Source organism: Luteimonas saliphila, from assembly GCF_016774335.1.
GTDB lineage: Bacteria > Pseudomonadota > Gammaproteobacteria > Xanthomonadales > Xanthomonadaceae > Luteimonas > Luteimonas saliphila.
Window position 1 is genome coordinate 242,023 of sequence record NZ_JAETWA010000042.1, and the last position, 57,671, is coordinate 299,693.

Here is a 57,671-nt window from a genome sequence, read left to right on the forward strand (position 1 = left end):
CCCGCAGGTTGTCCTCCAGCACGTAGTACAGCCCGTCGCCTGCGCGCACCAGGTCGATGCCCGAGACGTGCGAGTAGACCCCGCCCGGCACCTGCACGCCGATCATCTGCGACAGGTACTCGCTGTTGTCGAGGACCAGCTCGGCCGGGATCAGTTTCTCGCGCAGGATGCGACGTTCGCCGTAGACATCGGCCAGGAACAGGTTGAGCGCGAGCACGCGCTGGCGCAGTCCGGCCTCTAGCATCCGCCACTCGCCTGCGGGCAGGATGCGCGGGGCGAGGTCGAAGGGAATCAGGCGTTCGGTGCCGGCCTCCTCGCCGTACACCGAGAAGGTGATGCCGACGCGGTGGAACGAGACTTCGGCCTCGCGCCGCTTGCGCTCGATCTCGCTGTCGGGGGTGTCGCGCAGCCAGTCGTCGAATGCGGCGTAATGCGCCCGGACATTGCCCTGCGCATCGTGCATCTCGTCGTAGCCTGGCGACATCGGCGATCCGGGTCCGTGCGGTGTGGGGTGCGGACTAGACATAGCACGTGCCGCCGGGACGGCGCCAGCGCCTGCACGCGATCGATGCCGCAGCCCGGGGGCAGGGCACGGGCCGTGCGAAGCGAAAGGGGGCTTCTCCGGATACCGAAGCGGGCCGCTCATGCCGCCGCGCCGGATGTCCCGCGTCGCCGGGAAAGGAGGAATGCGCCGCTGCGCGACGCGCGCGAAGGTCTCGTTTTTTTCCGGAAGCAGGAACGGACGCCTGAGCTTCCAGCCCGCACGCAAGCGGGAGCGGAACGGCGCCTGCGTCGGTGTCGCCGCGTTGCGCAGTTCGCAGCGTGCCCGGTCGTTTCCCTTGCGCACGGGCAGCCGGGACGACACGGATGCTGCACCGCGGAAGATATTCACAGTCGTGTGAGTGAGTATTGACAACCGCCCCGGCCGCGCTCAGTATCCGGCCCGTCGCGTCTTGCTGAACCAGCATCCTGTGGGAGGGATCTGCAATGGGAAGTCGTCTGTTCGCGTGCGCCTCGATGGCCGCGCTGTTTGCCGCACCTGTTTCCGCGCTGGCCCAGGCTACGGCCGAGGCGCTGGCATCCGGGCAACGCGAGGCCGAAGCGCGAGCGTCCATCGACGCCCAGGAGCTGGACCGGGTCATCGTCACCGCGACCCGTCGCAGCCAGCCCTTGAAGGACGTGCCGCTCAGCGTGACCGTCCTGTCGCAGGAAGAACTCGACGCCAAGGGCATCGTCGGCTACGAGGGCCTGGCCTACGAGACGCCCGGGGTCGTGCTGAACCGGCCCACCGCCAACTTCAACAACTTCACCGCGCGCGGCATCGCCACCAACGGCTACAACGCCAACCTGCAGAGCACGGTGGCGATCTACATCGACGAGCTGCCGATCTCCTCGAACGGCAACTCCACCATCCTCGATCCGAGCCTGTACGACGTGGAGCGGGTGGAGTTCCTGCGTGGCCCGCAGGGCACGCTGTTCGGTTCCGGATCGCTCGCCGGCGCGCTGCGCATCCTGACCCGCGCCCCGGACCCGAACATGTTCGAAGCCTCGTTCCTCGGCGACCTCGGCGTACGGGGCTCGGGTTCGCTGCGGCAGCGCTACAACGCCATGGTCAACGTCCCGCTGGCGGAGGACACGCTGGCGCTGCGCGTGGTCGCCTTCAAGCGGCACGAGGAGGGCTACGTCGACAACATCGGCACCGGGGTCGACGACGCCAACGTCATGGAGACCTGGGGCGGGCGCGCGACCTTGCTGTGGGAGCCCAGCGATCGCCTGTCGGTCCAACTGCGCGCGTCGCAGGAGGACAGCAGCCCGGAGGATTCGAGCCTGACCAACCCGGATCTGGGCGAGGACGTGCGCTATTCCGACCTGCCCGACCGGTTCGCGGGCAGGATGACCAACTACAACGCGACCATCGGCTACCAGTTCGACGGCGCCAGGCTGACCAGTTCCTCGACCTGGTCCGACTACGAGGCCCACTTCGACGTGGATCTCGCAGCGACCTTCGGCCACCTCATCCCCTTCGGCCTGGAAGTGCCGTACCGGGACGACCGCTTCGTGCAGGAGGTGCGCCTGGTGTCGGACACCGGCGGGCGCGTGGACTGGGTGGTCGGCGGCTTCTACTTCGAGCAGCAGCGCAACGCGGATTACTTCTACCGTTCCTCGCAGGCGTTTCTCGACGCCATGGGAATGGACAATCTGCCCGTCAGTCCCTACTACCTGCGCTTCCGCAACACCATCGACCAGCGCGAGCGCGCCCTGTTCGGGGAACTCACCTTCCGCTTCAACGACGACCTGTGGGCGACCGGCGGCCTGCGCTACGGCAGCACCCAGGCGCAGGCCACCCAGCAGGCCGGCGGCTACAACAGCAACTACCTCACCGCCGCGCTGACCGGCACCACCGGTCCGCTGACCATCATCCCGGTGGGGGAGATCGTCGGCCTGGAGGCGAAGGAAACCGGCCCGTCGTACCGCCTGAGCCTGTCCTGGCGTCCCACGCCGGCGATCACGACGTACGCTGCCGTGGCCACCGGCTTCCGCGCGCCGGTCGTCAACGCGCGGGCCGGCGCACCGAGCCTGGTCAATGCGGAGGACATCATCATTCCCTTCGGTGCCGACTCCGACGAATTGATCAACTACGAGCTGGGGCTGAAGGGCCGGTGGCTGGAGGGTCGCCTGGCCGCCAACCTGGCGCTGTACCACATCGACTGGAACGACATCCAGGTGCAGGCCAACCGGGTCTCGGACTCGGTGCAGTTCGCGACCAACATCGGTGGCGCCATCAGCCAGGGGCTGGAATTCGAGCTGGTGGCGAGGCCCGGCGCCAACTGGACGTTCGCGCTCAACGGATCGTTCAACCGGACCGAGGTGGACAGCCTGACGCCCGAGGAAGCCGCGATTTCCGGCGCGGTGCTGGGCGCGCGCCTCTCGGCGCCGCGCTTCCAGGGCTCGATGGTGATCGACTACGGCTTCGATGCCTTCGGCGACGCGGCGGGCAACGCCTCGCTCTCCCTGGTCCACGTCGGCAGCTTCCCGGGCATGTTCCCGAACGTCCCCGGACGGCCGGGCGTGGTCAGCCCCATGTTCGACTACACCGAGTCCTACACGATCGCGAATGCGAACCTCGCCTTCGCCTTCGACCGCCTCACGCTGGGAGCCTACGTCGAGAACCTGTTCGACGACCGTTCGATCACCTACGTCCATCCCGAGGCCTTCCTCGACGGACGCTACGCCAGGGTGCCCCCGCGCACCATCGGCGTGCGCGTGGGCTACCGGTTCTGATGGCCGGCTCGCCCGCCAGCGCGGCGATCCCGGGCGCGCAGGTCGCGCGCCCGGGCACCCGCGCCTGGGTCGTGCTCGCGGTCCTGTGCTTCGTCTACGTCCTCAACTTCCTCGACCGGCAGCTGCTGTCGATCCTGGCCAAGCCGATCCAGGACGAACTGGGCGTGAGCGACGGCCAGCTCGGGCTGCTCGGCGGGCTGTACTTCGCGATGTTCTACTGCATCCTCGCGATCCCGGTGGGCTGGCTGGCCGACCGCACCAACCGGGTGAAGGTGCTCGCGTTCGCGTGCGGGCTGTGGAGCGCAGCCACCGCGGCCTGCGGCGTGGCCTCGAACTATCCGCAGCTGGCGCTGGCGCGCATGGCCGTAGGCGTCGGCGAGGCGGGCGGGGTGCCGCCTTCGTACGCGATCATCGCCGACTATTTCCCGCCCGGCACGCGCGGCACCGCGCTGGGGCTGTTCAACCTCGGCCCGCCGATCGGCGCGGCGCTGGGCGTGGCCTTCGGCGCCTCGGTGGCGGCCGCGTACTCGTGGCGCATGGCCTTCCTCTGGGTCGGCGCGGTCGGCGTGGTGACCGCGGTGGGCGTGTGGTGCTTCGTGCGCGAGCCGCGCAAGGGCGGGCTGGATACCGCGCGGGCGCGGCCTGCGTCCGCAGCCGGCACCGCGGACGTAGCGCCCGGCTTCGGGGAGACCTTCCGCGGTTTCTTCGCCAACCCTGTGCTGCGCAACATGGCCTTGGCCTGCGGCGCCACCCAGTTCGTCACCTACGCCTTGCTCAACTTCAGCGTGTTGCTGCTCATGCGCGAGAAGGGCATGTCCCTGGAGGAGGTGGCGGTCTGGTACGCGCTGGTGCTGGGCATCGGCACCGCCGGCGGCATGTTCCTGTCCGGGCGTCTGATCGACCGTCTGGCGCGCCGTTCCAAGACCGCCTATGCCTACCTGCCGGCGGTGGGCCTGGTGCTGGCGTTGCCGCTGTTCGTCGGCTTCGTCTGGGCCGGCAGCTGGCAACTGGCCCTGGCGTTCCTGTTCCTGCCCACGGGCCTGAACTACTTCTACCTCTCGCCGGCGGTGACCCTGGTGCAGGAGGAAGTACGCCCGGACCAGCGCGTGCTCTCGGGCGCGCTGCTGCTGCTGGTGATGAACCTGATCGGGCTCGGTTTCGGCCCGACCTACCTCGGCCTGGCCAGCGACTTCTTCCGCGCCACCCATCCGGACAACTCGCTGCAGATGGCGTTCTACACCCTGGTCCCGTTCTACCTGCTGGCGGTGGGCATGTTTCTGCTGCTCGCGCGCAGCATCCGCCGCCAGCTCGCGCAGGAGGCAAGCCCATGACCTGTTCCTTCTTCCGCCTGCTCGTCGCGGTCGCGGCGCTGTACGCCGCGCAGGCCTTCGCCGGCGATGCGCCGGTGGTGGAAGCGCCGGCCGGCACGCTGCGCGGCGAGGCGCTGGAGGGCGTCAACGCGTTCCGCGGCATTCCCTATGCACGGCCTCCGGTTGGACAGTTGCGCTGGCGTCCCCCGGTGCCCGCCGGGCGTTGGGAGGACGTGCGCGACGCGACCCGCTTCGGTCCGGCCTGCCACCAGCCGCCGGCGCGCCCGGGCAGCATCTACGCGCCGGCCCAGGCGTTGGCGACGAGCGAGGACTGCCTGTCGCTCAACGTGTGGGCGCCGGCGGGTGCGGACCGCGCGCCGGTGTTCGTCTGGATCCATGGCGGCTCGCTGGTGGCCGGCAGCGGCAGCGAGGCGATGTACCGCGGCGAGGCGCTCGCCAGGCAGGGCGTGGTGATGGTCACCGTCAACTACCGGCTCGGCGTGCTCGGCTGGCTGGCGCATCCGCGGCTGAGCGCGGAATCCGAGGACGCAATCTCCGGCAACTACGGCCTGCTCGACCAGATCGAGGCGCTGCGCTGGATCCAGCGCAACATCGCCGCGTTCGGCGGCGATCCGGACAACGTCACCATCGTCGGCGAGTCCGCGGGCGCGCTGAGCGTGATGTACCTGCTGGCGGCGCCATCGGCGCGCGGGCTGTTCCATCGCGCGATCGCCCAGAGCGCGTACATGATCTCCTCCCCGGCCCTGCGCGAGACCGCGCACGGCGCGCCGCCGGCCGAGACCGCCGGCGTGGAGCTGGCGCGCAAGCTCGAGGTTCGTGGCCTGGCGCGCCTGCGCGCGATGGACGCCCAGGCCCTCACCGTGCAGGCGGCGCTGGCCGGTTTCTTCCCGCTGGGCGTGGTCGACGGCCAGGTGCTGCCGGCGCAGCTGGTCGAGGTGTTCGACCGCGGGCAGCAGGCCCCGGTGCCCATCCTGGCCGGTTTCAACGAGGGCGAGATCCGTTCGCTGCGCTTCCTGCTGCCGCCGGCGCCGGCCGACGCGGCCGCCTACGAGGCAACCATTCGCGCCGCCTACGGCGAACTGGCCGACGACATGCTGCGCCGCTATCCGCCCCCCAACCTCGACGAGGCCATGCTCGCGACCACGCGCGACGCCCTGTACGGCTGGACCGCCGAGCGCCTGGTGCGCAGCCAGACCGCGCTCGGCCAGCCCTCGTACCTGTACTACTTCGACCACGGCTATCCGGCCGCCGACGCGGCCGGGCTGCACGCCTTCCATGCCGCCGAGATCCCCTATGCGCTGGGGACGGTGGACGGCACGCCGCCGAACTGGCCCGGGATCCCGGACACCGACGCCGAGCGCCGGCTGGCGGCGGCGATGCAGGCCTACTGGACCTCGTTCGCGCGCAGTGGCACACCGGTCGCCACCACGGCTCCGGCGTGGCCGGTCTATGGCGAAACGCGCGCCTACATGGCCTTCGACGGCGTGCCGCAACCGGGCGAGCAGCTGATGCCGGGCATGTTCGAACTGGTCGAGACGGTGGTCTGCCGCCGCCGCGCGCATGGCGGCCAGCCCTGGCACTGGAACGTCGGGATCATCTCGCCGCCGCTGCCCGAAGGGGTGGCTGGATGTCCGTGATCCACGGCGAAATGCAGCCGTATGCGCTGACCCTGGACAGGTTCATGGAGCACGGCGCGAAGTGGCACCCGGATGCCGAAGTGGTCACCGCGCGCGAAGGCGGCCGGATCGACCGGATCGGCTACGCCGGACTGCAGGCGCGCTGCCGGAGGCTGTCGGCGGCGCTGGCGGGCCTGGGCATCGGCGAAGGCGACATCGTCGCCACCCTGGCCTGGAACACGCAGGCCCACCTGGAGACCTGGTTCGCGGTCATGGGCATGGGCGCGGTGTGCCACACGCTCAATCCGCGCCTGGGCGAGACGCACCTGGTGGCGATGCTCGCGCAGTCGCGCGCACGCGTCCTGGTGGTCGCCGCCGACCTGGCGCCGCTGGCGCGGCGCATCGCCGCGAATGCCGATGCGCTGGAGCGGGTGCTGTCGATCGACGGCGAGGCGAACCTGGACGACGGCACGATCCGGATCGATCCGCTCGAGCCGATGCTCGAGGCGGCCCAGGGTCAGGTGCCCTGGGGCGGCTTCGACGAACACGCGCCCTGCGGCCTGTGCTTCACCTCCGGCACCACCGGCGCGCCCAAGGGCGTGACCTATACCCACCGCGGCATCTTCCTGCACACCCTGCGCACCTTGCAGGCCGACGGCATGGCCCTGTCGATGCGCGAGCGCGTGCTGCTGGCGGTGCCGATGTTCCATGCCAACGGCTGGGGCGTCCCGTTCGCCGCGCCGGCGGTGGGCGCGCGCCTGGTCCTGCCGGGCCGCCAGCTGGACGGCGCCAGCCTGGCGGCGCTGATCAACGCCGAATCGGTCACCGTGGCGATCGGCGTGGCCACCGTCTGGCTGGCGCTGGCCGAGCACCTGGAGGCGACCGGCGGGCAGACGCCGTCGCTGGAACGGGTGATCGTCGGCGGCGCGCCGATCGCCCCGGCGCTGATGCAGCGCATCGAACAGCGCCTGGGCGTGAGCGTGCAGACCAGCTGGGGCATGACCGAGCTGTCGCCGACCGGCACCGTCGCGCCGCCGCACGATCCGCGCCGGACCGCATACCAGTCGGGGCGTCCGTCGATCGGCGTGGACCTGCTGCTGACCGACGCCGAGGGCGTCGCGCTGCCGTCGCAGCGTGGCGCGGAAGGCCACCTGCGCGTGCGTGGCGCCAGCACGGTCCTGCGCTACTTCGGCGAAACGCAGCCGGCGGTCGATGCGCAGGGCTGGTTCGACACCGGCGATCTGGCGCGCATCGACGCGGACGGCAGCCTGGTCATCACCGGGCGCGCCAAGGACCTGATCAAGTCCGGCGGCGAATGGATCAACCCGGCCGAGATCGAGGAGATCGTGGGCGGACTGCCCGAGGTGTCGCTGGTCGCGGTGATCGGCCGCGAGGACCCCAGGTGGGGGGAACGGCCGGTGCTGCTGGTGGAGATGCGCGAAGGCGGCGAGATGGGAAACCAGGCGCTGATCGACGCGCTGCGCGGCCGCATCGCGTCCTGGTGGCTGCCCGACGAGGTGATCCGCGTCGAGCGCATGCCTTTGGCAGCGACCGGCAAAATTGACAGAATGCGGCTCAGGGCCGAGTTTGGCGGCGCGCCGGCGGAGACGGGAACATGAGGTCCCGCGGCGGCGTGCCGGTGGCAGCGCAGTGGAGGCAGGGTGACAACAGGGGCGACATCCCGTTCGGGGCGCGCGCAGGGAACCAAGCGGGCCGGCGCGAAGGCCAAGCGCCCGACCAAGGCCGAGCAGCGCGCCGAGATGACCGAGCAGATCCTCGATGCAGCCGAACTGCTGTTCTCGCGCCATGGCCTGTACGGCGTCACGCTCAAGGACGTGGCCGGCCACGTCGGCGTGCACCACACCCTGCTCAACTACTACTTCAACGACAAGCAGACGCTGTTCGACGCGGTGATGGCGCGCCGCGCCCCGGTGACCAGCGGGCTGCGGATGCAGGCGCTGGACGACTACGAGGCCGGATGCGGCGGCAAGCCCACGCTCGAGGGCGCGCTGCATGCCTTCCTCGATACCGACCTGGACCTGTACATCCAGGGCGGCGAGAACTGGAAGAACTACGGCGCGCTCAGCGCGCTGGCCTCGACCACGCCCTACGGCGCGGAGTTGATGGACCGGCATTTCGACCCCGTGGTGCTGCGCCTGATCGACCTGCTGAAGAAGGCCATGCCCGATTGCGCCGAGGAAGACATCTTCTGGGGCTACCACTTCGTGACCGGCGCGCTGATGCTGACCCTGGCGCGCACCGGGCGCATCGACCGGCTTTCCGGCGGGTTGTGCCGTTCGGACGACTACGACGCGGTGAAGGCGCGCATGGCCCGTTTCATGGCCGCGGGTTTCCGCGCGCTGTGCGCGCGACGGGGGCAGGGCAAGACGCGTTGACCGCGGTCCCGGTCCCGTCCTCAAGGTCTTTTCGGGAACGGGAGTCGGACCATGCGGCTTGAGGGACGTACGGCGATCATCACCGGCGCGGGCGGCGGGCTGGGCCGCCAGCATGCGCTGTACCTGGCGGGCAAGGGCGCGCGGGTGGTGGTCAACGACGCGGTGGCGGCGCAGGCCGAGGCGGTCGCCGACGAGGTCCGCGCGAGCGATGGCGAAGCGATCGCGGTGGCCGCATCGGTCGCCGACGAGGCCGCGGTGGCGGCAATGGTGGCGCGCACGCTCGAGGCCTGGGGCCGGATCGACATCCTGGTGAACAACGCCGGCATCCTGCGCGACCGCAGCTTCGCGAACATGCGCCTGGACGAGTTCCGCGAGGTGCTCGACGTGCACGTGATGGGCGCGGCGACCTGCTGCAAGGCGGTCTGGGCGCAGATGCGCGCGCAGGGGCGCGGCCGCATCGTGCTGACCACCTCGTCGTCGGGGCTATACGGCAACTTCGGCCAGGCCAACTACGGCGCGGCCAAGATGGCGCTGGTCGGGCTGATGCAGACGCTGGCGATCGAGGGCGGCAAATACGATATCCGGGTGAACTGCCTTGCGCCGACCGCCGCCACCGGCATGACCGCCGGGGTGCTGCCCGAGGAGAGCCTGCGCGTGCTGGATCCGGCCCTGGTCAGTCCGGCGCTGCTGCCGCTGGTGGCCGACGACGCGCCGAACCGGGCCATCGTCTGCGCCGGCGGCGGCCATTTCGCGCGCGCCTGGGTGACCCTGACCGCCGGCCGCTACCTGGGCGGTGGCGAGGACGTGGGCGAGCGCCTGATCCGGGCCTGGGACGCGGTCTCCGATCCGGACGGGCAGGTGATGCCCGACTACGGCTTCACCCAGGCCGAACGCGAGGTGGCCAGCGCACAGGCGCATGCGCTGGCACCGCGGGCCGAAACCGCCTGACCGATCCACCTGCCCAAGCGCACAGTCGCCCTGTCGCGCGCGACGCGGACCGCACGCGTCTGCTGTCATTGCGATCGGCCCCCTCCCATTTCAACCATGCCCTCTCGTTTCGACCCGCCGTTGTCATTTCGACCGCAGGGAGAAATCCCGACCCGGGCAAAACGGATCTCTCCCTCCGGTCGAGATGACAGTGGTGGGGAGGCGGAGCACACGATGATGGTCACATCCGGTACCGGTTCTTTCGCGGGCAAGGTCGTGCTGGTGACGGGCGCGAGTTCGGGCCTCGGCGAGGCCGCCGCGCTGGAGTTCGCGCGACTTGGCGCTGCCGTCGTGCTGGCCGCGCGTCGCGCCGACCGGTGCGAGGCGCTGGCACTGCGGATCATGGCCGCAGGCGGCGAAGCGCTTGCCGTGCCCGCCGACGTCGCGCGCGCGACCGACGTCGAGGCCATGGTCGCGGCCACCCTGGAACGTTTCGGCCGGCTGGACTGCGCCGTCAACAACGCCGGGATCGCCGGCCCCATGCGCACGCCGGTGGCGGAGGTGACCGAGGACCAGTGGGACGCGGTGATGGACGTGAACCTCAAGGGCGTGTGGCGGTGCATGAAGCACGAGATCCCGGCGATGCTGGCGGCCGGTGGCGGCGCGATCGTCAACGTCGCCTCGATCTACGGCCTCGAACCCAGCGATGTCGGCCACGCGCCGTATGCGGCCAGCAAACACGGCGTGATCGGCCTGACCCGTTCCGCGGCGACCGATTACGGGCGAATGCGACTGCGCATCAACGCCGTGGCGCCCGGCTTCACGCGATCGGAGATGGTCGACCCGGAACGCCCCGGCGGCGCCGAGCACTACGGCCGGATGGTGGCGCGCCATTGCGCCATGGAGCGGCTGGGGGAAGCGCAGGAAGCGGCGCGCGCCATCGTCTGGCTGTGCTCTTCCGACGCCAGCTACGTCAACGGCGCGGTGCTCCGAGTGGACGGCGGCAGCGCCACGCGCATGTACTGACCGTGCGCGCCGGGCCGCGGGCCCGTCCCGCGCCGGGTCGCCGGTGACGATGATGCGGCGCCCGGAAGCCGGCCCCGGCGGCGCGTCCGGTTGTGGTTGCGGCGCCCACCGCTCGCGGGCAAGGCGCGTTCCCGCTTCGACTGGCCCGGAGCCGATCGCGGCGAAAACGCCGAAGGGCCGCTTGCGCAGCCCTTCGGCTTCACCGCTGGCGCGTGCTCAGCGCTTCGCGGCCTTCTTCAGCTCATCGGCCTTGTCGGTCTTCTCCCAGGAGAAGGCGGTGGCCTTGTGCTTCTTGCCGGCGCCGTCGACGTACTCGACCTCCCTGGGCTTGCGGCCGAAGTGGCCGTAGGCGGCGGTGGCCTGGTAGATCGGGTGCTCCAGGTCCAGCATCCGGGTGATGCCGTATGGGCGCAGGTCGAAGTGCTTGCGGATCAGCTTCTCGATCACGTCGTCGCCGACCTTGCCGGTGCCGAAGGTGGTGACCGAGATCGAGGTCGGCTCGGCCACGCCGATCGCGTAGCTCACCTGCACCTCGCACCTGTCGGCCAGGCCCGCGGCGACGATGTTCTTGGCCACGTAGCGCGCGGCGTAGGCGGCGCTGCGGTCGACCTTCGACGGATCCTTGCCCGAGAACGCGCCGCCGCCGTGGCGGGCCATGCCGCCGTAGGTGTCGACGATGATCTTGCGCCCGGTCAGGCCGCAGTCGCCCACCGGCCCGCCGATCACGAACTTGCCGGTCGGGTTGATGTGCACCTTGTTCTTCGCCAGCGACTCGAGCCACTTCTTCGGCAGCACCGGCTTGAGGATGTGCTCGCGTACGGCCTCCACCAGGTCCTTCTGCTTGATGTCGGGGTCGTGCTGGGTGGACAGCACCACCGCGTCCAGGCCGAGGATCGCGTTGCCGTCGTAGCGCAGGGTGACCTGGCTCTTCGCATCGGGACGCAGCCACTTGAGCTTGCCGTTCTTGCGTACCTTCGCCTGCTGCTCGACCAGGCGGTGGCTGTAGTACAGCGGCGCCGGCATGTATTCGGGCGCCTCGTTGCAGGCGTAGCCGAACATCAGGCCCTGGTCGCCGGCGCCCTGTTCCTCGGGCTTCTTGCGGTCGACGCCCTGGTTGATGTCGGGCGACTGCTTGCCGAGCATGTTGATGATCGCGCAGGTGTGGCCGTCGAAACCCACGCTGGAGTTGTCGTAGCCGATGTCGTTGATCACCTTGCGCGCCAGCGCCTCGATGTCCACCCAGGCCGTGGTGGTGACCTCGCCGGCGACGATCGCCGCACCGGTCTTGACCATCGTCTCGCAGGCCACGCGCGCGCGCTTGTCCTGGGCCAGGATCGCGTCCAGCACCGCGTCGGAAAGCTGGTCGGCGATCTTGTCCGGATGGCCTTCCGAGACCGATTCGGAAGTGAACAGGTAGCTGGACATCGACTTATATCCTTCAATTCGGATGAAAAGATGGGTGCGGATGATACACGGGCCGGGGCCGGGGCGCATCATGCCGGCCCGGGTGTTGCAAGGGGTTAACAGCTCAGTGCCGCACCGCGCCGTCCGCGCCTGACCCTTCTGGGTCGGTCGCCGGTCACGCAACTGCGGGCGGCGATCGGCGCCTGAACAATGTCCACGAAAGTTATACCACTGGATGTTTATTGGGTGGTATAACCTCGGCATTGCCCGGGAGCCTGCCATGCCCCTGTACCGCGAATTGCCCGCCGCCGCCCAGGCCGCCTACGCCGAACTGTACGAACAGGTGCAGGTGGCGGAAGCTTCGCGCTCGCCGGCCTTCCTGACCGGCAAGGTCGGCTGGAAGACGATCAAGGGCCGGCGCTACGGCTACTGGCAGTTCAAGGAGATCGACGGCCGCAAGCGCGAGTACTACCTCGGGCCGGAAGGGCCGGCCGTGGCCGCCATCGAACGCGCACGCGCGCAGGGTGCGCCGGCGCTGGAGGCCGTGTCTCGCCAGGCCGCCGCGGCCGTGGCGCAGGGCAACCAGGTCACGCCCGCGAAACAGTTCCGCATCGTCAAGCGCTTTGCCGACTACCAGTTCTTCCGTGCGGGCGGACTGCTGGTGGGCACGCACGCGTTCCTGGCGCTGGGCAACCAGCTGGGCGTGGCCTGGGGCAGCGGCACGCGCACGCTGGACCTCGATTTCGCGCACTCGGGGCCGGGCGGCAACGTCGCCATGGCGCTGCCGGCAGATCTGAAGATCAGCCTGCACGACGCGCTGGAATCGCTGGAAATGGGATTCCTGCCGGCGCTGGGTGGGACCAAGGGATTCGCCAGCAACTACATGAGCGAGAAGGAACCGGACCTGCGCATCGATTTCCTGACCGTGCGCCGCCGCAACAACGACGAGGTGCAGATGCCGGATCTCGGCGTCGCCCTGGTGCCGCTCAAATTCATGGAATACCTGCTGGAGCGGCCGGGGCAGGGCGTGCTGCTGGATCGTGCCGATGCGTGCATGGTCAACCTGCCGGATCCGGCGCGCTACGGCCTGCACAAGCTGCTGGTCGCGGCCGAGCGCGGGTCGCGCCACGCCAAGTACCGCAAGGACATCCTGCAGGCGCTGGCGCTGATCGAATGGCATCTGGAACGCGCGCCTACGTTGCTGGCCGATGCCTGGCAGGACCTGCGCGCGCGCGGTACGGGCTGGGAGAAACGTGCCCGCGCTTCGCTGGCGCAGGCTCCGGCGGCGCAGCGGCCGCTGCTGACGCGGTTCGGGCAACTCGTGGACTGAGCCAACGTTGTCACGCCGCCGCAGGAAAACCGCAACGCGGCTGTCGTGCCCCGCGCGCAGGCTGCCGGCCAACCGGGCCGACCCCTGAGCGCCATGCCTCCGATCGAGGAAAGACTGCAGTCGCGGTTCCCGCACTGGTTCCGGGGCCGGCGTGCCGGCATCGCGCGGCCCCTGCTGCGTGGTGCGTCGCGCTGGACGCGGCTGGACGCGATCGACGCGTTCCTCGACGGGCACGGGCACCTGCGCGGGCTCGAATTCGTGTCGGCCGCGCTGCGCTTCCTGGAGGCCGACTGCCGGATCGATGCGGCGGACCTGGCACGGATCCCGGCGCAGGGGCGGGTGGTGATCGTCGCCAACCATCCCTCCGGCGCGCTCGATGCGCTGGCGCTGCTGGATGCGGTGGGTCGTGTGCGCCAGGACGTGCGCATCGTGGCCAACGACCTGCTGGCCGCGATCGAGCCGCTGGCGGGCCTGTTGCTGCCGGTGCGGGTGTTCGGCGGGCGTGCGCGGACCGACAGCCTGCATGCGATCGAGGATGCGCTGCGGGCCGAGCGCTGCGTGATCGTGTTTCCCGCCGGCGAGGTGTCGCGGCTGTCGCTGCGCGGCGTGCGCGACGGCCACTGGCGTCGTGGCTGCCTGCATTTCGCCCGGCGTACGGCCTCGCCGGTGCTGCCGGTGCGGATCGTCGCGCGCAACTCGGCGTTGTTCTATGGCGCTTCGGCATTGTTCCGCCCCGCGGGCACGGTACTGCTTGCGCGCGAGATGTTCGCGCGCCGTCGCCATCCGTTGCGGCTGCACGTGGGCGAGCCGGTCTGCCTGGCACCCGATGCCGACGCGCGTGGGCAGCTGCGCGAAGTACGCCGCGCGCTATACCGCCTCGGTGCGGCGGCCGCTCCGGCAATCCGCCGGGAGACGCTCGCCGCGCCGCTGCCCGCGCGGCGCCTGCGCGTGGCGATCGCGGCCACCGAACTGCTGGGCGCCACCGCCGATGGCAAGCAGCTCCGCCTGGCCCGTTGCGGCGAGGGTGCGCCATTGCTGCTGGAGATCGGGCGCCTGCGCGAACGCGCGTTCCGTTCGGTGGGCGAGGGGACCGGCCGCGCGCGCGACATCGACGGCTTCGACCTCGACTACGACCACCTGCTGGTGTGGGATGAGGCTGCAGGACGCATCGCCGGCGCCTACCGGATCGCGCGATGCGCGGCGATCCTGCGCAGCCGCGGCCTCGGCGGGCTCTACACCGCATCCCTGTTCCGCTACACCGAGGCGGCGTTGCCGCGCCTGGACGCGGGCATGGAGCTGGGTCGCAGCTTCGTCGATCCGGATTACCGCGGCGGACGCAGTCTCGACTATCTGTGGCAGGGCATCGGCGCCTACCTGCGGCGCCATCCGCAGGTGCGCTACCTGTACGGCGCGGTGTCGATGAGCGCAGCGCTGCCGGCCGCGGCGAGCGCGAAGATCGTCGTCCACTACCGGCGCCACCACGGCGCGGGGGACGTGCCGCTGGCGGTCGCGCGCAGGCCGTATCCCGACACGGCGCTTCCCGACTGCGCCGGCGAGGATGCGGACGCGGCGTTCGAGCGGTTGAAGGACGAGCTGGCCGCGTACGGCGTCGCGGTCCCGGTGCTTTATCGCCAGTACACCGCGCTGTGCGAGCCGGGCGGCGCGCGCCTGCTCGCGTTCGGCGTGGATCCGGCGTTCAGCGATTCGATCGACGGACTGGTCGAGGTCGACCTGCACCGCGTCCGTAAGCTCAAGCGGGCCAGGTACCTGGGCCCGCGGGCGGTTGCCGGAGCGGCGGCATGAGCCCGCTGTCGCCATGCCGCAGCCTCTTCCTCTCCGACGTGCACCTGGGCTCGCGCCACTGCCACGCGGCGGAGCTGTCGGATTTCCTCGAACGCGTGCAGTGCGAGCGCCTGTACCTGGTCGGCGACATCGTCGACCTGTGGTGGATGTCGAAGCGTCGCGCGGCCTGGGGGCCGGCGCACAACCGCGTGGTCGAGGCGCTGCATGCGCTGTCCCGCGAGGGGACGGAACTGATCTACGTGCCGGGCAACCACGACCGTGCGGTGCGCCGCCTGTGCGGCCTGGTGCTGCCGACGATGCAGGTACGCCGGCGCGCGATCCACGTCACCGCCGACGGCCGCCGGCTGCTGGTGGTGCATGGCGACGACTACGACAGCATCACCCACTTCGGTGGGCTGCAGGAGCGTTTCGGAGACTGGCTCTACTACCGCATCCTGACAGGCAACCGCCTGCTCAACGCCTCGCGCCGCCGGTTCGGCCTGCGCTACTGGTCGCTCTCGGAGTTCCTCAAGCGCCGTAGCGCTGCCGCCGAGCGCTACATCGCGCGCTTCGTGCAGGCCGGGCTGGACGACGTGCGCCAGCGTGGGCTCGACGGAATCGTCTGCGGGCATATCCACCGCGCCGCGCTGCTGCGGCGCGATGGACTGGTCTACGCCAACGACGGCGACTGGGTGGAAAGCCTCACCGCGTTGGCCGAAGACCACGACGGCACCCTGCGGCTGCTGTCGCACCGGGGCGAGACGCTCGCGGAGATCGCGCCTCGGCTGCGGCTGGTGCAGCCCGGACCGCTCGCGCGCGCGGCCTGAAACCCGGGCCCGCCGCCCTGTCACGCCCACGGCGGCGTTGCGGCGCGAAAGCGGCGACAATGCGCGCATGTCCGCCGTGCCCATGTCCGAAGACGCGATCCGCGAGTTCGAGCACCTGCTCGGCGAAAAGGCCGTGCCGAACGGTGGCATGACGCTGGAGTGGGTGGACGGATATTTCAGTGCGCTCATCGTCGGTCCCGCGACCGTTTCGCCCGCGCGGCAGCTCTCGCGGATCTGGGGCGTTGCGATGGCGGAGGCGGACGAAGCCGGCGCTACCGCGATGCTCGAGGCCACGGTCGCGTTCTGGAATCACATCGTCTGGCGGGTGGCGCAACCGTTGCCGGACGAGGATGCCGAACCGGATCCCGCGGACATGCAGGTGATGCCCCTGCTGCAGACGCCCGCCTTCGACGAGGACGCGGACCAGTTCCCCGACAGCGTCCGCGATTTCCGGTGGGCGCGCTGTGGGCCGACGGCTTCCTGGCCGGGGTCGGGCAGGCGGGCGAGGGGTGGGACCGCTGGTGCGCGATCGACGAATCGCTGCGGGAAAGCCTGGACGAAGTGGCACGGCTGACCTTGTTCGATGGCGCGTACGGCGCCGAACCCGCCCCCGTCGATGCCCCGGCCTCGCCGGACTTCGAGGAACGCTGGGAAATCCTGGCCGGCGTGCCGGGCCTGCTCCAGTACTGCAACGAGATGCGCCAGGACGGCGTGTTCCCGCAGGCGCCGCGACGGCGCGAGGCGGTCCCGGGGCGCAACGATCCGTGTCCGTGCGGCAGCGGCAGGAAATACAAGAAGTGCTGTGGGGCTGGTGTGACCCTGCACTGAGCGGGTCGCGGAAGGCACACGTTGTGTCGCTACGGCGAGTCGGCACCGCCAACTAGAATGATGGCATGGATTCCCTCAGCCAACTCCTGCTCGGCGCCGCGGTCGCCGGTGCGGTCGTGCCGGCCGCGCACCGCCGCGCGGCGATGCTCGCCGGTGCCGCGCTCGGCACCCTGCCCGACCTCGATTCGTTTCCCATCGCGCTGTTCACCGACGACCCCGTCGCGCTGATGACGCTGCATCGCGCTTTCAGCCATTCGCTGTTCGTGCTGCCACTGCTGGCGTGGGCGATCTGGGCACTGTTCCGTCGGCGCGGGGGGCGGGTGGCCGCGGCCCCACGGCCCTGGTTCGCGGCGATCCAGCTGGCCCTGATCACGCACCCGCTGCTGGACGCGTTCACGGTCTACGGCACCCAGTTGCTGTGGCCGCTGGCGACGCCGCCGGTGATGTGGTCGAGCGTGTTCATCATCGATCCGGGCTATACGTTGTGGCTGCTGCTGGGCGTGGTGGTGGCGATATTCGGGGGGGCGAGGCCACTCGCACGGCACGCGCTGGTGGCGGGCCTGGCGTTGAGCTGCGCCTACCTCGGCTGGTCGCTGCTGGCCAAGGCGATGGTCGAGCGCGAGGCGGAGCGCTCGCTGGCGGCGCTGGGCCTAGCGGATGCGCCGCGCTTCTCGGTGCCGATGCCGTTCAACACGCTGCTGTGGCGGGTGGTGGCGATGACGCCGGACGGGTTCGTCGAGGGCGAGCATTCGCTGGTCGCGGATGCGCGGCCGATCGCGTTCCGTCGTCACGGCTCCGACGTGGCAGCGCTCGCCCAGGTCGCGGATGTCCCGGCGGTGGCCCGGCTGGCGTGGTTCAACCATGGGTTCATGAAGGCGCAGCAGCGCGACGGCCAACTGGTCCTGAGCGACCTGCGCATGGGCGCAGAGCCCGACTATAGCTTCAACTTCGCCGTGGCCGAGCGTGACGGTGGCGGCTGGCGCGAGATCCCGTCCGAGCAGTTGTCGTGGCCCTGGGAAGCCCGGCGCCGCCTGCCGCAGATGTGGGACCGCATCTGGGAGGAGCCTGCGGCCACGGCGGTACGACCCGGTACGTATTGATTCTGCGTTCCCCGGATGCGCTGCGCTTATCCGGGCTACGTCGGCGTAGCCCGGCCAAGGCCGCAGGCCGCCGCCGGGGATGGTGGCGCGGTGTCCCGGATGCGCTGCGCTTATCCGGGCTACGCGGGGAACCAGTAGCGGGTGAAGTGGAAGAACACGGGCGCGGCGAACACCACCGAGTCCATCCGGTCCATCATCCCGCCGTGGCCTTCGATCATCCGGCCCCAGTCCTTGGCGCCGAGGCTGCGCTTGACCGCCGACAGCGCCAGCCCGCCGCACACGCCCGCGACCACGATCACGCCCGACATGCCCGCCGCCTGCAGCGGCGTGAACGGCGTCATCCACCACAGCGCGGTGCCGATGCCCACCGCCGCCAGGCCACCGCCGATCAGGCCCTCCACCGTCTTCGACGGGCTCACCAGCGGCGCCAGCTTGCGCCGGCCGAACAGCTTGCCGAACACGTACTGCATCACGTCGCTGATCTGCACCACCAGCATCAGGTAGAGCAGCAGCAGCTGGCCGGTGCCGGGCGGCGCGTCCGGGTGCAGGATCATCAGCGCCGGCGCATGGCTGATGCAGTAGATCGCGATCATCACGCCCCACTGGATCTTGGTGCTGCGCTCGAGGAAGTCGGTGGTGTCGCCGCCGAACACCGCCAGCACCGGCAGCGCCAGGAACGCGTAGACCGGGATGAAGATCGCGAACAGCCCGTACCACTGGTCGAAGATCAGCCAGTACTGGATCGGGATCAGCAGGTAGAACGCCGCCACCAGCGGCAGGTGGTCGCCGGCGCGGGTGGGGGTGAGGGTGATGAACTCGCGCAGCGCGAAGAACGAGATGAAGGCGAACACGACCAGGGTCGCCACCGGCCCGATCGCGAAGCAGGCCGCGAGCACGGCGACCATGCCCCACCAGGCGCGCACGCGGGCGTTGAGGTTGCGCACCGTCGCGCCGCCGCCGTCGGGGCCGCGGCGCGACAACCACCACCCCACCAGCGAGGCGACCAGCAGCAGGCCGACGATGCCGGAGAACACCAGGATGGTCTTGGTCTGCGGGCTCATGCCATCGCCTCCACCGCCTCGCGGGCGCGTTCGAGAAACACTTCGCGCGGTTCGTCCTGCGCGCGTGGCAGTGGCGCGCCGAAGTTCACGTTGCAGTAGAGGGGCAAGGGCAGCGGCAGCAGCGCGCCCTTGGGCAGGCTGCGATGCAGGGTGTCGAGATACACAGGCACCAGTTCCACGTGCGGATACTCGCTGGCCAGGCGGAACAGGCCGCCTTTGAACTTCTGCGGCAGGCGCTCGTTGCTGCGGGTGCCTTCGGGGAACAGGATCAGCGAATCGCCCTGGTCCAGCGCTTCGCGCACCGGCGCCAGCGGGTCGGCGTCGGGCGTCTCGCGGTTGCGGTCGATCAGGATCGCACGCAGCACGCGGCCCGACAGCCAGCCGCGCAGGCCAGGCTTGTCCCAGTAGTCGCGGGCGGCGACCGGACGCACCTGCGCGCGCTGCTGCGGCGTGAGCGCCGACCAGATCGCCACGGTGTCGAGGTGGCTGGTGTGGTTGGCGAAGTAGATACACTGCCCGCCCGGCGGCGCGACGCGCCACTGCGCGCGTGCGCCGACCAGGGTGCGGGTGAATCCGACCAGGGCCGCGCCGCCGAGCCGGGCGATCATCGCGCGGCCTCCAGCTGCCGCGCGATCGCGCGCAGGCGCGTCGCGCAGGTGAGCAGCGAACCCGCGGCGATGACCAGCACCACCACGACCAGCACGTGACGCGATCCGGCGAACATCGCTTCGAATGGCGTCACCAGGCAGGCCAGCGTCATCAGCGCCATGCGATGCTGCTTGGCCATCGGCCCGCGGAAGTCCTGCGCCAGCCCAAGGGCGCCGCCGAGCGTGCGGACGTAGGCGGTGAGCGCAGCGAACAACGCCGCCGCCCATCCGGCCCAGGGCAGGCCCGCGGCGTAGCCGAGTGCGACGAGCAGCAGGCTGTCGGCAATCCGGTCGGGCACTTCGTTGTACAGCGCGCCGGTGGGCGTCGACTTGCCGCCTTCCACCGCCACCATGCCGTCGAACAGGTTGCACAGCAGCCGCAGCTGGATGCCGAGCGCGCACAGCCACGCGCCCCAGGGCGGCAGCCACAGCAGCGCCGCGGCGCCGGCGAAGACGATGCTGAGCACCGAGATCGCGTTGGGCGTGAGCGGCGAGCTCGCGAGCGCGGAGGCGATGCGCCGGACGAGGGCGTTGCCGCGCGCCTTGATCGGCCGGCGCGAAGCGTCCGTGCCCGGATCCTGCTGTTCCATCGCGATGTCTTCCCGTCGAGCGCCGCCGGCGGCGGGCGTTCCCCATGCGCCCGCATGATCGTCAGCCCCGCCCGCGCTGGCAAGCCCATGCGTGGCTCACGCGGCGACCGGAATCTCCGGCGCCGCGCCGGCCGCCAGCGCATCGAAGTAGTCGCGGGTCAGCCGCAGCTGCGCCTGCGCACCGTCGGCGCGGTTGACCACGGCGAGGAAGGCGCGATTCTCGGGGCGATCCTTCGCGTACCAGCCCAGGTGCTTGCGCGCGATCCGCACACCGGCCTGCTCGCCGTAGAACTCGTGCAGGGCATGCAGGTGGCCGAGCAGGATGTCGCGCACCTGCGCCAGCGAGGGCGGCGGCAGTTCTTCGCCGGTGGCGAGGAAGTGCGCGATCTCGCCGAAGATCCAGGGCCGCCCCTGCGCCGCGCGGCCGATCATCACCGCATCCGCGCCGGTGCGGCGCAGCACCTCGCGCGCCTTGCGCGGCGAATCGATGTCGCCGTTGGCGATCACGGGAATCGACAGATCCGCCTTGATCGCGGCGATGGTGTCGTATTCGGCGTGGCCGGTGTAGTGCTGGTCGCGGGTGCGCCCGTGCACGGCGAGCGCGGCGATGCCGCTTTGCTGCGCGATGCGGGCGATCGCCAGCGCGTTGCGGTTGGCCGCGTTCCAGCCGGTGCGGATCTTCAGCGTGACCGGCACGTCCACGGCCGTGACGACCGCCTCGAGGATGCGCGCCACCAGGGTTTCGTCCTGCATCAGCGCCGAACCCGCCCAGGCGTTGCACACCTTCTTCGCCGGGCAGCCCATGTTGATGTCGATCAGCTGCGCTCCGTGGCCCGCGTTGTGGCGCGCGGCCTCGGCCATCACCGCCGGGTCGGTGCCGGCGATCTGCACGCTGACCGGGTCGGGCTCGCCGGCGTGGTCCATGCGGTGCAGCGACTTGCGCGTGTTCCAGAAGCGCGGATCGCTGGTGGTCATCTCCGAGACCGCCAGGCCTGCGCCGAGCCGCTTGCACAACTGCCGGAACGGCTTGTCGGTGACCCCCGCCATCGGCGCGAGGACCAGTTTCGGCTCGATGGGATGGGGACCGACGAACATAGCGCGCATTGTCGCAGCCATGCCGCCAACGCGCGAGCGGCGGGCTGCGGCGATCCCCGGAGCCGGCCTAGGGAACCTCTGAACAGGTCTGGTTTGTCATTTCGAGCGCAGCGAGAAATCTCAGACAATCAGCAGCATGGATTTCTCGCTGCGCTCGAAATGACACTTGTTCATGGGGTCCCTAGAGGCTAGCCGTCGCGACGGGCGCCAGGCAATTCCGGCGGCGCATCCTGCAGCGTCGGGGCCGTGTGGGCGACCGGCGACGCATCCGCGGCCGCAGGCAAGGCCAGCCGCGGCATCGACTCCGCCGCGCCCTCGTGCCCGGTCGACAGCGCGGCGTAGTGCGAGGCGAAGCGCACGTGGTCGGCGAACACATGCTGGCCGCCGAGCGCCAGCGAGGTCGCGAGCGCGCCGTTGAAGGCGTCGCCGGCGCCGGTGGTATCGACCACCGTCACTTCGTAGGCGGGTACCCGGTAATGGGGCCGTTCGTCGCCGCGGCACTTGTCCTCGCGGTGCGAGACGAACGCGCCGGCCGCGCCGAGCGTCACCACCACGGTGCCGCGCGGCAGCAGGGTGCGGCACAGGCGGTGCAGGCGGGCGTCGTCGGCGTCCGCCACCTCGGCCGCGTCGATGCGTTCGCTGCTGTGGCGCGCCAGCAACGCGGCGAACTCGGTCTCGTTCGGGGTCAGGATGTCGGCCACCGCGAGCAGCTCGCGCGAACTCTCGGCGTTCGCCGGCGCCGGATTGAGGATCGTGCGGATGCCGGCCGCGCGCGCCAGGCGCATCGCCTCGAGCACGCTGTCGACCGGCGACTCGAGCTGCGCCAGCACGATCCGCGCCGCGGCGATGGCATCGGCCTGTTGCGCGATGAAGTCGGTGGTGAGCGTGGCGTTGGCGCCGGGGCCGATCGCGATGGCGTTGCGGCCTTCGCCATCGACATGGATGCCGGCGGTCCCCGTGGCGTCTTCGCTCGGTTCGGCGCGCAGGTCGAGGCCGTCGGCGACGGCGAGCGCGCGCGCCAGCCGCCCGCCCTCGTCCTGTCCGAGTGCGCACACGAACACAGTCCGCGCGCCGCTGCGCGCGCAGGCGGTGGCCTGGTTGAAGCCCTTGCCGCCGGGACCGGTGCGGTAGTGGCCGATCCTGGTCTCGCCCGGACGCGGCAGCGCATCGCACTGCCAGACATGGTCGACGTTGAACGAGCCGACGACGACGACGCGGGGGCCGGTGGAGGCGGTCGACACTGCGGGTCCGTCCTCAGGCGCCGAGGTTGGTCAGGACGCCCGCGATCGTGGCGGTCATCATGGTCGCGATCGAGCCGCCCAGCACCGCGCGCAGGCCGAAGCGGGCGAGGTCCTGGCGGCGCTCGGGCGCGATCCCGCCGATGCCGCCGATCTGGATCGCGATCGAGCTGAAGTTGGCGAAACCGCACAACGCGTAGGTCGCGATCAGCGTGCCCTGCGGCGTGAGCGTGACGCCGGCGACGTTGCCGCGCAGGATCTCGCCTAGCTGCACGTAGGCCACGAATTCGTTGAGCACCACCTTGGTGCCGATCAGGCCGCCGACCGTGCCCGCGTCCTCCCAGGGCACGCCGATCAGCCAGGCCAGCGGCGCGAGCAGGTAGCCGAGCAGGGTGGACAGCGTGGTCGGCTTGCCCAGCAGCGCCTGCAGGCCGGTGATTTCGCCCAGCCAGGCCAGCGGCGCGTTGATCAGCGCGATCAGGGCGATGAACGCGAGCAGCATCGCGCCGACGTTGAGCGCCAGCCTGAGTCCGTCGGCGGCGCCCGCGGCGGCGGCGTCGATCACGTTGGTGGTGGTCTTTTCGACGTTCACGCGCACGCTGCCCAGGGTCTGCGGCTCGCCGGTCTCGGGTACCAGGATCTTGGCGATCACGATCGTCGCCGGCGCAGCCATGATGCTGGCGGTGATCAGGTGCTTGGCGTAGACCGCCTGCTGCACGGGATCGTCCCCGCCCAGCAGCAGCACGTAGGCGCCGAGCACGCCGCCGGCGATCGTGGCCATGCCGCCGACCATCAGGGTCAGCAGCTCGGAGGGCGTCATGCCGGCGATATAGGGCTTCACCACCAGCGGCGCCTCGGTCTGTCCGATGAAGGCGTTGGCGCAGACCGACAGCGTCTCCGCGCCGGAAACCCGCATCAGCTTGGTAATCACCCAGGCCATGCCCTGCACGATCTTCTGCATCGCGCCCAGGTGGTAGAGCACGCTCATGAAGCTGGCGAAGAAGATGATCGTCGGCAGCACCTGGAAGGCGAACACGAAGCCGAACTTGGAGGGGTCGCTGAAGTCGCCGAAGATGAAGCGCGCGCCCTCGGTGGTGAAGCCGAGCAGCTTGACGAAGCCGCTGGAGAGCGCATCGAACACTCCGGCGCCCCACGGCGTGAGCAGCACCAGCGCGGCGATCGTAAGCTGCAGCAGCAGCCCGATGCCGACCAGCCGCCAGTCCACGCGCGCCTTGTTGTTGGAGAACAGCCAGGTCAGGCCGATCAGCACCGCGAGCCCGAACACACCGAAACCGACCCGCAGCACTGCTTCCATCTGGTTTGGAGTTCCGGCGGACGACTGACGCGGCAGCCTAGAGCAGCGCGCAGCCCGCGGCAACCGCCGGCGGCCGGCGCGTGCGCGTCCGCACGGGCGCGGGCGGGCGTGCGTCTCAGGTATCGCGGGCGATCACCCGGTTGCGACCGCTGCGCTTGGCCTCCTGCAGGCGCCGGTCGGCGCTGCCGAGCAGCGCCGATGCGGTACCGCCGTCCTGTGGGAATGCCGCCAGGCCGGCGCTGAAGGCCAGCACGACCGCGTCGCCGCCGCGCTCGGACGGGAACGGCCGCTCCGCCAGGGTGCGGCGATAGCGGTCGATCCGTTCCCAGGCGCTGCCGATCGGGCACAACAGCACCAGCACGAATTCCTGGCCGCCGATGCGCGCCAGGTGCTCGTCCTCGCCGAGCATCCCGCGCAGGTGCTCGGCGACGTGGCGGATCGCGCGGTCGCCGCCGAGCTGCCCGATCTCGGCGTAGACGCGCTTGAAATGGTCGATGTCGACCAAGCCGATCGACACCGTGCGGCCGTCGCGGCGCGCGGCCTCGAACATGCGCGGCAGGCGCTGCAGCAGCCAGGCGCGGTTGGGCACGCCGGTGAGGCCGTCGCGCCCGGACATCTCGATCAGGCGCTGCATCCGGTAGACGATCGTGCTGGTGAGCAGGGTCATCATCAGCAGCAGCAACAGGCGCGAGCCCTGCGCGCGCAGGGTCACCGCGCCGTGGTCGATCGACAGCACCGGATGCGGCGCCAGCGCCAGCACGCTGGCGACCAGCACCGCGTACTGGACGATCGCCAGGCTGCCGACGAACAGCGTCAACCGGCCGTCGTTGCGCAGCGCGGTGAGCGCGATCGCGAACAGGTAGAAGCACCAGACGACCATGCTGTTGAGGCCGGCGGCGGGCTGCTCCAGCGCCAGCAGCGCCAGCATCCCGGTGGTGACGGTGACGTCGTACGCGCCGGTGGCGTAGGGCAGCCAGTGGTGGCGGCGGTGGTTGCGGGCCAGGGCCAGCCAGACCTGCGCCATGAGGTTGACGAAGACCGCCGCGCCGAGCCCGACCAGGGTGCGCGTGGTGTCCTGCGCGCCGAGCCCGGCCGCCAGCGGCAGCCCCAGCACCAGCAGCGACAGCAGCGCGCGCAGCTTCGCCACCAGCAGTTCGCCGCCGGCGCCGAGCTCGAGCATGACCTCGTCCGGACGTCCGAACAGGGTGGCGAGCACGCGCTTGAGGGAGGCGGGTTCCTGCATTCGGGCCGTGGACGAAGGGTGGCCGCGCGAGGATACCGCGGCTCCCGCCGGCGCGACCGGCGCGGAGGCTCGCATAGACTGTCCACGGATTCGACGCGGAGACGATCATGCGCTATCGCCGGCTGGGACATTCGGGCCTGAAGCTGTCGGCGCTGTCCTACGGCTCGTGGCTGACGGCCGGGTCGCGCCTGGGCCGCGGCGAGACGCGCGAACTGGTCGCGCTGGCCTGGGACCACGGCGTGAACTTCTTCGACAACGCCGAGAACTACGCCCATGGCGAGGCGGAATGCGTCATCGGCGACGTGCTCGCCGACCTGCGCCTGCCGCGCGACGGCTACTGCGTGTCGAGCAAGGTGCGCTTCGGGTCGGCGGCCGATCCTCGCCCGACCCAGGTCGGGCTCTCGCGCAAGCACGTGCGCGACGCCTGCCACGACGCGCTGCGGCGCCTGCGCGTGGACTACCTGGACCTGTTCTTCTGCCATCGCCCAGACCCGGACACGCCGGTGGAGGAAACCGTCCGCGCGATGGACGACCTCGTCCGGCAGGGCAAGGTGCTGTACTGGGGCACGTCCGAGTGGCCCGTGGCGCTGATCCGCGAGGCGATCCACGTCGCGCGCGCGCAGCACCTGCAGCCGCCGACGATGGAGCAGCCGCAGTACAACCTGCTGCACCGCGACCGGGTCGAACTCGAATACGCGCCGCTGTACGCCGAACACGGGCTGGGCACCACGATCTGGTCGCCGCTGGCCTCGGGCCTGCTCAGCGGCAAGTACGACGATGGCGTGCCGGACGACAGCCGCTTCGGTCGCGCCGGGACGGACAGTCCGCTGCGCGAGGGCGGCGAGGGCCGTGCGCGGCTGGAGCGGGCGCGCAGGTTCAGCGCGATCGCGGCCGAACTCGGCGTGGCGCCGGCGCCGCTGGCGATCGCCTGGTGCCTGAGCAATCCGCATGTCTCCACGGTTCTCACAGGCGCCAGCCGGCCCTCGCAACTGATTGAAAACCTTGACGCCCTGGCCCTGGTCGAGCGGTTCGACGAGCAGCTCTGGCGACGCCTGGAGGCAGCGACCCGATAGCGGCAGGCAATCGGCTCGATTGACCGGTTGACAGACAAATGAGAATCATTAGCATCATGATTCCCGACTGGCGAGGAATCTTCCGATGTTCGTGAGCCAAGACAGCCTTCCGATGACTGCCGCCCCGGCCGATACCGCCCCTGAGCGCGTCCGCCCGCAGGCACAGGCCCCCGAGGTCGACAGCCTGCGCCTGCTCCAGGGCCAGCGCGAACTGCGCATCCGTCATGGCAACGAGTACTACCGCCTGCGGCACACCCGCAACGACAAGCTGATCCTCACCAAGTAGCCGGACCAGTCCGGCCGGGGTGGCGCCGATGTGCCAGCGCCCCGGTGTAAATGCCCCGAACCCCCCCCAGGCCCGCAAGCCGCCGCCGCGCACGACGCGACGCAACGCCAGCCAGCCTCGAACCCTCCTTTTTCGAGACTGTCCATGCGTCCCACCCTGCTTGCCGTCGCGCTGGTCGCGGCGTTTCCCCAGGCCGTCCTGGCCGAAACCGCCGGCGCCGCCGATCCGGCCGCCGATGTCGCCGACTTCGACCGCGTGGTGGTGACCGCCACCCGCACCGAACGCGAGATCGCCGACGTGCCGAACACGGTCGACGCGATCACCCGCGAGCGCATGGACGAGCTGCTGGTGCGCGACCTGCGCGACCTGTTCCGCTACGAACCCGGCATCACCGTCAGCGAGAGTTTCGGCCGCTTCGGCATCGGCGACATCCGCATCCGCGGCCTCGGCGGCAACCGCGTGCGCATCCAGACCGACGGCATCGTGGTGTCGGACGCGTTCTCGATCGGCAGCTTCTCCAACGCGAACCGCAACTTCGTCGACCTCGACACCCTCGAGCGCGTGGAAGTGGTGCGCGGCCCCACCAGCTCGCTCTACGGCTCCGACGCCCTGGGCGGCACCGTTTCGTTCATCACCAGGGACCCTTCGGATTATCTGGAGGCGGGCAGGGACGCCCATTTCGGTTTCAAGCTCGGCTTCGAGAGCGACTGGAGCGGCCTGTTCGGCGGCGCCACCGCGGCCTTCGGCGGCGAACGCTGGTCGGGCATGGTCGCGCTCGGCCACCGCCAGGGCCGCGAAACGGAAAACATGGGCGAAGCCGGCGGCACCGGTGCGACCCGCACCCTGCCCAATCCGCAGTCGCGCGACGGCCGCAGCCTGCTGGCCAAACTGGTCTACGCGCCATCGCAGCGCCATCGCCTGCGGCTGACGGTGGAAGGCAACGAGGATCTCGCCGACACCGACATGCTGACCGCGCAGGGGTTCCAGGCGCTGACCGGCGCCATCAATACCCGCGTCGCCGCGAAGGACAGGCAGACCCGCGCGCGGCTGTCGCTGGCGCACGAGATCGACGGCCTCGACGGCTTCGCCGACGCGATCGACTGGCAGGTGTACCGCCAAGACAGCGAGACCACCCAGTACACCGTCGAGGAACGCACGCTGCCGGCACCGACCCTGCGCGATGTGCGCGAGCGCAGCTTCGACTTCGACCAGCGCCTGCACGGCCTGCAGCTGAACTTCCGCAAGTCGCTGGGCGAGGGCGTGGTGCACGACCTCGCCTGGGGGCTGGACGTGTCGCGCACCGACACCCGGCAGAAGCGCGACGGCCTGCGCAGCTTCCCGCTCACCGGCGTGCAGACGCCGGTGATGCTGCCGGACGTGTTCCCGGTACGCGATTTCCCCATCAGCCGCACCACCAGCTCGGCGCTGTACCTGCAGGACGAGATCGGTTTCGCCGAAGGCCGTTTCCGCCTGGTGCCCGCGCTGCGCGTGGACCACTACGACCTCGATCCGCGGATCGACGACATCTTCGCCGGGGACAATCCCGGTCTCGACGTGGTCGGCCTGACCGATACCAGCGTCTCGCCCAAGCTCGGCATGGTCTGGCATTTCAGCGGCGACTGGTCGCTGTTCGGCGGCTACGCGCGCGGTTTTCGCGCGCCGCCCTATGCCGACGTCAACATCGGCTTCACCAACGTGATGTTCGGCTACACCGCGATCGCCAATCCAGACCTGCAACCCGAAACCAGCGACGGCCTGGAGCTCGGCCTGCGCTACGCGGGCGATGCGGTGCATGCCAGCCTCGCCGGCTACCACAGCCGCTACGAGCACTTCATCGAGTCCTTCAGCTTCGTCGGCTTCAACGCCGAAGGGCTGATGGTGTACCAGTCGCGCAACGTGGCCGATGCCCGCATCCACGGCGCGGAGTTCAAAGGCGGCATCGAGCTCGGCGCGCTGTCCGCGGCGATGTCGGGCTGGTCGCTGCAGGCCGCGGCGGCGTGGTCGCGCGGCGAGGATCGCGACAGCGGCGAGGCGCTGGAATCGGTCGATCCGCTGACCGCGACCCTCGGCCTGGCCTATGGCGCGGAGCGTTGGGGCGTGGAACTGGCGGGGCGTTTCGTCGGCCGCCGCGACCGCCTGCCGACGCCGCCGGCGGGTACCACGTACTACGAGTCGCCGGGGCATGCGGTACTCGACCTTTACGCGCACTGGCGCTTCGCGCCCGGCGCCCGCGTCGACATCGGCCTGTTCAACCTGGCCGAGCGGAGGTATTGGCCGTCCGGCAGCGTGCCCCTGGTGAGCGAAGCCAGTGCCACCGTGGATCGCTACACCGCGCCCGGGCGCAACCTCGCCGTCAGCCTCTCGATCGACTGGTGATCGGCGAACCGATGACGCCAACCCCGGCCATCGCCGCGCCTGCGCCTTGCCCACAGCCCACCGCGCTGCCGACGCCGCACCAGCTGGCGCGGCTGGGCACCGTGCTGTGCCTGTACCGGCAGCAGCCGCGCGGCGAGCTGGCGGGCTGGTCGCAGGCGGTGCGCGTGGAAGCCGGAGTCGAGCTCGACAGCGACGGCGCCTGCGAACACCTGCTGTTCTACGACGCCGGCGATCGCTGCTGCTGGCGCCTGTACCTGTTGCCGGACAGCGATTTCCTGGCCTGGGAACGGCTCTCCGCGCGACTGCCGGCGCACGCGGCGCCGTCGACATCGAACGGCCTTGCCGAACGCCTGTTGCGGCGGCTGTCCGGCCCGCTCGGCGGGCGTTGGGCCGGGAGCGTGTTGCGGCTGCACGCGTTGCGCGGTGACGCGGGCGAGGTGCCCGCGCCGCACGCGGTCCTGGCCGCGAGCCTGGCGCCGGTCTCGCAGCTCGGGGCCGTGGTCGCGCATCGCATCGCGCAGCGACAGGGCGCCGACGCGCGCGACCTGGCCGATGCCTGCTGTTGCGAACGTGCCGCACGCGCCGCCGCACGCGTTTCCGCCCACCGCGATGCCTACGCGCCCGTCCATCTCGATTCCCGTCCACACTCCACAGGAAAGCAAGCATGAACCCGCCCGCGACCTTCTTCTTCGCGCTGATCCTGGCCGCGCCAGGCGTTGCCCCTGCGCAGGAAGCTTCCACGACGCCCGATCCCGACAAGGACCGCCAGGCGATCCTGGCGATGCAGGGCGAGTACCTCGTGCGCTTCGCCTTCGACGAGACGGTGCTGCTGGCACCCGGTTACGAGCGTGCGCCGGCCCAGCGCAGCGGCGGCGACGAAACGGTCATCGTGGTCGAGGACAGCCCGACGAAGATCGTGCTGCAGCACATCCTGCTCGACGCGAAGAGCGGCCATGTCACCAAGCACTGGCGCCAGGACTGGATGTACGAGGCGCCGCAGCGCTGGGAGTTCGCCGCGGACCAGACATGGCGCGTGCGCGAGATCCCCGCCGACAGGACCCGTGGTGCGTGGACCCAGTGCGTGTACGAAGTCAGCGATGCGCCGCGCTATTGCGGCACCGGGCGCTGGAACCACCGCTACGGGGTCGCGACGTGGACCTCCGACCGCACCTGGCGACCGCTGCCGCGACGCGAGTACACCAGACGCAGCGACTACAACGCGCTGAACGTGGAGAACCGGCACACCATCGTGCCCGGCGGCTGGACCCACGAACAGGACAACACCAAGGTCGTGCGTCGCGCCGACGGCAGCACCGAACGCACCATCGCCCGCGAGTCCGGTTTCAACGACTACCGCAAGGACACCGACGTCGACTTCCGGCCGGCCTACGACTACTGGAACGCGACCCGGGATTACTGGGCGAAGGTGCGTGCGCGCTGGGATGCCGCGCTCGCCCACCCCGAGGGCCTGCGCCTGGAGACGAAGGTCGACGGGATGGCGATGATCGTCCCGCTGTTCACCCAGGCCGGCGAGGTGCAGGAAGGCAAGGTCGTGGGCGACGCCGACATCGATGCGGTGTTCGCCGAGTGGGTGGCGCCCGCCGGCCCTGAACCGTCGCTGGCGGAATAGACACCCCGCGAGTCGCGCGGCACGCCGCTGCCGCGCATCACGATGCGGCGTCGATCCCGCGGCGTGCACCGGCGATCAGCACCAGGTCGGCGACGATGAATCCGGAGCGCGAGGCCTTGTCGGCGAACGCCACCGCCGGTGGCGCCGGCGGGGCGGGCGGCGCCGGCGGGGTCGAGACGGCCGGTGGTGCGGGAGGCTTCGGCGTGGCGGACGGCGACGGTGGCGCCGGCGGCGCGGGCGGTGCAGGTGGCGCCGGCCATGCCAGCTTCGGCACGGCGATGCGTGCCTGGCCGGGTTTGCGGTCGCGCAGGTAGTCGATCGCCACCCGGTCGCCGTCGTCCTTGCCGCGCAGCTGCGCCATCACCTCGCGCGGCGTCGTCACCGTCTTGCCATCGACACGGCGGATCACGTCGCCAGCCTGCAGCCCTTCGAGTTCGCCGGTCGACAGCACCAGCACGCCGCTGTCGGTGCCGAAGTAGCGCCCCAGCGCCGGGTCGACCGCAGCCAGGTTCAGTCCGTTCCAGCGGAATGCGGACAGCAGTCGTGGCGTCGGGCAATCCTTGCCCTTGCAGGCGCTGCCGTCGCGGCCGATGCGGATGATCTCCCGGCGCACGTCGGGCGCGATCCCGGGCACCGACTCCAGCGCCAGCAGCCCTGCGTCGAGTCCCTCCATTGCCGACGAGAGCGTGCGCTCGAACTGCGCCTCGTCGATCCATTCGAAGCGTCCGCCGTCGCCGGTGCTGAAGGCGAAGGCGCGTGCGCTGGGCTTCGGCGTCACGGTCGCGCTCGCCTTGCGGCCGCCGCGCTGGTAGCCCAGCGTCGCCGGCCGATCCGCCGGCAGCGCTGCGAGCAGCTTGCGCGCATTGGCCAGCCGCAGCTCCCCGGTGCTGCCCAGGATCTCCACGCCGTCCACCGACAGCAGCCGGTCCCCGCTGCGCAGGCCGGCCGTGGCCGCGGCGCCGTCCGGCGTGACCCCGGTGATGCGCACACCCGGCTGGTCGTCCGGGCTGAGCAGCACGCCGATCATCGGCCGCGTGCGCGCGTGTTCGACCCGGCTGCGCACGACGCTCGCGATCTCGCCCTGTTCGCGCGCGAGTTCGGCGACGCGGCTGGCGGCGCGGCGCAGCTCCTCGCGCGCGAGCGCGAGTTCCTTCGCGGCGTCGTCGTCGCGTGCCGGGTCGGACGCCGATGCGTTGCCTGCGAGCAGCGCGGCCAGGGCGAGGGCCAGCAGGGACAGGGGCGCGGTTTTCATGGCGGAACCTCGAATCGGGAACGGATGGGATCAGTCGACCGCGACCAGCGCCGCGTCGTAGCGGGTGCCATGCGCGGCGAGCCAGCGGCGGTTGCTTTCGAAGCCGGTGAGATCGCGCAGGCTTTCGACGCGCCGCTGCCAGAGCGCCAGCTGCGCCTCGCGCGACAGGCCGGGCTGCATCAGCGCCGCGTCGATCGCGGCCAGCTGGTCCTCGAACCGGTCGGCAAGCAGGGCCGCGGTCGCGCTGGACACGCGCTCGTCGCGGGCGACGGCGAGCAGCGACTCGAGCTGCGCGGATTCGGCGTACAGCTGTTCCAGCGGATCGGCGGCGGCGGGCGCGGCAGTGGTCGCCGGCGCCGGTGCGTCGACGCCCGGTCCTGGCCCCTGCAGCCGCCAGGGCACGGCGACGGCCAACGCCAGCACCGCGGCGCTCGCCATCCACAGCGGCCACCGCGCGCGGCGGGGGGCGTCGAGCTTCACGGCCAGCGCCTGCCAGCCGCCGGCAGGCGGCGATTCCGGCGGCAACGCGGCGAAGGCCTGTTGCCAGTCGCGGGGTGGAACGGAGTGTCGGGACGGGTCAGGCATGGGCCGACTCCTGGATCGATCTGGGGTCCGGTTCGAGCAGCGCGCGCAGGCGGCGCGTGCCGCGTGCCAGCTGCGATTTGGAGAAGCTCGCGGTGCGCTCCATCAGCGTCGCGATCTCTTCGTGGGTGTAGCCCTCTGCGTGGTACAGCCAGAGCACGCTGCGGGTGGTGGCCGGCAGCGCCGCCAGCGCCCGCCGCAGGGCGGCGGCATCGGCGGCGGCCGGCGGTGGCGGGGCGTGGTCGTCCGCTGGTTCGTGGACGTCCAGGTCGAGTCCGTCGGGCTGCTGCTTCGAGCGCCGCAGCCGCATCAGCGCCTCGTTGATCGCGATCTGCCGCAGCCAGCCCCAGAACGGGCTGTCGCCGCGGAAATCGCGGATCCGGTCGATCACCCTGAGCATCGTGTCCTGCAGCACTTCGGACGCCTCCTCGCGGTCGCCGCAGATGCGCAGCGCCAGCGTGAACACGGGTCGCTCGAACCAGCGGTAGACCTGCTCGAACGCCGCACGTTCGCCGGCCCGCGCGCGGGCGATCAGCGCGCTGGGCACTTCGATCGCGAAGCTCGACGGTGGCCGGGGGTCGGGCGGCATTCCCCATTGTGGATGCGGCGGCGGGGCAAACCGTCGCAGCCCGGTCACATCCGGCCTCGGGCGGTCGTCCCGGTCCTATACTCGACGCCACTGAAGAAAGGAGGGGAATCCCATGGGCGGAGGCATGTTTCTCACGGCGGTGCTGCTGGTCGCCGGCGTCATCATCCTGTTCAAGACCGTGCGCATGGTGCCGCAGGGCTACGAATGGACGGTGGAGCGCTTCGGCAAGTACACCCATACCATGGGCCCCGGCCTGCATTTCCTGATCCCGGTGGTCTACGGGGTAGGGCGCAAGGTCAACATGATGGAACAGGTGCTGGACGTGCCCAGCCAGGAAGTCATCACCAAGGACAACGCGGTGGTGAAAGTCGACGGCGTGGTGTTCTTCCAGGTGCTGGATGCGGCCAAGGCGGCCTACGAGGTGTCCAACCTCGAGGTGGCGTCGATCGCGCTGGTGCAGACCAACATCCGCACCGTGATCGGTTCGATGGACCTGGACGAGTCGCTCAGCAACCGCGAGACGATCAACGCGCAGTTGCTCAACGTCGTCGACCTGGCCACCAATCCCTGGGGCATCAAGGTCACCCGGATCGAGATCCGCGACATCCAGCCGCCGCGCGACCTGGTCGATTCGATGGCGCGGCAGATGAAGGCCGAGCGCGAGCGGCGCGCGGTGATCCTCGAGGCCGAGGGCCATCGCCAGTCGGCGATCCTGCGCGCGGAGGGCGAGAAGCAGGCCGCGATCCTCGAGGCAGAGGGCGAGAAGGAAGCCGCGTTCCGCGAGGCGGAGGCGCGCGAGCGGCTGGCCGAGGCGGAAGCCAGGGCGACGCAGATGGTGTCCGACGCGATCGCCCAGGGCGACGTGCAGGCGATCAACTATTTCGTCGCGCAGAAGTACGTGCAGGCCTTCGAGAAGCTGGCCACGGCCCCCAACCAGAAGTTCGTGCTGATGCCGATGGAGGCCAGCGGCATCATCGGCTCGATCGCCGGCGTCGCCGAGCTGGCGAAGGAGGCGCTCGGCAAGCAGCAGTCGGCCACGCGCGGCAATCCGCCGCCGCCGCCGCGTACGTCCTTCCCGACCGGAGACTGAGCCATGGAACTGCGCTGGGACGTGGTGGCCTGGGGGGCGATCGCGCTGCTGCTGTTCGCGGCCGAAGCGCTGGCGCCCGGGGCGTTCATGCTGTGGATGGGCTTCGCCGCGGTCGCGGTGTTTTTGGGCGTGCTGCTGGTGCCGGGGATTCCGATGCTGGCGCAGGTCGCGGCGTTCGTGGTGCTGAGCTTCGTCTCGATCCAGGTCTATCGCAAGTTCGTCCGCGGCCGCGGCCACGAGCGCGAAAGCGACCATCCCAACCTCAACCGGCGCGCGTTCCAGCACATCGACCGGGTTGTGCCGCTCGACCAGGCGATCGTCGCCGGCCGCGGGCGGGTCAAGATCGGCGACGCGTTCTGGGTGGTACAGGGCCCGGACCTGGAAGCGGGCACGCCGGTGCGCATCGTCGGCACCGATGGCGTGACCCTCCGGGTCGAACCCGCCGCCTGAAGCTCGCCTCCGCCCGCGGTAGGAGCGCCTTCAGGCGCGATGCTCTTCACGGGATGGCTGGTATGAGACGAAAAGCATCGCGCCTGAAGGCGCTCCTACAGGTGCCTGCGCGCCCGCGATTGTGTAACAGCGTGCACCGCCGATAGCGTGCCGACATGGGCCATGACCACGACCACGCCAGCGCCGCCAGCATCCGCCACGAGAAGCCGCTGTGGTGGGCGCTGGCGCTGATCGTGGTGTTCGCGGTGGTCGAGGTGGTCGCCGCGCTGGCGACCAACAGCCTGGCGCTGCTGTCGGACGCGGTGCACATGGCCACCGACGCATTCGCGCTCGGCGTGGCCCTGATGGCGGTGCGCCTCGGCCGGCGCCCCCCCGACGCGCGCCGCAGCTTCGGCTATGTCCGCACCGAGGCGATGGGCGCGATGCTCAACGGCCTGCTGCTGTTCGTACTGGCCGGGTACATCCTGTGGGAGTCGGTACATCGCTTCCTGGCGCCGCCGCCCGTGGCCTCGCTGGGCATGCTGGTGGTCGGTGTCGCCGGGTTGCTGGTGAACCTGGTCGCGATGCGACTGCTCAAGGCCGGCAGCGAAGAGAGCCTCAACGTCAAGGGCGCGTACCTGGAAGTGTGGGCGGACATGCTCGGCTCGGTCGGCGTGATCGTCGGTGCGCTGGTGATCCACTTCACCGGCTGGCGGCTGGCCGACCCGATCGTCGCGGTGGCGATCGGGGTGTGGGTGCTGCCGCGCGCGTGGCTGTTGATGCGCCAGGCGGGCAACGTGCTGATGATGGGCGTGCCCGACGGCATCGAACTGTCGCAGGTGCGCGCGGCGCTGGCCGGGCTGCCGGGCGTGTCCGACGTGCACGACCTGCACGTGTGGGCGCTGGCGTCGCGCCAGGCGGCGATGACCGCGCACCTCGTGGTCGACGACGGCGTCGATCCGCACGCGCTGCGACACGATGCCGGGGAGATGCTGGAGCACCGGTTTGGCATCGGCCACGCCACCCTGCAGGTGGAAGGCGCCGACTGCCTCGGCCCGGACTGCGGCAGCGGCCGCACCCGCGGCCACGATCACGGCCCGACCGACGGGCGCGACCACCACGGCCACCACGGCCACCACGGCCACCACGGCCACCACCACCCCTGAGCGACCGCGGCGCGCGGGCAGCGTGGGGCGATCTGGGATAATCGCCCCATCGCCCTCCGGACCGCGCCCATGACCCGCAAGACCATCCTCAACGACAGCCATCGCGCGCTCGGCGCGCGCATGGTCGACTTCGGCGGCTGGGACATGCCGATCCACTACGGCTCGCAGATCGAGGAACACCACCAGGTGCGACGCGACGCGGGCATGTTCGACGTCAGCCACATGACCGTGGTCGACCTGCACGGCGACCAGGTGCGCCCGTTCCTGCGCCGGCTGCTGGCCAATTCGATCGACAAGCTGAAGCGGCCGGGCAAGGCGCTCTACACCTGCATGCTGAACGCGCAGGGCGGGGTGATCGACGACCTGATCGTCTACTTCCTCGGCGGGGATCGCTTCCGCCTGGTGGTCAACGCCGCGACCCGCGAGAAGGACCTGGCGTGGATCACCGCGCAGGCGGTACCGTTCGGCGTCGAGGTGGCCGAGCGGCCGGAACTGGCGATGATCGCGGTGCAGGGCCCCAATGCGCGCGATCGTGTGGCCGGGCTGCTGGACGCGGACGCCGCCGCGACGGTGTCCGCGCTCGGCAAGTTCGCCGCGGCCGAACTCGCGGGCACTCGCTTCGGCGACCTGTTCGTCGCGCGCACCGGGTACACCGGCGAGGACGGTTTCGAGGTGGTCGTGTCCGATGCCGGCGCCGTGGCCCTGTGGGACGCGCTGCTCCGCGCCGGCGTCAAGCCGGCGGGCCTCGGTGCGCGCGACACCCTGCGCCTGGAAGCGGGCATGAACCTGTACGGGCAGGACATGGACGACACCGTGACGCCCTACGAGGCCGCGCTGGGCTGGACCGTGGCGCTCGACGACGGGCGCGCGTTCAACGGCCGCGAGGTGCTCGAAGCGCAGGCGCGCGACGGCGCGCCGCGGCAGATGATCGGACTGGTGATGGAAGACAAGGGCGTGCTCCGGCACGGCCAGAAGGTGCGCACCGCGCACGGCGAGGGCGAGATCCTCTCGGGCACCTTCTCGCCCACGCTCGGCAAGGCGATCGCCTTCGCGCGGGTGCCGGCCGGAGACCTTTCCTCCGGTGTCGGCGTCGACATCCGCGGGCGGGAGGTACCGGTGCGCGTGGTGAAGTTCCCGTTCGTGCGCGACGGCAAGCCGGTCTAGGTTCCGCATCCCGACAGGCGGCGCTTGCGGTGGCGCCGCCCTGCTTCGCTACACTAGCCGCACCTTCCCCCAGACCCCGCACGATCCGGAGCCCAGCATGAGCGAGATCCCTGGCGACCTGAAGTTCATGAAGTCCCACGAATGGGCACGCGTCGAAGGTGACGGCAAGGTCACCATCGGCATTTCCGACCATGCCCAGGGCCTGCTCGGCGACCTGGTCTATGTCGAGCTGCCCGCGGTCGGCGACACCATCGAGGCCGGCAACGCCTGCGCGGTGGTCGAGTCGGTCAAGGCCGCGTCCGATGTCTACGCGCCGGTCTCGGGCACCGTCACCGCGGTCAACGCCGCGCTGGCCGACAAGCCCGAGACGATCAACGAGGACGCCTACGGCGAAGGCTGGCTGATGGTGGTCGAGGCCAGCGAGCCGGACCAGCTCAACGACCTGCTCGATCCGGACGACTACGCCGAGCTGCTCGAGGAAGACGACCACTGAGTCGTTGCGCGGAGGGTGCCGTCACGCATCCTTCGCGCCTGCCGCGTCGGGCAGGCCCTCGCGTCCATCGCGCCGCCGCTTCCGATCTGCCGTCCGACGAACACGCCTCGACTTTCGTCTCGTCCCGCTCCCGCATACGTCGTTCCCATGCATCGCGACGACGTTTCGAAGACGTCCGGTCGCCGGAAAAGTTTGCGCACTTTCGCGCAAATCGGTTTGTGCGGCGCGCGAAATCCTGGTTTCGAAGGCGGCACCCGACCGTTGGCGGGAAAGCCTTCAGGTACGCGACGCGCGCATCCGGAAGTCGCTCGCGTCCCGCGCAAGAAAACTCCCGGGTCGGCGGCAGATTCTCAAAAGGCACTTGTTTTCGGCGCTTTCGTTGCGGGCGCGGATGCGGACAGCGCAAGCGACGCGATGCGTCGCCGCTCCTGCATCCGGTTCCGGTGCGGAGCGCGCGGACGCGCGCGCGGCTCGCGGGCGGAAGAATTTTCGGCGAAGGGTGTTGACAGTTGAAAAAAGCGTGATTAGGTTTCGCCCCAACAGACGTGGCCACAGAACGAGTGAGTCAGCACCCAGCGAAAACGCGCAGCATAAAAAAGACATCCGCCCCGGACTTGTACAAGGTGGATGCAGGCACCGTCTCCGCTGCAAAAGCCACGACCCTTCCTACCGGACACCTGCGGCGCCCCGAGTCGCAGGTGTTTTCGTCTTACCGGGACCGCGAACCCCCGATCGCGTCGTCCCTGCCGAATCCGTTCCGGCGCGCCTGGCGCGCCGGCGGTTGTGCGCGGGTCCGATACCCGCGCGCTGCTTGAGCACTGGGCAGTCGTACTGCAAGTCAACTGACGAGGAGAGCCATCACATGGCCGCGAAGAAAGCTGCAAAGAAGAAGGTTGCCAAGAAGGCAACCAAGAAACCCGCGAAGAAAGGCGCCAAGGTCGCGAAGAAGAAGGTAGCGAAGAAGGCTGCCAAGAAGGTCGCGAAGAAGAAGGTAGCCAAGAAGGGTGCCAAGAAGGCCACCAAGAAGGCTGCCAAGAAGACCACCAAGAAGGCCGCCAAGAAGAAGGTAGCCAAGAAGTCCGCCAAGAAGGCTTCGAAGAAGACCGCCAAGAAGGCCTCGAAGAAGACCGCCAAGAAGCCAGCCAAGAAGGCGACCAAGAAGACTGCGAAGAAGGCGGCCAAGAAGCCGGCCCGCAAAGTCGCAAAAAAAAAGGCTAGGAAATCAGGCAAGGGTTCGGCAGTAGCGATGCCGCCGATGCCCACGCCCCTGATCTGAAACCCCGATTAGCCGTAACCGAAGCTCCTTCTCCGCGTGCCCAGGCGGAGAGGGAGTTTTTTTTTGGTTCTTCGCCCGACTCCGGGCGTGTCGGCGGTTGCGAGAGCGAAGAGGGGGCGGCCGCCCGATCGCTTCGCGTTCTCTCCCGTCGCCGGCTGCCGGCCGCAGCGAGGCGCAGCTGGCGGGCGCGAGCGGCCGGGCCTCGCTTCGCCACCACGCACGGGATATCGTTTCCGGTGGTCGCCGTCGGCCGTCCCGGCGGACGGTGGGCCGGTTGCGCATCCGTGGCGTCAGCGCTGGCGCGCGTCGGGCGGCAGCGCGGGTCGCAGACCCGGTCGGTGGCCGGCCAGACGGACGGGGTCTCGCCAGCGCGCCGCCACGGAGAGGTGGCGCCGCAGCGAGGCGCGGGGTGACGTCGTCCGCGACTGCTATTGAGGACGGGCCGCGGCGTCCGCGGACTGCGGGCCGCCGGTCGCGGGGGCAGACGCGTCGTCGCTCGCGTACAGGTTCTCGATGTCCGGATTCACGTCCAGCCATGGATGCGAGGGCAACCCGATCGCACGGTCGAGGATCGTCGGCAGCAGCCCCGACGGCAGTGAACTGTCGCTGTTCCAGAGGATCACGACGCCGAGGTCGCGCTCGGGCAGCATCGCCATCAACCCGCGATAGCCCTGCACCGCGCCGCCGTGGAAGACCAGACGGTGGCCGGAATAATCGTAGATGCGCCAGCCCAGGCCGTAGCCCGCGGCGTTGAGGCGTTCGCGCCGCCACGAGGCGCCGCGCATCTCGCCGGGCGTGCCGACGATCGGCGCCTGCAGCGTCGCCAGCAGCGGCGCCGGCAGCACGTCGGGACGGCGGCCGCTCTGCGCGAGCAGCCACTGCGCCATGTCGCTGATGCTGGCGTTGACGCCGGCAGCCGGCGCGAGGCGATAGTAGGTCGGCTTGGGCATCAGCGACTTCCAGCCGCCGCCCGCGCGCACGTGCGGCTTGGCCCAGCGCGAGCTGGCGGTGATGCCCTCGAGGCCGAGGCTGGCGTCGTTCATGCCCAGCGGCTTGAAGATCCGCCTTGTCACCGCCTCGCTGTAGAACTGCCCGCTGGCGGCGAACACCACGTCGCCGACGAGGCTGAAGGCGACGTTCTGGTAGCCGTAGCACTGCCCGGGCGCGCACGCCATCGGGGCGGCGGCGAAGCGCTGCACCAGGTTGTGGTACTCGGCGTTGGCCTCGATGTCGCGGTCGTAGGTATGGTGGCGCAACCCCACGCGGTGGCTCAGCACGTCGGCGACGGTCAGGTGCTGTGCGGCGGCGGGATCGGCGAAGCTCAGGCTCGGCATGAAGTCGGCCACGCGGCTGTCCCAGCGCAGCGCGCCCTCGGACACCAGCATCCCGGTCAGGGTGCCGGCGAAGGATTTCGACAGCGAGGCCAGGCGGAACACGGTATGCGCGTCCACCGCCTCGGCGTGCGAGACATCGGTGATGCCGTAGCCGCGCGCGCTGAGGATCCGGCCATCGTGCACGATCGCCATCGCCAGTCCGGGCACGCGCTGGTTGGCGACCAGGTCCTGCGCCATCGCCTCGAACATGCGTACGTCGAAGCTGTCGGCGAGCGGCATGCGCTGGATGTCGGCGGGCAAGGGCGCCGGCCGGTCGGAAGGATGGACGGTCACGGGCGCCGGCGTCACATCCGCCGCTGCGGCCGCGTCCTTGTTCCAGGCCAACGGAGTCTGGGCAGTACTGGAAAGTGCGAACGCCGACAGCAAGCCGACCAGCAACGCGCGACCGAGGCGCGTCCTGCGGGGTCGATGGAGTTTCGCTTTCATCGTCACTGCCCCCTGCGTATGCTCTCGCTTCAGGCGATCATAGGCGCCTGTTTCCGGACTTGCATGAACAAGGGGAGGAATCACGGTGAGTGGATTGATTCTGCTGGCAATCCTGATCGGCATCGCGGTGCTCGTGGGTGGCTGGGCGATCGGCATCTACAACGGCCTGGTCACCGCCCGCAACGCGTTCAGAAACGCCTTCGCCCAGATCGACGTGCAGTTGCAGCGCCGCTTCGACCTGATCCCGAACCTGATCGAGACCGCCAAGGGCTACCTCGCGCACGAACGCGGCACCCTGGAGGCCGTGACCGCGGCACGTACCGCGGCACAGGCGGGACTGTCCGCGGCCAAGGCCAGCCCGGGCGACCCTGCGGCGATGGCCGAACTGTCCCAGGCACAGGGGGCGCTGAATGGCGCGCTGGGCCGGCTGATGGTCGTGGTCGAGGCCTACCCGGACCTCAAGGCCAACCAAAACATGATGCAGCTCACCGAGGAGCTGACCAGCACCGAGAACAAGGTAGCGTTCGCGCGGCAGGCCTACAACGACTCGGTGATGGCCTACAACAACCGGCGCGAGGTATTCCCCTCCAGCATCGTCGCCGGCATGTTCAACTTCAGCCCGGCTGCCCTGCTCGACATCCCCGCCGACAAGGCCGAGGTGCGCGAAGCGCCGAAGGTGCAGTTCTGAGGAAGCCGGGAATCGGGAATGGGGAATCGAATGGGCAGGGCGGTTCGTGTTGTCCTGATCGCCCGCTCGACCTTCCCGGTCGCGTGGACAGCGCACTGGTCCCGTAGGGGCCGGTTCCGATTCCCGATTCCCGATTCCCCATTCCCGTCTCGATGAACTTCTTCGAACGCCAGGCCCAGGCCCGCCGCAACACGACGCGGCTTGTGCTGCTTTTCGCGCTGGCGGTGGCTGGCATCGTGCTGGCGGTGGACCTGGCCGTGCTGCTGGTGTTCGGCGGCGATCCGGCGCTGCTGGTGGTCTCGACGCTGCTCGCCCTGGGGGTGGTCGGGATCGGTTCGCTGTACCGGGTGGCGTCGCTGCGTAGCGGCGGCGAGGCCGTGGCGCAGCAGATGGGCGGCGTGCCCGTGCCCGAGGACACCACCGACCTGCACCTGCGGCGGCTGCGCAACGTGGTCGAGGAGATGTCGATCGCCTCGGGCGTGCCGGTGCCGAAGGTCTACGTGATGGAACACGAGGCGGGGATCAATGCGTTCGCCGCGGGCTATTCGCCGTCCGATGCGGTGATCGCGGTGACCCGCGGCGCCCTCGACCGGCTCAACCGCGACGAGCTGCAGGGCGTGGTCGCGCACGAGTACAGCCACATCCTCAACGGCGACATGCGCCTGAACATCCGCCTGGTCGGCGTGCTGTTCGGCATCCTCATGCTCGGCCTGATCGGGCGCAAGATCCTGCAGCACGGCGGCGCCGTGCGCAGCCGCGACGGCATGCCGATCCTCGTCGGTGCGCTGATCGCGCTGCTGGTGGGCTACATCGGCCTGTTCTTCGGGCGCCTCATCAAGGCCGGCGTCAGCCGCAGCCGCGAGGTGCTGGCCGACGCCTCGGCGGTCCAGTTCACGCGCCAGAGCTCCGGGCTCGCGGGTGCGCTGAAGAAGATCGCCGGCCTGCACGACGGCTCACGGCTTGGCGAACGCGCCGACGCCGAGGAGGTCGGGCACATGCTGTTCGGCGACGGCACGGGACTGCGCGGACTGTTCGCGACCCATCCACCGGTGCTCGAACGCATCAGGGCGCTGGAGCCGTCGTTCAAGCCCGAGAACCTGGAGCGGCTGAAGGCGCAGTGGCTGGCCACCCCGCCCAACGGCCTCGACGAGGATCTGCGGCTCGGGCTGGTGCAGCATGCGGCGCTGCCGCAGTCGTCGGCCCGGTTCGAAGTGACGCCGCCGATGGTCGCGGCGCAGGTCGCCGATCCGAAAGACGACGATTATCGCCGGGCCGACGCGATCGTGGCGACGCTGCCGGACGCATTGCGCGCCGCGGCGTCGCGGCGCGACGGCGCCGGGCCGCTGCTGCTCGGGCTGTTGCTGGACGACGATGCGGGGGTCGCCGACCGGCAGCGCAGCGAGATCGTCGCGCGGATCGGCGTGCAGGCGGCCTCCGAGGCGAGGCGCCTGCGCGACGAGCACCTGCATGCCCTGCATCCCATGCTGCGCATGCCGCTGGCCGCGCTGGCGTTCCCGAGCCTGCGGTTGCGGCCGCGGCCGGAACTGGCCACCTTCCTCGACACCGTGCATGCGGTCGTGCACACCGACGGCCGCGTGTCATTGTTCGAGTACTGTCTGGGCCGGTTGCTGGAGGTGCAACTGCGCGAGACGCTGGACCCCGGGCGCCATGTCCGCTTCGGCCGGCGCAAGCCGGGCAACGTGCGCCGGGAATTTGCGACCCTGCTCGCGGTCGTCGCGCATGCCGGCAACCCGTCGAATCCGGACGAGGCGCGGCGCGCCTACCTGGCCGGCATGCAGCGCGTGCTGCCGCGCGACCACCTGCCCTATGCGCCCCCGGCCGAGGGTGTACTCGCGCTGGACGCGGTGTGGGAACCGCTCGATGCGCTCGATCCGCTGGCCAAGCAGGTGGCGGTCGAGGCGATCACCGATGCGGTCTCGCACGACGGTCGCGTCTCGGTCGCCGAGGCCGAATTGCTGCGTACGATCTGCGGCGTGCTGCACTGCCCGTTGCCGCCGATGCTGGAGCGCGGCTGAGGGTCCGGGGCAGGCACCCAGGCCGGACGCGGGCCGGGTTGCGCGAGCGCGGCGGCGCGGCGGGCCGACCCATCACCGACCGCAGGCCGGCACGATGCGAAGCCCCCGCGACCACCGGCCGTCTCGCGGTCGGTGGCAGCGCCCGCGTCAGTCCACGCCGGTCGCGGGCGCGTCGGCTTCTTCGGGCGCGTAGACGATCTCGACGAAGTGCTCGGCGTGGTCGTCGGTCAGCGCGACGACGAAGTCCGCCTGCTCGATGCCGTCGACGACGAGCCCGCGCGGCCGCGCACCCAGGGGTTGCTGGACGACGCGAATGCGATACACCGTGTCGCCGTAGCGGTAGCGCAGGGCGTATTCCGGCCAGTCCGCGGGGATGCAGGGCGTGATCCGCAAGGTGTCGCCGCGGCGTTGCAGGCCCAGCAGCGATTCGACGATCAGCCGGTACATCCAGCCGGCCGAGCCCGTGTACCAGCTCCATCCGCCCCGGCCCACGTGCGGCGGCACGGCGTACACGTCGGCGGCGACCACGTAGGGCTCCACCTTGTAGGTGGCGATCGCCCCGGCATCGCGCGCATGGTTGACCGGGTTGATCATGCCCAGCAGTTCCCAGGCCTTCGCGCCGTCGCCCTGGTGGGCGAAGGCCATAGTCGCCCAGATCGCGGCGTGCGTGTACTGGCCGCCGTTCTCGCGTACGCCGGGGACGTAGCCGCGGATGTAGCCCGGATCCTGCGCGGTGGCGTCGAACGGCGGGTCGAGCAACTGGATTAGTCCCGCGTCGCGGCGCACCAGGTATTCGTCCAGCGAGGCCAGCGCCTGTCGCGTGCGCTCCGGCGCGCCGGCGCCCGACAGCACCGACCAGCTCTGCGCGATCGAGTCGATCCTGCATTCGTCGCTCTCGTTCGAGCCGAGCGGCGCGCCGTTGTCGAACCACGCCCGGCGATACCAGGCGCCATCCCAGGCATGGGTCTCGAGGGCCTGGCGCAGGCGCTCGGCCGCGTCCAGGCATTCCTCGGCGAAGGCGTGGTCGTTGCGCGCCTGCGCCAGCGGACTGAACCGCCCGAGCGCGTCGTACAGGAAGAAGCCGAGCCAGACGCTCTCGCCGCGACCACGTTCGCCGACCCGGTTCATGCCGTCGTTCCAGTCGCCGGTTGCCATCAGGGGCAGGCCCCGTTCGCCCAGCAGGCGCAGGCCTCGCCGCAGCGAGCGCACGCAGTGCCGGTACAGGTCTTCGCACAGGCCCGAATGCGTGGGCAGGTCGTAGTACGACTCCTCGTCCGGATTGACCGGGCGGCCCTCGATGTAGTGCACGCGCTCGGCGAGCACGCCGGAATCGCCGGTGACCTCGACGTAGCGCGCCGTCGCCACCGGCAGCCACAGGTAATCGTCGGAACAGCGCGTGCGCACGCCGCGGTCGAGCGGGGGATGCCACCAGTGCAGCACGTCGCCCTCGGGGAACTGGTGCGCGGCGCTGCGCAGCAGGTGCGCGCGCGCCTGCACGGGCTGCGCGTGCAGCATCGCCATCGTGTCCTGCAACTGGTCGCGGAAGCCGAACGCGCCACCGGATTGGTAGTAGCCGCTGCGCGCCAGGTAACGGCAGGCGATGGTCTGGTACAGCAGCCAGCCATTGGCGAGCACGTCGACGGCCGGGTCGGGGGTCTCCACCCGGACCGCACCGAGGGTGCGCAGCCAGTGGATGCGCACCGCGTCCAGCGCGTCGTGTGCGGCGCCGGAGACGCCCGTGCGGCGCGCCAGTGCGACCGCTTCGCCCCAGTTGCGGCCGACGCCGAGCCGGAACACGGTTTCGCCCTCCTCGCCGCTGCCGAGCACGATCGGGACCTGGATCGCCGCGCAGGGATCCAGCCCGGCACCGAGCCTGCCGGAGAGCCGTTCGCGCAGCAGCGCGGCGGGTGCCTGCAGGCTGCCGTTGCGGCCCAGGAACTCGGCGCGGTCGCAGGTCAGGCTGCGGCGGTCGTCATCGGCGCCGGGCTTGCCGGCATCGAAGAACGCGACACGGTGTGCGAACTCGGTGTTGTAGGTGTTGCGCGCGGTCAGCACCCCGCTGTCGCCATCGATCTCGCTGACCACGTGCATCTGCGTCTTCGCGCGCAGGTCCCCCAGGATCCACTCGACGTAGCCGGTGGCCGACAGCCGCCGCGGCCGGCCGGAACGGTTGCGCAGCCGCAGTACGCTGTACTTCACCGCGGCCTCGAGGTCGACATAGACCCACAGTTCGCTGGCGATCCCGTCCTCGACGTGTTCGAACACGCTGTAGCCGAAGCCGTGGCGCGTGCGGTAACCGCCCTCGCCGCGCACCGGGAAAGGCATGGGCGACCACACCTTGCCGGTGTCCTCGTCGCGCAGATAGAACGCCTCGCCGCTGGCATCGCCCACCGGGTCGTTGTGCCATGGCGTGAGCCGGAACTCGTGCGCGTTCTCGGCCCAGGTGTAACCCGGCGCGCTGTCGCTGACCACGCAGCCGAAGTCGGCGTTGGCCAGCACGTTCGACCACGGCGCCGGCGTCACCCGGCCGGCGGCGAGGTCGATGATGTACTCGCGGCCGTCGGCGGCGAACGCGCCCATGCCGTTGTCGAGGATGCGTTCCCCGGCCACGGCATCGAACGGCCAGGGGTCGACCTCGTGCATCTGCGGCGGCGCGGCATGGGGCGCGGCATCCTCGATCAGCTCGTATTGCACCGGCTTCGGCACGAACGGCGGAACCGGCACCACCGCCGCGGGCTTCCGTGCGACCTGCTCGGTGAGCGAGCCGTTGCCATCGCTGACGATCACGCGCGCCACCGACTGCAGCAGGATGCGGTCCTCCTGCGACAACTGCTGCGCGGGACGGACGAAGATGCCGCCGGGCCGATCGATCACGTTCGCCTCCACCCCGGCGGCGACCAGTCCCATGATCTGGTCCTGAAGCTGCTGCCGGTAGCCGGCCTGGTCCTCGTTCCAGATCACCAGGTCGACCGCCAGGCCCTTGAGCCGCCAGTAGGCGTGCGCCTGCACCATCTGCCGCACCAGCTCGATGTTGGCGGCGTCGGCGATGCGCACCAGCGCGATCGGGTGGTCGCCGGAGATCGCCTGGCCCCAGAGCCCGGACTGCCCGCGCCGGTTCTGCAGCAGGATGGCGTGTTCGGCGCGCAGGGCCGGATGCGCGAACACCATCAGTCCGGCCAGTTGCTCGTAAAGCTGCGCATCGGCCTCGTTGGCGTTGATCTGCCGGCGCACCACCTGGCTGTGCGTCCACGCCAGGTCGAACACCCGGTCGGCGAGCCGGCGGTCGCGGTACTTGTCGATCAGCGCGTCGCAGGCGTCCCGCGCATCGCCCACGCCGGTGACCATGTCGATGGTCGCGGACCGCCCGGGTTGCAGCGCGATCCGGCAGCGGATCGCGACCACCGGATCGAGCACCGACCCCGACGCGTTCGACAATGCCTCGGCGTGCGTCAGCGCGTGCGGGGCGAGCAGCGTATTGCCGCGCCCGACGAAGCTGGCGCGATCGGTCTCGTACGAGATCTGCGCGATATCCGCATCGTGCACCGCCAGCAGGTGGAACATCCAGGGCGGCGCCTCATCGTGCGAGCGGGCACGGCGGGTACAGACGATCGCCTGCTTGGCCGGCACCAGTTCGGTCTGCACGAACAGGTTGCTGAAGGCGGGATGCAGCTCGTCCGAGATCGCCGGCGCGAGCACCACCTCGGCGTAGGTGGTGACCTCGATGGTGCGCGCCGTGCGCGACAGGTTGGTGATGCGCAGGCGACGCAGCTCGATGTCGTCCTCGGGCGAAACCGCGATCTCCGTATGCGCCTCGAAGCCGCGTTTGCGGCCGCGGAACTCAGCCTTGGCGTCGGAAAAGATCGCCTCGTATCCGCCCACCGGCACCGCCGTGGGCTGGTACGCGGTGGACCAGAACTCGCCGCTTTCGACGTCGCGCAGGAAGCAGAAATTGCCCCAATGGTCCCGGGTGCCGTCCTCGCGCCAGCGCGTGACCGCCATTTCGCCGAAGCGGCTGTAGCCGCCGCCGGCACCGGTCAGCATCACGTGGTAGCGGCCATTGGACAGCATCTGGATCGGCGGACGCGCGGTGTCCGGGGTGCGGAACACGCGCAACTGCCCGCCCTCTACCTCGCCGATCGGCGCGGCCGCCGCGACCTCGGCCGAGTGCGGATGGAACACCCCGGTGCGCGGGATGCGTTCCTGCAGCAGCAGCAACGTGGCCTGGAACTCCGGATCGTCGACGAAGCGCTTCTGCATCGGCTGGTCGCGCAGCAGGTAGTCGAGCGCCAGCAGGCCCATGCCCTGGTGGTGGGCCATGAACGAGCGGATCACCGCGTGGGTCTGCCCGCGCGGCAGGCGTGCGGGCGTGTAGTCGATCGCTTCGTACAGGCCGAACAACCCGCCGAATCCCGACGCCGTCAGCCGTTCCAGGTTCTGGCAGGCCGCTTCGGGCGCGACCATCAGCGCCATCATGCTGGCGTAGGGTGCGATCACCAGGTCCTGCGCCAGGCCGCGCTTGAGCCCGAGGCCCGGCACGCCGAAAGCGCGGTACTGGTAGTTCATGCGCGCGTCGACGAGGTTGTAGCCGGACTCGGAAATGCCCCAGGGCACGTTGCGCTGGCGACCGTACTCGATCTGGCGTTCGACCGAATGCTTCGCGGTCTGGTCGAGCAGCGTGCCCTCGTAGCTGGGCATCACCAGTTGCGGCATCAGGTATTCGAACATCGAGCCGCTCCACGACAACAGCGTGGAGGCGCCGTCGACCTCGGTCAGGAGGCGGCCGAGCGCGAACCAGCTTTCCTTCGGCAACTGGCCCTGGGCGATGCCGACGAAGTTCGCCAGCCGCGCTTCGGAGGCCAGCAGGTCGTAGTAGCCGTCGTCGTGGCGGTGGTCGTCGACGCTGTAGCCGATCGACAGGAGGTGGCGCGCGCGGTCGTAAAGGAAGCGATGATCCATCAGCGCGCACTGGCCGGCGATGTGGGCCAGGCGCTCGAGTTCGGTGATGCGGGCCCGGGCCGCATCGCGCGCGGCGGCCCGCAGCGGATCGGCGGGGCGATGGTCGGACGCCACCTCGCGCAGCGTCGGGATGGAAGCGGGCGGCGCGGCAGCGGGCGCCGGCGTCGTCACGCCTTCCGGCGGCGGCGCGAAGCGTTGCAATTCCTTGCGCGCGGCGATGCACTGCGTAGCGAACGCCTGCGACCAGTGCGCGGGCTCGCCGGACTGCGCGGCCTGCTCGTTCGCGAGCGCGCTGGCCAGGGCGGCGAGTTCGGCGAGCGTGCGCCCGGCGTCGGCCAGCGACTGCGGCGGCGCATGGCAGTCTCCCGGCAGCCGGTCGAAGATGGCCTGCATCGCATCGCCCATCGGCGCGGGCGCCGCCGTTTCCACGACCAGGCCGAAGGTGTCGGCGAGGCCGCGGAACGTGCATGGCGACAGGATCGGTGCGTCGCGCAGCGCCAGCAGTCCCTGGCGCAGCGTCAGGAGGTGGCCTGCCAGGTTGCCGCTGTCGACCGCGGAGACGTACTGGGGCGAAAGCGGCTCGAGCGTCGCGGTGTCGTACCAGTTGTAGAAATGTCCGCGGTAACGCGGCAACGATTCCAGTGTGCGCAGCGCGTTGCCCGTTCGCTGGATCACGCCGCCCACGGGCAGGTAGCCGAAGTCGTAGGCGGCCAGGTCCGCCAGCAGCGACAGGCCGATGTTGGTCGGCGAGGTGCGCCGCGCGACCACCAGGGACGGATGTTCCTGGACATTGTCCGGCGGGAGCCAATGGTCGTCGGCGGTGACATGGGTCTCGAAGAACGCCCAGGTACGGCGCGCGAGCCGGCCGAGGAACTGCAACTGCGATTCGTCGAGGTTGGAACGCGGGCGCGCCCGCGGCCGCCCCAGCCACCACATCAGCACGGGCGACGCGGCCCAGAGCAGTAGTACCGGCGCCGCCACCCACAGCGCCGCCGGCTGGAGGCGCAGCAACAGCGCCGCCGTGGCGATGGCGAACGCCGGCGCGAACCACATCGTCCGCAACGCGCCGGCCACGGTATCGCCCAGCGTGCGCTCGACCTCGCTCGACGGACTCCACTGCAGCAGTCGCCGCCGCGCGATCCCCATCCGCCAGAGCGTGCGCACGATCGCGTCGAGGCTGAAGTAGGCCTCGTACGGCAGGCAGGCCAGGGTCAGGGGCGCATGGGCGAAGTTGCGCCCGATCGCCACCCGCGCCTGGCGCAGGTGTGCCGCAAGCGGCAGGTCGGCCGGGCGGTTGAACAGGTCCACCAGCGAGGCCAGCAACGGCGGCAGGAACAGGATGGACAGCAGCCACAGGGTCCAGGCCAGCGGATCGACCGCGAGCGCCCAGCCCAGTACCAGCAAGGCGGTGAGCGCGGCGGGAAACAGGCTGCGCCGCAGGTTGTCGAGCAGCTTGCCTCGCGACAGCATCGACAGTGGGTTGCGTTCTCGGGTCTTCGCAGGGGACGCGCCGGCAACGGCGGGGGGCAGCGGCACTCGCGGCATCAGCCAGGGCAGCAGTTGCCAGTCGCCGCGGATCCAGCGATGCCGACGCTTGACGTCCACCACGTAGCGCGCCGGGTAGTCCTCGTACAGCTGCACGTCGCTGACCAGGCCGGCGCGGGCATAGCAGCCCTCGAGCAGGTCGTGGCTCAGGATGCGATTCTCGGGCATGCGTCCGGCGAGCGCATGTTCGAAGGCGTCGACGTCGTAGATGCCCTTGCCCACGAAGGATCCCTCGCCGAACAGGTCCTGGTACACGTCCGACACGGCGCGGGTGTAGGGATCGATCCCCGGCTCGCTGCCGTACAGGCTGGCATAGCGCGAGCGCCGCTGGCCGCTCATGCTGATGCCCACGCGCGGCTGCAGCACGCCGTAGCCGCCGGTGACGATCCGGCGGCGCTCGTCGAAGCGCGCACGGTTGATCGGGTGGGCGAGCGTGCCGATCAGCTCCCGCGCGGCGTCGCGCGGCAGCTGGGTGTCGGTATCGAGCGTGATCACGTAGCGGACGTTGCCGAGCGCCGCGATATCGCCCGCCACGCGCACGAAGACTTCGCGCCCCGCGCCACGCAGCAACGCATTGAGCGCCGCGAGCTTGCCGCGCTTGCGTTCGAAGCCCATCCAGACCCGCTCGCGCGGATTCCAGGTGCGCGGCCGATGGAACAGGAAGAAGCGATTGTGGTGTTCGGGCGCGTAACGCGCGTTGAGCACATCGATCTCGCGCTGCGCCAGGTCGAGCAGCGTCTCGTCGTCCGGCAGGTGCGGTTCGGCTGCATCGAAGAAGTCCGTCAGCAGCGCGAAATGCACGTTGTCGTCGCGATTGGCCAGGAACCGCACTTCCAGCGCCTCGACCAGCGACGCAATGCCATCGGCGCTGCCGAACATCGTCGGCACCACCACCAGCGTACGCATGTCCGCGGGCACGCCCGAGGAGTAGTCCAGCCGCGGCAACGCATCGGGTCGGGTCAGCCAGGTCGCGACCCGATTGACCAGCGCCACGCCGAGCTCGCTGTACGCGATCACGCACAGCGCCAGCGCCAACCACAACCATCCGCGATGATCGGACGGCAGCGCGTCCTCCAGGGTCGCCCAGGTGAACAGCGCCACCACCAGCGCCCCGGGCGCGGTATACGCCAGCAGCGGCAGGCGGCGCGCGGTCCTGCGCACGGTGCGGGTCACGCCGCGCAGCGCCAGCGCATCCTCCAGTTCGCGACGTCCCTCGTCGATCAGGTAGTAGCCCACGTGCGCGGCGAGGCCCTGGCTGCCTGCGCATGTGGCGTGCGCCTGCGCCAGCTCCAGCGCCTGGGTCGCCACCGCCATCTCGGCGAGACTGCCACGACGCGCGACCAACTCGATCGTCTGCCGGTAATGGTCTCGGGTGGCGAAGTCCATCGTGCCGTAGGTGCCCGAGGGGTCGCGCCGCAACGTGGCATCGACGACGCTCAGGGTCTCGACGAACTCGCGCCAGTCCATCATCGCCAGGAACCGCAGGCTGCCGATGCTGTTGCTGATCGACACCTGCGCCGCGGCCTGCTGCTGGTTCTCCGCCTGCACCATCTGTTCGATGCTCTGTCCGCCGTCGGCCAGCCATTGCTCGACCCAGGTCAGCGGCAGCGCCAGAGCCGAACTCCGGCCCTGAAGGCGCCGCGCGAACTCGGCGACGAACGAACTGCTGGCCGGTGGCCGCGAGCGCACCATGTCCGCGATGACCAGCACGAGGTGTTTCGGGTCGGACGCGGCGGTTTCGGTCAGGCGGTCGGCCCAGGCGTCCGCGTGGCTGCGGTCGATGCGGTCGTCGATGACGCGCGTGGCGATGCGACGCAGGTTCTCGATCAGCGCCAGGCGCAGCATGATCGGGATCGCCCATAGCTCTCCGAGCTTGAGTGGCGTCACCGTCTGGTAAGCGCTGACGAATCGGCTCAGGCCTTCGGCATCGATGCGCCCGTCGCCGTGGGAGATGGCGTTGAGGGCGATGTCGTAGACGCGGGGCAATCCCATCGACGATCCGCGGTCGAGTTGCGGCAACTCCCGGCTGTAGCCCTTGGGCAGGTGGCGGCGGGCGATCGCGATCTGCTCTTCGATCAGGTAGATGTTGTCGAGCAACCACTCCCCGGCTGGCGTCATCGCGCGGCCGGCGTGGACCGCGTCTGTCAGCAGGGTGCAGGCCCGGTCGAGGACCTTCTGGTTGTCGCTCAGCCTCGCCAGGAGCTGGTCGGGGGCCGATTTGCGCCGGACCGGATGGGACTTCGCCAGAACGCGTCCATGCAGTTCCATCTGTTCGGCGCTGAACAGCTGCGCACGCAATGGGGGCTCATGCACCGCGACACGTGGTCGCGCCATCGAGCGGCGTAGAAGCCTCCGCAACCACCAGCGGCCCTTGCGAAACCAGCGCATCGGTCTGTCCATCGGAGGGGCGTTGCGCATGCTGCATGGTAGTGCACGGGTGCGCGCTGGCCGTGAAAGATGCTTCCGGTGTCGCGGTACCGAGGGACGGGAACGGGGGTGCGGGAACGTGGGGACAGGGGCGGTCGGGACGAGGCCTGCCGGGTGGCGCCTTCGGCGTCGCGATGGCGTCGCGCCAGGGCGGATGACCCCGGAGGACCCTTGCGTGGGGATCAGGCGCGGTTGCGGATCAACGCGGCTGCACGCTCGGCGATCATGATCGTCGGCGCGTTGGTGTTGCCACCGGGCAGGGTCGGCATCACCGAGGCGTCGACCACGCGCAGGCCGTCGACGCCCCGCACCCGCAGTTCGGGATCGACTACGGCGGCGGGGTCGCTGCCCATGCGGCAGGTGCCGACGGGGTGGTACACGCTTTCTGCCTTGGCGCGGACGAAGGCTTCGAGCCCGGCATCGTCCAGGTCGTCGCGCGCCGGGAAGATCGGCGCACCGCGGTACGGATCGAATGCGGGTTGCGCGAGGATCTCGCGCGAAACCTTCGCGCACTCGATCATCATCTTCACGTCGAAGCCGGCCGGGTCGGACAGGTAGTTGGCCTCGATCCGGGGCTTGTCGCTGGCGCGGTCGCTGGCGAGCGTGATCCGGCCGCGACTGCGCGGACGCAGGAAGCAGGCATGCAGCGTGTAGCCATCGCCGGGCAGCCGGTGGCGGCCGTGGTCGTCGAGCATGGCCGGAACGAAATGGAACTGGATGTCGGCGCGTTCGTCCGGCGCCAGCGCCGAGCGCACGAAGCCGCCGGCCTCGGCGATGTTGCTGCTGCCCGCGCCGCGGCGACCGCGCAGGTAGTAGTGGTAGGCGATGGCCAGGTCGCCGATCCGGTCGTAGGTCACGCGCTGGGTCGAGTGGCGGAGCGTGCAGACATCGAGGTGGTCCTGCAGGTTCGCGCCGACGCCGACTGCATCGTGCACGACCCTGATCCCGTGCCGGCGCAGTCCCGCGGCCGGTCCGATGCCCGACAGCATCAGCAGTTGCGGCGAGTTGATCGTACCGCCGCACAGCAGGATCTCGCGCGTCGACGGCTGATGGAACGCCCCGCCGCGGGCGGCATAGACCACGCCGGTGGCGCGACCGTGTTCGAAGGTGATGCGGTTGGCCTGCGCGCCGGTGACGACGGTGAGATTGGGTCGCGCCTTCGCCGGCCGCAGGTAGGCGACTGCGGACGAACAGCGTGCACCGTCGCGCTGGGTGACCTGGTACAGGCCGACGCCGATCTGTTCGGGTCCGTTGAAATCGCGATTGTGCGGATACCCCGCCTGTTTCGCGGCCTCGATGAACGCCTGCGACAGCGGGTTGACGTGGCGCAGGTCGGACACCGTCAACGGACCCTCGGCGCCGTGCAGCGCGTCGGCGCCGCGGGTGTTGCCTTCGCTGTGGCGAAACCAGGGCAGGACGTTGTGCCAGTGCCAGCCGGTGGCCCCGGCTGCGGCCCAGTCGTCGTAGTCGAGCGGCACGCCGCGGACGTAGCACATCGCGTTGATCGAGCTCGATCCGCCCAGCACCTTGCCGCGCGGCCACCACAGCGTGCGGCCGTCGAGCCGTGGCTCGGGCGCGGTGTCGTAGTTCCAGTTCACGCCCTTGCGGTTGACCAGCTTGGCCAGTCCGGCGGGCATGTGGATGAAGGGGTGCCAGTCGCGCGGGCCGGCCTCGAGCAGCAGCACGCGCACGTCCGGATCTTCCGAAAGGCGGTTGGCGAGCACGCAGCCGGCGGAACCGGCGCCGATGACGATGTAGTCGTAGGCCTTGGTCGGCGCGGCGGGTCTGACGGGCATCGGCGCACGGTAGGTGGGCAGGCTAGAGCATATGCTCGGCGAGGTGGCGGGCGCCGCATGGTTCGGCTAACGTTCCCTCTGCCCCGGGCGTGGACGAGGAATGAGCAGCGCGAACGACAACCACGCCTCCCCGGGCCGGGCCGCGCGTTTCCGCACGGCGCTGGCCGAATCGCCACCGCTGCTGTGGTCGTTCCTGTACTTCTTCTGCCTGCTCAGCGGCTATTACGTGCTGCGGCCGGTGCGTGAGGCGATGGCGGCTTCCAGCGATGTCGAGGCGGTATTCCCGCCCGCGCTGATCGCGTTCTTCGCCGACCGGGGCGTGGCGCTGGGCGAGTTCACGCTGCAGTTCATCTTCACCGCCGTGTTCCTGATCATGCTGCTGCTGCAGCCGGTGTACGGCTGGCTGGTCAGCCGCTTCGCCCGGCGCGTGTTCCTGCCGGTGATCTACGGCTTCTTCATCGCCACGCTGCTGGTGTTCTATGCGATGTTCGACAGCGGCGTGGCTGGGCGCGGGCTGGCCTTCATCCTCTGGATCACGGTGTTCAACCTGTTCGCGGTGGCCGTGTTCTGGAGCTTCATGGCCGACGTGTACAGCAATGCCGAAGCGCGCAGGTACTACGGCTACATCGGCGCGGCTGGGACCATCGGCGCGTTCACGGGGCCGATCCTGACACGGACGCTGGTGCAGACGGTGGGCATCGCCAACATGATGCTGGTCTCCGCCGCACTGCTGGTGATGTGCGTGGTCTGCATCCTGCGCCTGCGTCGGTACGCCGTGTTGCGGGAGGCGGAACGCAGGCTGGCCAGCGGCGAGAAGCCGATGGGGGGCGAGATCCTCGCCGGCCTGAAGCTGGTCGCGAAGGAGCCGTTGCTGCGGTGGCTGGCGCTGATGGTGGTGCTCGGCGTCGGCGTCGGAACGCTGTTGTACAACGAACAGAACCGGATCGCGCGCACCGCGTTCGCGACCGCCGAAGAGCGCGCCGCGTTCTTCTCCACCCTGGACCTGGCGGTCAATTCGCTGACCCTGGTGGTGCAGTTGCTCGTCACCCGCGCGCTCATGTCCCGCTTCGGCATCGCACCGGCGCTGCTGATCCCCGGCGCGGCGATCATCCTCGGCTTCTCGATCCTGTCGGCCTCGCCGCTGCCGCTGATGGTCGCGATCGTGCAGGTGGTGACGCGCGCCAGCGAATTCTCGCTGGCCAAGCCGGCGCGCGAGACGATCTACACCCGGGTCGGCCGCGAGTGGCGCTACAAGGCCGGCGCCGCGATCGACACGGTGATCTACCGCGGCGGCGATCTCACCTTCGTCTGGGTGCACAAGTTCCTGGCCACGTTCGGCTCGAACGTGGTGTTCGGTGCCGGCCTCGTGATCGCGTCGGCCATGACCTTCAGCGCCTGGCGGCTGCTGCGGGAGGAGGCGAAGCTGCCTTCGGAACGCGCTCCGCGAGGCGGTGCCCGCTCCGGCGACGGGGCGCCCGCCTGAGGCGGGGCTTGCACGGCGGCGCAAACCGTCGCGCGTGGATGCGACCTGCTCGCCAGCAGTCGTGAAGGCCGGCTGACGCAGACGCGAGCCTTGGTCGGCGGGAATCGCGCCGAACCTGCTCAACCGAGCAGCGGCCAAGCGAACAGTGCAGCGCCGATCACGAACGATACGGTCAGTGCATGGACCAGCGGGTGCCGGACCCGCAGCCAGACGAACTGCGCGACGGTGCGGATCGCCCAGAACAACGCCATCGCGGCCAGCAGGGCGCGGCCTAGCGGCGACGTCGAAAGTTCCGCTGGATAGAGCAGGCACAGCAGCCCGACGGCGGTGAAGATCCAGACCAGCTGCAAGTTGGCGATCTGCACGATCGCGCGATTGGGGCGGGTCGTGTTTTCCAGCGTGCGCGGCCAGCCGAACAGACGCCAGAAGGCGAGGTGGAACAGCGCGAAGCCGAAGCTGTGCAACGCACAGAGCAGTAGCAAGGCTCCGGTGTTCATGGCCTGTCTTCCCCGTCGAGTGCCTGGTGGCGTCCCGTCAGCGCGTCCGACCGTGCGTGGCACCCCACGGTGCCATCACGCCCTGCGCGGCGACACCCACATCGCGATTCGCGCGCGGAACACGACCTCGCCACCTGGATCCGAGACCTCCACCTGCACGGGAAGCTCGTATCCGGCATTCGCCTCATGCGGTGCGAACCCGGGGGTGGCGACCGCGCGCATCGTCCCGGTGGCCTTCTTCAGGTATTCGACGCTCATCCCGCGCGGGATCCAGCGCATCGAAGCGGGAATGCTGATGTCGCAGGTCAGGCCACCGACGAATTCGGCCAGGTTGCACAGCGCAATCGCGTGCACGGTGCCGAGGTGGTTGCTGACCCGGCGGCGATGCGCGATGGTCGCCTCGCCGCGCCCCGGCGCCAGCGACACGATGCGCGGCGAGATGCTGCCGAAGTACGGCGCCTTGAGGCAGACCAGCTGCGAGAACAGCCAGCGCCCGAGCGGCTTGCCGCTCAGGCTGCGGTAGAGCTGGAGGACGTTGGCCGCCATTCGCGTTTCCCGGCTCCCGCTCCTTCCCCGCCATGGGAAGGAGCGCACATGGACGCAGACCGTGACCGATGCGCGATCAGGCGGCTTCGCGCGGCTGGCGACGGTGCTGCGGTAGATCGTAGAAGCCGGCCGACCGCAGCTCGTGCGGATCGAAGTCGTCGACGGTGATCGCGTCCAGGGTCATCTCGCGCAGTTCCTCGAGTTGCCGGCGCTCGTCGGCGGTGATCCAGCCTTCGCGCACGCCCTCGTCGAGCTGCGAGGCGAAGTCGAGCGCCTCGATGTCGCTGGTCTTCAGCGCCTTCTGGAACTTGCGCTCCACCGGCTCGGCGGCGATCGCCCTGGCCAGGTAGCTGTCGATGCGGCCGCCGGGGTTGTTCGCGCAGGGGGTCAGGAACACGCCCTGGGCGAGCCGGTCGCGCGCCTCGTTCGGCGACATCAGCAGCGCGGCGACGCGATGGCTCAGGCGGTCGCCCGGCGGCACCGCGCGGCGGCCCCAGGGAAACACCAGCGCCCACATCAGCCAGCCGACCGGACGGATCGGGAAATTGCGCAGCGCCGCCGACAGCGCCACCTCGATCTTGTGCACGCTGTCGTGGAAGGCCCATGCCAGTAACGGCTGCTCGGCCTGCGGCGCGCCGTCGTCGTGGTAGCGCTTGAGCATCGCGCTGGTCATGTAGATGTGGCTGAGCACGTCGCCCAGGCGCCCGGACAGCGACTCCTTGAACTTGAGCTTGCCGCCCAGCAGCAGCATCGACACGTCGGCCATCAGCGCGAGGTTGGCCGAGTAGCGGTCGAGCTTGCGGAAGTAGCGGCGGGTGTAGTCGTCGCCCGGCGCGGCGCCGATCTTCGCGCCGGTCAGGCCGAACCACAACGAACGCACCGCATTGGAGATCGCGAAGCCGATGTGGCCGAACAGGTTCTCGTCGAACTCCTCGACCGCCTGCGCGAAGTCCGGATTCTGCGCGGCCTTCATCTCCTTCATCACCCACGGATGGCACAGGATCGCGCCCTGGCCGAAGATCAGCAGGCTGCGGGTCATGATGTTCGCGCCTTCGACCGTGATCGCGATCGGCGAGGCCTGCCAGGCGCGGCCGCCGATGTTGCGCGGCCCGAGGATGATGCCCTTGCCGCCGACGACGTCCATGAAGTCGCTGGCGACCTCGCGGCCCATCTCGGTGCAGTGGTACTTGGCGATCGCCGAGGGCACCGACGGCACGTCGCCGCGGTCCACCGCCGCGGCCGTGGCCTGCGACAGCGCGCTGGTGGCGTAGGCCTTGCCGCCGATGCGCGCGAGCGCTTCCTCGACGCCCTCGAAGCGGCCGATCGAGAGCCCGAACTGCTTGCGGATGCGCGCGTATGCGCCGACCACGACCGCGGCGGACTTGACCCCGCCGCTGGCGGTGGAGGGCAGGGTGATCGAGCGGCCGACGGCC

General features: G+C 70.2%; 44 protein-coding genes and 1 pseudogene (2 of these 45 only partly in view). 27 read left to right on the forward strand and 18 right to left on the reverse strand.

What is annotated here, in order from left to right:
* A protein-coding gene (locus tag JMO03_RS13685) for a circularly permuted type 2 ATP-grasp protein (RefSeq protein WP_202844200.1) crosses the window boundary here: on the reverse strand, window positions 1-484 show its 5' end (the start). It extends 929 nt beyond the left edge of the window; 484 of the gene's 1,413 nt are visible here — the first part of the coding sequence; the start codon lies at window positions 482-484; the stop codon falls past the left edge of the window.
* Window positions 485-987: 503 nt separating this feature from the next.
* Between JMO03_RS13685 and JMO03_RS13690 the strand changes: the two genes are divergently transcribed.
* The 7 genes from JMO03_RS13690 (at window position 988) to JMO03_RS13720 (ending at window position 10,578) form a co-directional block, all read left to right on the forward strand.
* A complete protein-coding gene (locus tag JMO03_RS13690) occupies window positions 988-3,282 on the forward strand; it encodes a TonB-dependent receptor (protein ID WP_238346168.1) in 2,295 nt (764 codons plus the stop codon).
* Window positions 3,282-4,613, forward strand: coding sequence for a spinster family MFS transporter (locus JMO03_RS13695; protein WP_202844201.1), 1,332 nt, complete (start codon window positions 3,282-3,284; stop codon window positions 4,611-4,613). Before JMO03_RS13690 ends, JMO03_RS13695 begins: the two co-directional genes overlap by 1 nt.
* Entirely contained in the window at window positions 4,610-6,250 is a 1,641-nt protein-coding gene (locus tag JMO03_RS13700; protein ID WP_202844202.1) for a carboxylesterase/lipase family protein, read from the forward strand. Before JMO03_RS13695 ends, JMO03_RS13700 begins: the two co-directional genes overlap by 4 nt.
* Window positions 6,241-7,848 (forward strand): AMP-binding protein, encoded by a 1,608-nt coding sequence (locus tag JMO03_RS13705; RefSeq protein WP_202844203.1) that lies wholly within the window; start codon window positions 6,241-6,243, stop codon window positions 7,846-7,848. The genes JMO03_RS13700 and JMO03_RS13705 overlap by 10 nt, the downstream gene beginning before the upstream one ends.
* A 42-nt stretch (window positions 7,849-7,890) precedes the next feature.
* Complete coding sequence (locus JMO03_RS13710) at window positions 7,891-8,625, forward strand: TetR/AcrR family transcriptional regulator (RefSeq protein ID WP_337926415.1); 735 nt, start codon at window positions 7,891-7,893, stop codon at window positions 8,623-8,625.
* Between the two features lie 51 nt (window positions 8,626-8,676).
* A complete protein-coding gene (locus JMO03_RS13715; protein WP_202844204.1) occupies window positions 8,677-9,573 on the forward strand; it encodes an SDR family NAD(P)-dependent oxidoreductase in 897 nt (298 codons plus the stop codon).
* A gap of 213 nt (window positions 9,574-9,786) precedes the next feature.
* Window positions 9,787-10,578 carry an SDR family NAD(P)-dependent oxidoreductase gene (locus JMO03_RS13720; protein WP_238346169.1) on the forward strand — a complete coding sequence of 264 codons (792 nt, stop codon included), beginning with the start codon at window positions 9,787-9,789 and terminating at the stop codon, window positions 10,576-10,578.
* 216 nt (window positions 10,579-10,794) lie between these two features.
* Here the strand turns inward: JMO03_RS13720 and metK are convergent, their stop codons facing one another.
* Window positions 10,795-12,003 (reverse strand): methionine adenosyltransferase, encoded by a 1,209-nt coding sequence (gene metK, locus JMO03_RS13725; RefSeq protein WP_202844206.1) that lies wholly within the window; start codon window positions 12,001-12,003, stop codon window positions 10,795-10,797.
* A gap of 259 nt (window positions 12,004-12,262) precedes the next feature.
* On the opposite strand from metK, the gene JMO03_RS13730 reads away from it, so the two are divergent.
* The 6 genes from JMO03_RS13730 (at window position 12,263) to JMO03_RS13755 (ending at window position 17,849) form a co-directional block, all read left to right on the forward strand.
* Window positions 12,263-13,312, forward strand: coding sequence for a GSU2403 family nucleotidyltransferase fold protein (locus JMO03_RS13730; protein ID WP_202844207.1), 1,050 nt, complete (start codon window positions 12,263-12,265; stop codon window positions 13,310-13,312).
* A 93-nt stretch (window positions 13,313-13,405) separates the two neighbouring features.
* A complete protein-coding gene (gene olsF, locus JMO03_RS13735; protein ID WP_202844208.1) occupies window positions 13,406-15,115 on the forward strand; it encodes a bifunctional ornithine lipid synthase OlsF in 1,710 nt (569 codons plus the stop codon).
* Window positions 15,112-15,921 (forward strand): UDP-2,3-diacylglucosamine diphosphatase, encoded by an 810-nt coding sequence (locus tag JMO03_RS13740; protein ID WP_202844209.1) that lies wholly within the window; start codon window positions 15,112-15,114, stop codon window positions 15,919-15,921. Before olsF ends, JMO03_RS13740 begins: the two co-directional genes overlap by 4 nt.
* A gap of 67 nt (window positions 15,922-15,988) precedes the next feature.
* A complete protein-coding gene (locus tag JMO03_RS13745) occupies window positions 15,989-16,495 on the forward strand; it encodes a UPF0149 family protein (protein ID WP_202844210.1) in 507 nt (168 codons plus the stop codon).
* Complete coding sequence (locus tag JMO03_RS21185) at window positions 16,483-16,749, forward strand: SEC-C metal-binding domain-containing protein (RefSeq protein ID WP_337926416.1); 267 nt, start codon at window positions 16,483-16,485, stop codon at window positions 16,747-16,749. Before JMO03_RS13745 ends, JMO03_RS21185 begins: the two co-directional genes overlap by 13 nt.
* Window positions 16,750-16,814: 65 nt before the next feature.
* A complete protein-coding gene (locus JMO03_RS13755) occupies window positions 16,815-17,849 on the forward strand; it encodes a metal-dependent hydrolase (protein ID WP_202844211.1) in 1,035 nt (344 codons plus the stop codon).
* Between the two features lie 119 nt (window positions 17,850-17,968).
* Here the strand turns inward: JMO03_RS13755 and JMO03_RS13760 are convergent, their stop codons facing one another.
* The 7 genes and pseudogenes from JMO03_RS13760 to JMO03_RS13790 all read right to left on the reverse strand — a co-directional run bounded on the left by JMO03_RS13760 (window position 17,969) and on the right by JMO03_RS13790 (window position 25,038).
* Window positions 17,969-18,910, reverse strand: coding sequence for a phosphatidate cytidylyltransferase (locus JMO03_RS13760; RefSeq protein ID WP_202844213.1), 942 nt, complete (start codon window positions 18,908-18,910; stop codon window positions 17,969-17,971).
* Window positions 18,907-19,518 (reverse strand): lysophospholipid acyltransferase family protein, encoded by a 612-nt coding sequence (locus JMO03_RS13765; protein WP_202844215.1) that lies wholly within the window; start codon window positions 19,516-19,518, stop codon window positions 18,907-18,909. The genes JMO03_RS13760 and JMO03_RS13765 overlap by 4 nt, the downstream gene beginning before the upstream one ends.
* Window positions 19,515-20,147, reverse strand: coding sequence for a CDP-alcohol phosphatidyltransferase family protein (locus JMO03_RS13770; RefSeq protein WP_202844217.1), 633 nt, complete (start codon window positions 20,145-20,147; stop codon window positions 19,515-19,517). The genes JMO03_RS13765 and JMO03_RS13770 overlap by 4 nt, the downstream gene beginning before the upstream one ends.
* A 96-nt stretch (window positions 20,148-20,243) precedes the next feature.
* Window positions 20,244-21,242 (reverse strand): tRNA dihydrouridine synthase DusB, encoded by a 999-nt coding sequence (gene dusB, locus JMO03_RS13775; RefSeq protein WP_202844218.1) that lies wholly within the window; start codon window positions 21,240-21,242, stop codon window positions 20,244-20,246.
* Window positions 21,243-21,529: 287 nt separating this feature from the next.
* Window positions 21,530-22,483 (reverse strand): annotated as a pseudogene (locus JMO03_RS13780) (ribokinase); the annotation flags it as partial.
* Between the two features lie 13 nt (window positions 22,484-22,496).
* Window positions 22,497-23,795, reverse strand: coding sequence for a NupC/NupG family nucleoside CNT transporter (locus JMO03_RS13785; protein WP_202844222.1), 1,299 nt, complete (start codon window positions 23,793-23,795; stop codon window positions 22,497-22,499).
* Window positions 23,796-23,910: 115 nt separating this feature from the next.
* A complete protein-coding gene (locus JMO03_RS13790) occupies window positions 23,911-25,038 on the reverse strand; it encodes a GGDEF domain-containing protein (RefSeq protein WP_202844225.1) in 1,128 nt (375 codons plus the stop codon).
* 107 nt (window positions 25,039-25,145) lie between these two features.
* Here JMO03_RS13790 and JMO03_RS13795 point away from each other — a divergent pair, with 107 nt between their 5' ends.
* The 5 genes from JMO03_RS13795 to JMO03_RS13815 all read left to right on the forward strand — a co-directional run bounded on the left by JMO03_RS13795 (window position 25,146) and on the right by JMO03_RS13815 (window position 30,403).
* Window positions 25,146-26,111, forward strand: a complete 966-nt coding sequence (locus JMO03_RS13795) for an aldo/keto reductase (protein WP_202844226.1) — start codon at window positions 25,146-25,148, stop codon at window positions 26,109-26,111.
* Between the two features lie 112 nt (window positions 26,112-26,223).
* Entirely contained in the window at window positions 26,224-26,397 is a 174-nt protein-coding gene (hemP, locus tag JMO03_RS13800) for a hemin uptake protein HemP (protein ID WP_425491853.1), read from the forward strand.
* Window positions 26,398-26,541: 144 nt separating this feature from the next.
* Window positions 26,542-28,773 (forward strand): TonB-dependent hemoglobin/transferrin/lactoferrin family receptor, encoded by a 2,232-nt coding sequence (locus tag JMO03_RS13805; protein ID WP_202844228.1) that lies wholly within the window; start codon window positions 26,542-26,544, stop codon window positions 28,771-28,773.
* 11 nt (window positions 28,774-28,784) lie between these two features.
* A complete protein-coding gene (locus JMO03_RS13810) occupies window positions 28,785-29,441 on the forward strand; it encodes a Hemin transport protein (protein WP_202844229.1) in 657 nt (218 codons plus the stop codon).
* On the forward strand, window positions 29,438-30,403 hold the full coding sequence (locus JMO03_RS13815; protein WP_202844230.1) for a DUF6607 family protein: 966 nt from the start codon (window positions 29,438-29,440) through the stop codon (window positions 30,401-30,403). Before JMO03_RS13810 ends, JMO03_RS13815 begins: the two co-directional genes overlap by 4 nt.
* A gap of 37 nt (window positions 30,404-30,440) precedes the next feature.
* On the opposite strand, the gene JMO03_RS13820 is transcribed toward JMO03_RS13815, so the two are convergent.
* The 3 genes from JMO03_RS13820 to JMO03_RS13830 are packed head-to-tail and all read right to left on the reverse strand — an operon-like array spanning window position 30,441 to window position 32,826.
* Window positions 30,441-31,655, reverse strand: coding sequence for a PDZ domain-containing protein (locus tag JMO03_RS13820; protein ID WP_202844232.1), 1,215 nt, complete (start codon window positions 31,653-31,655; stop codon window positions 30,441-30,443).
* 30 nt (window positions 31,656-31,685) lie between these two features.
* Entirely contained in the window at window positions 31,686-32,240 is a 555-nt protein-coding gene (locus JMO03_RS13825; RefSeq protein WP_202844234.1) for a hypothetical protein, read from the reverse strand.
* Window positions 32,233-32,826: an RNA polymerase sigma factor gene (locus JMO03_RS13830; protein WP_202844236.1), complete on the reverse strand. Its 594-nt coding sequence runs from the start codon at window positions 32,824-32,826 to the stop codon at window positions 32,233-32,235. The genes JMO03_RS13825 and JMO03_RS13830 overlap by 8 nt, the downstream gene beginning before the upstream one ends.
* 112 nt (window positions 32,827-32,938) lie before the next feature.
* Here JMO03_RS13830 and JMO03_RS13835 point away from each other — a divergent pair, with 112 nt between their 5' ends.
* The 6 genes from JMO03_RS13835 to JMO03_RS13860 all read left to right on the forward strand — a co-directional run bounded on the left by JMO03_RS13835 (window position 32,939) and on the right by JMO03_RS13860 (window position 38,444).
* The gene (locus JMO03_RS13835) at window positions 32,939-33,916 is read left to right on the forward strand and encodes an SPFH domain-containing protein (protein WP_202844238.1); all 978 of its coding nucleotides are present in this window, start codon (window positions 32,939-32,941) and stop codon (window positions 33,914-33,916) included.
* A gap of 9 nt (window positions 33,917-33,925) precedes the next feature.
* Window positions 33,926-34,366, forward strand: coding sequence for an NfeD family protein (locus tag JMO03_RS13840; protein ID WP_202844522.1), 441 nt, complete (start codon window positions 33,926-33,928; stop codon window positions 34,364-34,366).
* Between the two features lie 155 nt (window positions 34,367-34,521).
* Entirely contained in the window at window positions 34,522-35,511 is a 990-nt protein-coding gene (locus JMO03_RS13845) for a cation diffusion facilitator family transporter (RefSeq protein WP_202844240.1), read from the forward strand.
* A gap of 69 nt (window positions 35,512-35,580) precedes the next feature.
* Window positions 35,581-36,675 (forward strand): glycine cleavage system aminomethyltransferase GcvT, encoded by a 1,095-nt coding sequence (gcvT, locus tag JMO03_RS13850; RefSeq protein ID WP_202844241.1) that lies wholly within the window; start codon window positions 35,581-35,583, stop codon window positions 36,673-36,675.
* Between the two features lie 97 nt (window positions 36,676-36,772).
* Window positions 36,773-37,168, forward strand: coding sequence for a glycine cleavage system protein GcvH (gene gcvH, locus JMO03_RS13855; protein ID WP_202844243.1), 396 nt, complete (start codon window positions 36,773-36,775; stop codon window positions 37,166-37,168).
* Window positions 37,169-38,030: 862 nt separating this feature from the next.
* Window positions 38,031-38,444 (forward strand): hypothetical protein, encoded by a 414-nt coding sequence (locus JMO03_RS13860; protein WP_202844245.1) that lies wholly within the window; start codon window positions 38,031-38,033, stop codon window positions 38,442-38,444.
* A gap of 428 nt (window positions 38,445-38,872) precedes the next feature.
* Here JMO03_RS13860 and JMO03_RS13865 read toward each other — a convergent pair whose 3' ends face one another.
* Entirely contained in the window at window positions 38,873-40,264 is a 1,392-nt protein-coding gene (locus JMO03_RS13865) for a serine hydrolase domain-containing protein (protein ID WP_202844246.1), read from the reverse strand.
* Between the two features lie 85 nt (window positions 40,265-40,349).
* On the opposite strand from JMO03_RS13865, the gene JMO03_RS13870 reads away from it, so the two are divergent.
* Entirely contained in the window at window positions 40,350-40,952 is a 603-nt protein-coding gene (locus tag JMO03_RS13870; protein ID WP_337926417.1) for a LemA family protein, read from the forward strand.
* Window positions 40,953-41,104: 152 nt separating this feature from the next.
* On the forward strand, window positions 41,105-42,988 hold the full coding sequence (locus JMO03_RS13875) for a M48 family metallopeptidase (RefSeq protein ID WP_202844248.1): 1,884 nt from the start codon (window positions 41,105-41,107) through the stop codon (window positions 42,986-42,988).
* A gap of 147 nt (window positions 42,989-43,135) precedes the next feature.
* On the opposite strand, the gene JMO03_RS13880 is transcribed toward JMO03_RS13875, so the two are convergent.
* Together JMO03_RS13880 and JMO03_RS13885 are read right to left on the reverse strand one after the other, a co-directional pair.
* Window positions 43,136-51,823 carry a glycoside hydrolase family 94 protein gene (locus JMO03_RS13880; protein ID WP_238346170.1) on the reverse strand — a complete coding sequence of 2,896 codons (8,688 nt, stop codon included), beginning with the start codon at window positions 51,821-51,823 and terminating at the stop codon, window positions 43,136-43,138.
* Window positions 51,824-52,098: 275 nt separating this feature from the next.
* Window positions 52,099-53,712, reverse strand: coding sequence for a GMC family oxidoreductase (locus JMO03_RS13885; protein WP_202844251.1), 1,614 nt, complete (start codon window positions 53,710-53,712; stop codon window positions 52,099-52,101).
* Window positions 53,713-53,812: 100 nt separating this feature from the next.
* Here JMO03_RS13885 and JMO03_RS13890 point away from each other — a divergent pair, with 100 nt between their 5' ends.
* Complete coding sequence (locus JMO03_RS13890) at window positions 53,813-55,195, forward strand: NTP/NDP exchange transporter (protein ID WP_202844257.1); 1,383 nt, start codon at window positions 53,813-53,815, stop codon at window positions 55,193-55,195.
* Window positions 55,196-55,314: 119 nt separating this feature from the next.
* Here the strand turns inward: JMO03_RS13890 and JMO03_RS13895 are convergent, their stop codons facing one another.
* The 3 genes from JMO03_RS13895 to JMO03_RS13905 all read right to left on the reverse strand — a co-directional run.
* A complete protein-coding gene (locus JMO03_RS13895) occupies window positions 55,315-55,692 on the reverse strand; it encodes a hypothetical protein (RefSeq protein ID WP_202844258.1) in 378 nt (125 codons plus the stop codon).
* Between the two features lie 75 nt (window positions 55,693-55,767).
* The gene (locus JMO03_RS13900; RefSeq protein WP_202844260.1) at window positions 55,768-56,238 is read right to left on the reverse strand and encodes a hotdog fold domain-containing protein; all 471 of its coding nucleotides are present in this window, start codon (window positions 56,236-56,238) and stop codon (window positions 55,768-55,770) included.
* Between the two features lie 76 nt (window positions 56,239-56,314).
* Window positions 56,315-57,671, reverse strand: partial view of an acyl-CoA dehydrogenase gene (locus JMO03_RS13905; RefSeq protein WP_202844263.1) — the 3' portion only. The gene runs 1,121 nt beyond the window's last position; the window shows 1,357 of its 2,478 coding nt (coding positions 1,122-2,478); its start codon lies off the right edge, out of view — the gene reads right to left on this strand; it ends in the stop codon at window positions 56,315-56,317.

Excerpts from the sequence above, each read along its gene's own strand:
- JMO03_RS13690 (WP_238346168.1), top strand. The coding sequence starts at position 988 with ATGGGAAGTCGTCTGTTCGCGTGCGCCTCGATGGCCGCGCTGTTTGCC.
- JMO03_RS13695 (WP_202844201.1), top strand. The coding sequence starts at position 3,282 with ATGGCCGGCTCGCCCGCCAGCGCGGCGATCCCGGGCGCGCAGGTCGCG.
- JMO03_RS13700 (WP_202844202.1), top strand. The coding sequence starts at position 4,610 with ATGACCTGTTCCTTCTTCCGCCTGCTCGTCGCGGTCGCGGCGCTGTAC.
- JMO03_RS13705 (WP_202844203.1), top strand. The coding sequence starts at position 6,241 with ATGTCCGTGATCCACGGCGAAATGCAGCCGTATGCGCTGACCCTGGAC.
- JMO03_RS13715 (WP_202844204.1), top strand. The coding sequence starts at position 8,677 with ATGCGGCTTGAGGGACGTACGGCGATCATCACCGGCGCGGGCGGCGGG.
- JMO03_RS13720 (WP_238346169.1), top strand. The coding sequence starts at position 9,787 with ATGATGGTCACATCCGGTACCGGTTCTTTCGCGGGCAAGGTCGTGCTG.
- metK (WP_202844206.1), bottom strand. The coding sequence starts at position 12,003 with ATGTCCAGCTACCTGTTCACTTCCGAATCGGTCTCGGAAGGCCATCCG.
- JMO03_RS13730 (WP_202844207.1), top strand. The coding sequence starts at position 12,263 with ATGCCCCTGTACCGCGAATTGCCCGCCGCCGCCCAGGCCGCCTACGCC.
- olsF (WP_202844208.1), top strand. The coding sequence starts at position 13,406 with ATGCCTCCGATCGAGGAAAGACTGCAGTCGCGGTTCCCGCACTGGTTC.
- JMO03_RS13740 (WP_202844209.1), top strand. The coding sequence starts at position 15,112 with ATGAGCCCGCTGTCGCCATGCCGCAGCCTCTTCCTCTCCGACGTGCAC.
- JMO03_RS13745 (WP_202844210.1), top strand. The coding sequence starts at position 15,989 with ATGTCCGCCGTGCCCATGTCCGAAGACGCGATCCGCGAGTTCGAGCAC.
- JMO03_RS13755 (WP_202844211.1), top strand. The coding sequence starts at position 16,815 with ATGGATTCCCTCAGCCAACTCCTGCTCGGCGCCGCGGTCGCCGGTGCG.
- JMO03_RS13760 (WP_202844213.1), bottom strand. The coding sequence starts at position 18,910 with ATGAGCCCGCAGACCAAGACCATCCTGGTGTTCTCCGGCATCGTCGGC.
- JMO03_RS13765 (WP_202844215.1), bottom strand. The coding sequence starts at position 19,518 with ATGATCGCCCGGCTCGGCGGCGCGGCCCTGGTCGGATTCACCCGCACC.
- JMO03_RS13770 (WP_202844217.1), bottom strand. The coding sequence starts at position 20,147 with ATGGAACAGCAGGATCCGGGCACGGACGCTTCGCGCCGGCCGATCAAG.
- dusB (WP_202844218.1), bottom strand. The coding sequence starts at position 21,242 with ATGTTCGTCGGTCCCCATCCCATCGAGCCGAAACTGGTCCTCGCGCCG.
- JMO03_RS13785 (WP_202844222.1), bottom strand. The coding sequence starts at position 23,795 with ATGGAAGCAGTGCTGCGGGTCGGTTTCGGTGTGTTCGGGCTCGCGGTG.
- JMO03_RS13790 (WP_202844225.1), bottom strand. The coding sequence starts at position 25,038 with ATGCAGGAACCCGCCTCCCTCAAGCGCGTGCTCGCCACCCTGTTCGGA.
- JMO03_RS13795 (WP_202844226.1), top strand. The coding sequence starts at position 25,146 with ATGCGCTATCGCCGGCTGGGACATTCGGGCCTGAAGCTGTCGGCGCTG.
- hemP (WP_425491853.1), top strand. The coding sequence starts at position 26,224 with ATGACTGCCGCCCCGGCCGATACCGCCCCTGAGCGCGTCCGCCCGCAG.
- JMO03_RS13805 (WP_202844228.1), top strand. The coding sequence starts at position 26,542 with ATGCGTCCCACCCTGCTTGCCGTCGCGCTGGTCGCGGCGTTTCCCCAG.
- JMO03_RS13810 (WP_202844229.1), top strand. The coding sequence starts at position 28,785 with ATGACGCCAACCCCGGCCATCGCCGCGCCTGCGCCTTGCCCACAGCCC.
- JMO03_RS13815 (WP_202844230.1), top strand. The coding sequence starts at position 29,438 with ATGAACCCGCCCGCGACCTTCTTCTTCGCGCTGATCCTGGCCGCGCCA.
- JMO03_RS13820 (WP_202844232.1), bottom strand. The coding sequence starts at position 31,655 with ATGAAAACCGCGCCCCTGTCCCTGCTGGCCCTCGCCCTGGCCGCGCTG.
- JMO03_RS13825 (WP_202844234.1), bottom strand. The coding sequence starts at position 32,240 with ATGCCTGACCCGTCCCGACACTCCGTTCCACCCCGCGACTGGCAACAG.
- JMO03_RS13830 (WP_202844236.1), bottom strand. The coding sequence starts at position 32,826 with ATGCCGCCCGACCCCCGGCCACCGTCGAGCTTCGCGATCGAAGTGCCC.
- JMO03_RS13835 (WP_202844238.1), top strand. The coding sequence starts at position 32,939 with ATGGGCGGAGGCATGTTTCTCACGGCGGTGCTGCTGGTCGCCGGCGTC.
- JMO03_RS13845 (WP_202844240.1), top strand. The coding sequence starts at position 34,522 with ATGGGCCATGACCACGACCACGCCAGCGCCGCCAGCATCCGCCACGAG.
- gcvT (WP_202844241.1), top strand. The coding sequence starts at position 35,581 with ATGACCCGCAAGACCATCCTCAACGACAGCCATCGCGCGCTCGGCGCG.
- gcvH (WP_202844243.1), top strand. The coding sequence starts at position 36,773 with ATGAGCGAGATCCCTGGCGACCTGAAGTTCATGAAGTCCCACGAATGG.
- JMO03_RS13860 (WP_202844245.1), top strand. The coding sequence starts at position 38,031 with ATGGCCGCGAAGAAAGCTGCAAAGAAGAAGGTTGCCAAGAAGGCAACC.
- JMO03_RS13865 (WP_202844246.1), bottom strand. The coding sequence starts at position 40,264 with ATGAAAGCGAAACTCCATCGACCCCGCAGGACGCGCCTCGGTCGCGCG.
- JMO03_RS13875 (WP_202844248.1), top strand. The coding sequence starts at position 41,105 with ATGAACTTCTTCGAACGCCAGGCCCAGGCCCGCCGCAACACGACGCGG.
- JMO03_RS13880 (WP_238346170.1), bottom strand. The coding sequence starts at position 51,823 with ATGGCGCGACCACGTGTCGCGGTGCATGAGCCCCCATTGCGTGCGCAG.
- JMO03_RS13885 (WP_202844251.1), bottom strand. The coding sequence starts at position 53,712 with ATGCCCGTCAGACCCGCCGCGCCGACCAAGGCCTACGACTACATCGTC.
- JMO03_RS13890 (WP_202844257.1), top strand. The coding sequence starts at position 53,813 with ATGAGCAGCGCGAACGACAACCACGCCTCCCCGGGCCGGGCCGCGCGT.
- JMO03_RS13895 (WP_202844258.1), bottom strand. The coding sequence starts at position 55,692 with ATGAACACCGGAGCCTTGCTACTGCTCTGTGCGTTGCACAGCTTCGGC.
- JMO03_RS13900 (WP_202844260.1), bottom strand. The coding sequence starts at position 56,238 with ATGGCGGCCAACGTCCTCCAGCTCTACCGCAGCCTGAGCGGCAAGCCG.